53 protein-coding genes and 1 tRNA gene are annotated in these 50,352 nt (G+C 44.8%); 47 read left to right on the top strand and 7 right to left on the bottom strand.

What is annotated here, in order from left to right; translation table 11 throughout:
• Nucleotides 1-112: 112 nt before the first annotated feature.
• On the bottom strand, nt 113-769 hold the full coding sequence (locus ACX0G7_RS23435; RefSeq protein ID WP_458925962.1) for a hypothetical protein: 657 nt from the start codon (nt 767-769) through the stop codon (nt 113-115).
• A gap of 123 nt (nt 770-892) precedes the next feature.
• On the opposite strand from ACX0G7_RS23435, the gene ACX0G7_RS23430 reads away from it, so the two are divergent.
• The 5 genes from ACX0G7_RS23430 (at nt 893) to fusA (ending at nt 9,528) form a co-directional block, all read left to right on the top strand.
• Nucleotides 893-1,957, top strand: coding sequence for a branched-chain amino acid aminotransferase (locus ACX0G7_RS23430; protein ID WP_458925961.1), 1,065 nt, complete (start codon nt 893-895; stop codon nt 1,955-1,957).
• Between the two features lie 109 nt (nt 1,958-2,066).
• Nucleotides 2,067-2,447 (top strand): 30S ribosomal protein S12, encoded by a 381-nt coding sequence (rpsL, locus tag ACX0G7_RS23425; protein WP_192617989.1) that lies wholly within the window; start codon nt 2,067-2,069, stop codon nt 2,445-2,447.
• Nucleotides 2,448-2,471: 24 nt separating this feature from the next.
• The gene (gene rpsG, locus ACX0G7_RS23420; protein ID WP_458925960.1) at nt 2,472-2,939 is read left to right on the top strand and encodes a 30S ribosomal protein S7; all 468 of its coding nucleotides are present in this window, start codon (nt 2,472-2,474) and stop codon (nt 2,937-2,939) included.
• Nucleotides 2,940-3,414: 475 nt separating this feature from the next.
• Entirely contained in the window at nt 3,415-7,083 is a 3,669-nt protein-coding gene (locus tag ACX0G7_RS23415; protein ID WP_458925959.1) for a T9SS type A sorting domain-containing protein, read from the top strand.
• A gap of 300 nt (nt 7,084-7,383) precedes the next feature.
• Nucleotides 7,384-9,528, top strand: coding sequence for an elongation factor G (gene fusA / locus ACX0G7_RS23410; protein ID WP_458925958.1), 2,145 nt, complete (start codon nt 7,384-7,386; stop codon nt 9,526-9,528).
• 138 nt (nt 9,529-9,666) lie between these two features.
• Here the strand turns inward: fusA and ACX0G7_RS23405 are convergent, their stop codons facing one another.
• On the bottom strand, nt 9,667-10,065 hold the full coding sequence (locus ACX0G7_RS23405; RefSeq protein ID WP_458925957.1) for a c-type cytochrome: 399 nt from the start codon (nt 10,063-10,065) through the stop codon (nt 9,667-9,669).
• 396 nt (nt 10,066-10,461) lie between these two features.
• On the opposite strand from ACX0G7_RS23405, the gene ACX0G7_RS23400 reads away from it, so the two are divergent.
• The 29 genes from ACX0G7_RS23400 to ACX0G7_RS23260 all read left to right on the top strand — a co-directional run bounded on the left by ACX0G7_RS23400 (nt 10,462) and on the right by ACX0G7_RS23260 (nt 33,180).
• Nucleotides 10,462-10,770, top strand: coding sequence for a hypothetical protein (locus ACX0G7_RS23400; protein ID WP_458925956.1), 309 nt, complete (start codon nt 10,462-10,464; stop codon nt 10,768-10,770).
• A 150-nt stretch (nt 10,771-10,920) separates the two neighbouring features.
• On the top strand, nt 10,921-13,122 hold the full coding sequence (locus ACX0G7_RS23395) for a S9 family peptidase (protein WP_458925955.1): 2,202 nt from the start codon (nt 10,921-10,923) through the stop codon (nt 13,120-13,122).
• Between the two features lie 95 nt (nt 13,123-13,217).
• On the top strand, nt 13,218-13,523 hold the full coding sequence (gene rpsJ, locus ACX0G7_RS23390; RefSeq protein WP_458925954.1) for a 30S ribosomal protein S10: 306 nt from the start codon (nt 13,218-13,220) through the stop codon (nt 13,521-13,523).
• 314 nt (nt 13,524-13,837) lie between these two features.
• Nucleotides 13,838-14,455 carry a 50S ribosomal protein L3 gene (gene rplC / locus ACX0G7_RS23385; RefSeq protein ID WP_458925953.1) on the top strand — a complete coding sequence of 206 codons (618 nt, stop codon included), beginning with the start codon at nt 13,838-13,840 and terminating at the stop codon, nt 14,453-14,455.
• A 9-nt stretch (nt 14,456-14,464) separates the two neighbouring features.
• Entirely contained in the window at nt 14,465-15,103 is a 639-nt protein-coding gene (gene rplD / locus ACX0G7_RS23380; RefSeq protein ID WP_458925952.1) for a 50S ribosomal protein L4, read from the top strand.
• A 62-nt stretch (nt 15,104-15,165) separates the two neighbouring features.
• Nucleotides 15,166-15,465, top strand: coding sequence for a 50S ribosomal protein L23 (gene rplW, locus ACX0G7_RS23375; protein WP_458925951.1), 300 nt, complete (start codon nt 15,166-15,168; stop codon nt 15,463-15,465).
• A gap of 82 nt (nt 15,466-15,547) precedes the next feature.
• On the top strand, nt 15,548-16,387 hold the full coding sequence (gene rplB, locus ACX0G7_RS23370; RefSeq protein ID WP_458925950.1) for a 50S ribosomal protein L2: 840 nt from the start codon (nt 15,548-15,550) through the stop codon (nt 16,385-16,387).
• Nucleotides 16,388-16,420: 33 nt separating this feature from the next.
• Nucleotides 16,421-16,693: a 30S ribosomal protein S19 gene (rpsS, locus tag ACX0G7_RS23365; RefSeq protein WP_458925949.1), complete on the top strand. Its 273-nt coding sequence runs from the start codon at nt 16,421-16,423 to the stop codon at nt 16,691-16,693.
• A 73-nt stretch (nt 16,694-16,766) separates the two neighbouring features.
• Nucleotides 16,767-17,120, top strand: coding sequence for a 50S ribosomal protein L22 (gene rplV / locus ACX0G7_RS23360; RefSeq protein WP_458925948.1), 354 nt, complete (start codon nt 16,767-16,769; stop codon nt 17,118-17,120).
• 20 nt (nt 17,121-17,140) lie between these two features.
• Entirely contained in the window at nt 17,141-17,983 is an 843-nt protein-coding gene (rpsC, locus tag ACX0G7_RS23355; RefSeq protein ID WP_458925947.1) for a 30S ribosomal protein S3, read from the top strand.
• 44 nt (nt 17,984-18,027) lie between these two features.
• Nucleotides 18,028-18,462, top strand: coding sequence for a 50S ribosomal protein L16 (rplP, locus tag ACX0G7_RS23350; protein ID WP_458925946.1), 435 nt, complete (start codon nt 18,028-18,030; stop codon nt 18,460-18,462).
• 28 nt (nt 18,463-18,490) lie between these two features.
• A complete protein-coding gene (gene rpmC, locus ACX0G7_RS23345) occupies nt 18,491-18,709 on the top strand; it encodes a 50S ribosomal protein L29 (RefSeq protein WP_458925945.1) in 219 nt (72 codons plus the stop codon).
• 84 nt (nt 18,710-18,793) lie between these two features.
• The gene (gene rpsQ / locus ACX0G7_RS23340; protein WP_458925944.1) at nt 18,794-19,072 is read left to right on the top strand and encodes a 30S ribosomal protein S17; all 279 of its coding nucleotides are present in this window, start codon (nt 18,794-18,796) and stop codon (nt 19,070-19,072) included.
• Nucleotides 19,073-19,103: 31 nt separating this feature from the next.
• Entirely contained in the window at nt 19,104-19,472 is a 369-nt protein-coding gene (gene rplN / locus ACX0G7_RS23335; RefSeq protein WP_167290996.1) for a 50S ribosomal protein L14, read from the top strand.
• A 79-nt stretch (nt 19,473-19,551) separates the two neighbouring features.
• Complete coding sequence (rplX, locus tag ACX0G7_RS23330; protein ID WP_458925943.1) at nt 19,552-19,914, top strand: 50S ribosomal protein L24; 363 nt, start codon at nt 19,552-19,554, stop codon at nt 19,912-19,914.
• Between the two features lie 8 nt (nt 19,915-19,922).
• Nucleotides 19,923-20,504, top strand: coding sequence for a 50S ribosomal protein L5 (gene rplE / locus ACX0G7_RS23325; RefSeq protein WP_458925942.1), 582 nt, complete (start codon nt 19,923-19,925; stop codon nt 20,502-20,504).
• A 96-nt stretch (nt 20,505-20,600) separates the two neighbouring features.
• Nucleotides 20,601-20,870, top strand: coding sequence for a 30S ribosomal protein S14 (rpsN, locus tag ACX0G7_RS23320; RefSeq protein WP_458925941.1), 270 nt, complete (start codon nt 20,601-20,603; stop codon nt 20,868-20,870).
• Between the two features lie 227 nt (nt 20,871-21,097).
• Nucleotides 21,098-21,496 carry a 30S ribosomal protein S8 gene (gene rpsH, locus ACX0G7_RS23315; RefSeq protein ID WP_458925940.1) on the top strand — a complete coding sequence of 133 codons (399 nt, stop codon included), beginning with the start codon at nt 21,098-21,100 and terminating at the stop codon, nt 21,494-21,496.
• A 95-nt stretch (nt 21,497-21,591) separates the two neighbouring features.
• Nucleotides 21,592-22,146: a 50S ribosomal protein L6 gene (gene rplF, locus ACX0G7_RS23310; RefSeq protein ID WP_458925939.1), complete on the top strand. Its 555-nt coding sequence runs from the start codon at nt 21,592-21,594 to the stop codon at nt 22,144-22,146.
• A gap of 105 nt (nt 22,147-22,251) precedes the next feature.
• Nucleotides 22,252-22,608, top strand: coding sequence for a 50S ribosomal protein L18 (gene rplR / locus ACX0G7_RS23305; protein WP_458925938.1), 357 nt, complete (start codon nt 22,252-22,254; stop codon nt 22,606-22,608).
• Between the two features lie 47 nt (nt 22,609-22,655).
• Nucleotides 22,656-23,174 carry a 30S ribosomal protein S5 gene (gene rpsE / locus ACX0G7_RS23300; RefSeq protein ID WP_458925937.1) on the top strand — a complete coding sequence of 173 codons (519 nt, stop codon included), beginning with the start codon at nt 22,656-22,658 and terminating at the stop codon, nt 23,172-23,174.
• A 43-nt stretch (nt 23,175-23,217) separates the two neighbouring features.
• Nucleotides 23,218-23,397 carry a 50S ribosomal protein L30 gene (gene rpmD, locus ACX0G7_RS23295; protein WP_458925936.1) on the top strand — a complete coding sequence of 60 codons (180 nt, stop codon included), beginning with the start codon at nt 23,218-23,220 and terminating at the stop codon, nt 23,395-23,397.
• A 109-nt stretch (nt 23,398-23,506) separates the two neighbouring features.
• A complete protein-coding gene (gene rplO, locus ACX0G7_RS23290; protein WP_458925935.1) occupies nt 23,507-23,965 on the top strand; it encodes a 50S ribosomal protein L15 in 459 nt (152 codons plus the stop codon).
• 129 nt (nt 23,966-24,094) lie between these two features.
• Nucleotides 24,095-25,432 carry a preprotein translocase subunit SecY gene (gene secY, locus ACX0G7_RS23285; RefSeq protein ID WP_458925934.1) on the top strand — a complete coding sequence of 446 codons (1,338 nt, stop codon included), beginning with the start codon at nt 24,095-24,097 and terminating at the stop codon, nt 25,430-25,432.
• 124 nt (nt 25,433-25,556) lie between these two features.
• The gene (map, locus tag ACX0G7_RS23280; protein ID WP_458925933.1) at nt 25,557-26,378 is read left to right on the top strand and encodes a type I methionyl aminopeptidase; all 822 of its coding nucleotides are present in this window, start codon (nt 25,557-25,559) and stop codon (nt 26,376-26,378) included.
• A gap of 232 nt (nt 26,379-26,610) precedes the next feature.
• On the top strand, nt 26,611-27,447 hold the full coding sequence (locus tag ACX0G7_RS23275) for a hypothetical protein (RefSeq protein WP_458925932.1): 837 nt from the start codon (nt 26,611-26,613) through the stop codon (nt 27,445-27,447).
• A 344-nt stretch (nt 27,448-27,791) separates the two neighbouring features.
• The gene (locus ACX0G7_RS23270; RefSeq protein ID WP_458925931.1) at nt 27,792-29,012 is read left to right on the top strand and encodes a BaiN/RdsA family NAD(P)/FAD-dependent oxidoreductase; all 1,221 of its coding nucleotides are present in this window, start codon (nt 27,792-27,794) and stop codon (nt 29,010-29,012) included.
• Between the two features lie 87 nt (nt 29,013-29,099).
• Nucleotides 29,100-31,052, top strand: coding sequence for a 30S ribosomal protein S1 (gene rpsA, locus ACX0G7_RS23265; RefSeq protein WP_458925930.1), 1,953 nt, complete (start codon nt 29,100-29,102; stop codon nt 31,050-31,052).
• 262 nt (nt 31,053-31,314) lie between these two features.
• Nucleotides 31,315-33,180 (top strand): T9SS type A sorting domain-containing protein, encoded by a 1,866-nt coding sequence (locus ACX0G7_RS23260; RefSeq protein WP_458925929.1) that lies wholly within the window; start codon nt 31,315-31,317, stop codon nt 33,178-33,180.
• 93 nt (nt 33,181-33,273) lie between these two features.
• Here ACX0G7_RS23260 and hxpB read toward each other — a convergent pair whose 3' ends face one another.
• Nucleotides 33,274-33,936, bottom strand: a complete 663-nt coding sequence (hxpB, locus tag ACX0G7_RS23255) for a hexitol phosphatase HxpB (protein WP_458925928.1) — start codon at nt 33,934-33,936, stop codon at nt 33,274-33,276.
• Between the two features lie 78 nt (nt 33,937-34,014).
• A complete protein-coding gene (locus ACX0G7_RS23250) occupies nt 34,015-34,725 on the bottom strand; it encodes an SIMPL domain-containing protein (RefSeq protein WP_458925927.1) in 711 nt (236 codons plus the stop codon).
• Nucleotides 34,726-34,911: 186 nt separating this feature from the next.
• Here ACX0G7_RS23250 and ACX0G7_RS23245 point away from each other — a divergent pair, with 186 nt between their 5' ends.
• Complete coding sequence (locus tag ACX0G7_RS23245; RefSeq protein ID WP_458925926.1) at nt 34,912-35,574, top strand: lysophospholipid acyltransferase family protein; 663 nt, start codon at nt 34,912-34,914, stop codon at nt 35,572-35,574.
• A gap of 170 nt (nt 35,575-35,744) precedes the next feature.
• On the opposite strand, the gene ACX0G7_RS23240 is transcribed toward ACX0G7_RS23245, so the two are convergent.
• Both ACX0G7_RS23240 and ACX0G7_RS23235 read right to left on the bottom strand, forming a co-directional pair.
• Nucleotides 35,745-36,266 carry an acyl-CoA thioesterase gene (locus ACX0G7_RS23240; protein WP_458925925.1) on the bottom strand — a complete coding sequence of 174 codons (522 nt, stop codon included), beginning with the start codon at nt 36,264-36,266 and terminating at the stop codon, nt 35,745-35,747.
• Nucleotides 36,266-37,414 carry a mandelate racemase/muconate lactonizing enzyme family protein gene (locus ACX0G7_RS23235; protein WP_458925924.1) on the bottom strand — a complete coding sequence of 383 codons (1,149 nt, stop codon included), beginning with the start codon at nt 37,412-37,414 and terminating at the stop codon, nt 36,266-36,268. The genes ACX0G7_RS23240 and ACX0G7_RS23235 overlap by 1 nt, the downstream gene beginning before the upstream one ends.
• A 36-nt stretch (nt 37,415-37,450) precedes the next feature.
• On the opposite strand from ACX0G7_RS23235, the gene ACX0G7_RS23230 reads away from it, so the two are divergent.
• Nucleotides 37,451-38,668 carry a proline dehydrogenase family protein gene (locus tag ACX0G7_RS23230; protein ID WP_458925923.1) on the top strand — a complete coding sequence of 406 codons (1,218 nt, stop codon included), beginning with the start codon at nt 37,451-37,453 and terminating at the stop codon, nt 38,666-38,668.
• A gap of 262 nt (nt 38,669-38,930) precedes the next feature.
• Nucleotides 38,931-39,005: transfer RNA gene (locus ACX0G7_RS23225), tRNA-Val, on the top strand.
• Nucleotides 39,006-39,273: 268 nt separating this feature from the next.
• On the opposite strand, the gene ACX0G7_RS23220 is transcribed toward ACX0G7_RS23225, so the two are convergent.
• Entirely contained in the window at nt 39,274-39,852 is a 579-nt protein-coding gene (locus ACX0G7_RS23220; protein WP_458925922.1) for a cupin domain-containing protein, read from the bottom strand.
• Between the two features lie 249 nt (nt 39,853-40,101).
• Between ACX0G7_RS23220 and ACX0G7_RS23215 the strand changes: the two genes are divergently transcribed.
• From ACX0G7_RS23215 to ACX0G7_RS23170, 10 genes are all read left to right on the top strand, one after another.
• Nucleotides 40,102-40,881, top strand: a complete 780-nt coding sequence (locus ACX0G7_RS23215; RefSeq protein WP_458925921.1) for a hypothetical protein — start codon at nt 40,102-40,104, stop codon at nt 40,879-40,881.
• A 180-nt stretch (nt 40,882-41,061) separates the two neighbouring features.
• Nucleotides 41,062-41,955, top strand: a complete 894-nt coding sequence (locus ACX0G7_RS23210; protein ID WP_458925920.1) for a hypothetical protein — start codon at nt 41,062-41,064, stop codon at nt 41,953-41,955.
• Nucleotides 41,956-42,534: 579 nt separating this feature from the next.
• Complete coding sequence (locus ACX0G7_RS23205; RefSeq protein WP_458925919.1) at nt 42,535-43,350, top strand: thymidylate synthase; 816 nt, start codon at nt 42,535-42,537, stop codon at nt 43,348-43,350.
• A gap of 28 nt (nt 43,351-43,378) precedes the next feature.
• Entirely contained in the window at nt 43,379-43,876 is a 498-nt protein-coding gene (locus tag ACX0G7_RS23200) for a dihydrofolate reductase (protein ID WP_458925918.1), read from the top strand.
• An 18-nt stretch (nt 43,877-43,894) separates the two neighbouring features.
• Nucleotides 43,895-44,692: an O-methyltransferase gene (locus tag ACX0G7_RS23195; RefSeq protein ID WP_458925917.1), complete on the top strand. Its 798-nt coding sequence runs from the start codon at nt 43,895-43,897 to the stop codon at nt 44,690-44,692.
• Between the two features lie 65 nt (nt 44,693-44,757).
• Nucleotides 44,758-45,888 carry an NAD(P) transhydrogenase subunit alpha gene (locus ACX0G7_RS23190; RefSeq protein ID WP_458925916.1) on the top strand — a complete coding sequence of 377 codons (1,131 nt, stop codon included), beginning with the start codon at nt 44,758-44,760 and terminating at the stop codon, nt 45,886-45,888.
• 178 nt (nt 45,889-46,066) lie between these two features.
• Nucleotides 46,067-46,375, top strand: coding sequence for an NAD(P) transhydrogenase subunit alpha part 2 (locus tag ACX0G7_RS23185; RefSeq protein ID WP_458925915.1), 309 nt, complete (start codon nt 46,067-46,069; stop codon nt 46,373-46,375).
• Between the two features lie 12 nt (nt 46,376-46,387).
• Nucleotides 46,388-47,905: an NAD(P)(+) transhydrogenase (Re/Si-specific) subunit beta gene (locus ACX0G7_RS23180; protein ID WP_458925914.1), complete on the top strand. Its 1,518-nt coding sequence runs from the start codon at nt 46,388-46,390 to the stop codon at nt 47,903-47,905.
• Between the two features lie 68 nt (nt 47,906-47,973).
• Entirely contained in the window at nt 47,974-49,356 is a 1,383-nt protein-coding gene (locus tag ACX0G7_RS23175) for a methyltransferase RsmF C-terminal domain-like protein (RefSeq protein WP_458925913.1), read from the top strand.
• Nucleotides 49,357-49,397: 41 nt separating this feature from the next.
• Nucleotides 49,398-50,352: LysM peptidoglycan-binding domain-containing protein (locus ACX0G7_RS23170; protein WP_458925912.1), on the top strand; the 955-nt coding region annotated here is incomplete at its 3' end.

Here is a 50,352-nt window from a genome sequence, read left to right as displayed (position 1 = left end):
TGTTGATCCCCGCCCCGGCAAGTGATATGATGTTCACCTGGTTGCCGATAGCTGCCTGGATCTCTTCGACCTTATGTTGATTATTTGTTGCAAAAATTATCGACTGCATAGGTTATACGGAGAACATTTTTTTAAGACAGTCCCAAAGTTGCTTTTTCAGACCTTTTGCTGTTTCAGTGTCCGGCAACAGAGAATCTATAGCCGGTATATTGAGAAAATAACAAGCCTCGAACAATTGTGGCCGGAGGGGGGGGAAATTTAAGGGAAGGCCTATTTCAGCGGGCTCCACCCCAAAAAGTAAAACAAAGGCGGGATTAAGTTGTTTTTTCAGCTTTGCCATAGACACGCCACCTGAGGCATCATTCAAAATGGCTACATCACCAAGGTTTAGTTTGCAGGCAGAAAGTATTTTGATCAGAAACTGCAGATGTTCTTCAGGAATGTAAGGATCATCCTTATACCTGGCGATGATCGAAACCTTCTTCTGATTTTTCCCCAGGTACCGGTAAACTTCATCCGGGGAAGGCTGGGTAGTCGCCGTCGCTGAAGGCAGGTCGGGCGTATTGGCTGGCGACACCCGTGTTCTGGTGACCGAGCCTTCGGTAGTGTTGTTTGAGCCTCCGATTGTGGCCGTTGAACCGTCGATTGCGGTGGTGACTTCCGTTTTGGTTGGCGATACGCCGGTCTTTGCCGCTGAGACGGTGGTTATGGAACCGGCGAATAGGTCGGCAATCACAAAATCGGGTAATATAACATCCTTAAAAGACATATCTGGATTGATTATTCCGGCGCTTCTTTGTATTTAACTAACAATTGTTAGTTGAAAACAGGCTGGATTTTTTGCAGGGCCGAAGTTTGTTTGTTTCTTTGTAACCACAAAAATAATTACTTTATGATCGCTGCTCAAAGGTTTCCGGTAACCAGGATTGAACGGAGTAAACTGAATGATACGTCGCTGGAGAACATTCCTTTTGGCAAATATTTCACCGATTACATGCTCGAAGCTGATTACGAAGGTGGTCAGTGGACAAATGTTGAAATTAAGCCATATCAGCCTCTTGTATTACATCCTTCCCTTGCTGCTTTGCATTACGGTCAGTCTATATTCGAGGGAATAAAAGCGTACAGGCTCCAGAATGGAGACATATCTATATTCAGACCGATGGATAACTTCAGGAGGTTCAACATCTCGGCTGAAAGGATGCAGATGCCAACTGTACCTGCAGAAATCTTTATAGAAGGGATGCGTCAGCTGATCGCGCTTGACAGTAACTGGATCCCGGACAAGAAGGATCACGCACTTTATATAAGGCCATTTATGTTTTCATCGGATGAAGTGATCGGGGTGAAGCCATCCGAAACCTATAAATTCCTGATACTGCTTAGCCCAACCGGGCCATATTATGCAGATCCAATGCGGATTTATGTGGAGGAGAATTATACCAGGGCGGCTCCGGGCGGGGTAGGGTTCGCGAAAGTGGCCGGTAATTATGGTGGAAGTATGCTCGCTACCGCCGAGGCAAAGAAAAAAGGTTATGACCAGGTGCTCTGGACCGATGCGTTTGAACACAAATATGTGCAGGAGATCGGGACAATGAACGTGTTTTTTATCATTGGGAACAAGGCTTGTACCCCGGACCTGGAAAACAGCACCATCCTGGCGGGCGTAACCCGCGACAGTGCCATAAAGGTGTTGACAGCTATGGGTTACGAGGTAGAGGAGCGCCCGATAAACATCGATGAGATCTGCGAAGCATATACAGCCGGTACTTTGAAGGAGGTTTTTGGCACCGGTACCGCCGCAACCATTTCCATGATCCGTGAACTTCGCTATAAAGATTTCGTAATGCATTTCCAGGAAGAAAACTGGGTTGCTGGCCCGGGGCTTAAAAAACAGCTGGACGCTATCCGCGAAGGAAGAACCGAAGACCCATATGGTTGGTTATTAAAAGTTTGAGAAATGTGGAGAAGAGGTGGGAATTAATTTATTTGGATTTTTTTAAGCTTGTTTTCAATTTTTAGATAAAAGTCATTACCTTTGCCCTCCCAAATTTAAAAGGTTCAGAATGCCTACTATTCAACAATTGGTAAGAAAAGGAAGAGAGATAATTAAAGCGAAAAGTAAGTCCAGGGCACTGGATTCCTGTCCGTTCCGGAGAGGGGTGTGCACCAGGGTTTATACTACAACGCCTAAAAAGCCAAACTCGGCGCTCCGTAAGGTGGCGAAGGTACGTTTGACTAATAAGGTTGAGGTGATCGCCTATATCCCCGGTGAAGGTCACAACTTGCAGGAACACTCTATCGTATTGGTGAGAGGTGGTCGTGTGAAAGATTTACCAGGTGTGCGTTATCACATTGTTCGTGGTAGTCTGGATACTGCCGGTGTAAAAGACCGTAAACAAAGTCGCTCCAAGTATGGTACTAAGCGCGAAAAAGCTAAAAAATAATAAAGCAATTACAATCATTTATAGATGAGGAAGACTAAAGCCAAAAAAATCGCCCCTGCACCTGATGCAAGATACAGCGATGCCCTTGTGAGCCGTTTTGTCAATAATCTGATGTGGCAGGGTAAAAAGAACACTGCCTTCAACATATTTTACGATGCAATGGATCGCGTTTCCAAACAAACCGGTGAAAACGGTTATGAAATCTGGAAAAAGGCGCTAACCAATGTTACACCTGCAGTAGAAGTAAGAAGCCGCCGTATTGGTGGTGCAACTTTCCAGATCCCTTCAGAGGTTCGTGCAGATCGCAAGATTTCCCTCAGTATCAAATGGTTGATACGTTACAGCCGCGACAGGAATGGCCGTAGCATGGCAGAAAAATTATCCCAGGAGATAGTTGCCGCCAGCAAAGGTGAAGGTGGAGCTTTCAAAAAGAAAGAAGACACACACCGTATGGCTGAAGCCAACAAGGCTTTCGCTCACTTCCGTGTCTAATAAGACAGGTTGTTTTACAAATATCAGGTCACACCTTATTATATACAGCCATCCCGCACGTGCGGGATGGCTTTTTCAATTTTAACAGCCATCCCGGGAATTTCAGTAGACAGCCCGGACCCAATTTCTCACAAGTGATGGTCGAATTTTCCGCAAAAGTCCATTTGCGGTACACTTATTCCGCAGTTTGCCCCGCGTATTATTACCCAAGCACCGTAAATTCTGCAGAACATATTTTGTGTGTAAAGGGGCCACTTTCCCATCTAGATTCAACCGTCCATCGCCTTTAATCGTCTGATAATCAAGATGAGTGTGCTCGTTATAGCAGACAGTCTGTAGCTAAATCTACTCGAAAACACTTATCGGCATAATTGGCCCAATCGTCGAAAACAGGGGGAATCCACTTGCACCCACCGTAATTTTACTTTTCCTTTACACTGTATTTGTTCTATCCGTAATCCTTAGAATGCACGTTATGAAACTTGATCTCTACCCTAAAAAAGGCTTTAGCCTTTTCCTCTTCCTTCACCTGCTGTTTGTGGTTTGTGCCACGGCGCAGGATTGTTCAACCCTTACCGCTACATATAGCACAACCGAGTCAAGATGTATCGCTACCGGTACGATTGCAGTTGTTGCCAGCGGAGGTTCCGGCAATTATAATTATAAAGTCAGCGGACCTGTTACCACTTCATTCACCTCATCATCTATAATATCGGGTTTGCCGGCGGGTAGTTACCTGGTAACTGTGAGGGATGTAACCAGTGGCTGTGTGTTTGAAACGAGCAATATCGTTGTTGCGGGTTCCTACAGCGATCCGAGATTCAATATCGCCCAGACAGATGTCACCTGTATCAATGGTAACGACGGTACAATTACAGTAACAAATCTTGAAAATGGCCGTAATCCATTTTCATTTTCTATTGTAGCCCCGTCTGCCAGCAACATTGGAACAACAAACAGTACAGGAACATTCACCAACCTGGTTCCGGGTGATTATTCAATTCAGTTAAGGGATTCATGTGGCGGTATGCAAACAAGGAGAGTAAGCGTACTTAATTACAACTGGTTTTTTGATGGCACCAGCATAACCACAGTTAACTGTGATGAGGCTGATGTTGTTATCAACCTTAAGGATAATAAAGGAAACACTAACCTTTCCGGAACAGCGTTCAACGGTTTTCAATATGGCATTATCCGTGGCGCGGGTGATACATCATGGTCATCTACAAGAACCTTCCGTGTTTATAAGGGCACACTTCGTTCACTGGTCATCGTGGCTAAAGATCTTTGTGGTGTTTATCGTTATACTGGCTGGACAGAAACTGTTCGTCCGGTGGTAGGTAATACAGTAGCTATTTCAGGCCAGAACTGTAGCAGTTTTAATGCCGCGATCGCTACACCCGGAAACCTGACTGACCCCCTGTATTGTTTGTATAGAACCAGTCCCAGCGCGCTTATCTCCTGTAATACAACCGGTAGCTTTACGGGCGTGCCTTATGGTTCGTACCGCATTACGGTTAGGGATGATTGTTATGACACTACGATTACAAGAACATTCACAGTAGCACAGCCGGTCCCTTCTGTTAATGCTAATGTTACGGTATCAAATTATGCGTGTAACTCATTTACTGCTACAGTTGGTGGCCAGGTAAACCTGAATTCTCCGAATTTCTGCCTGTACGACAGCACCAACACTTTGGTAGGTTGTAATTCTAACGGTGTATTTGCGAATATTCCTTATGGACGTTATTCTATAGTTACTACGGACGGGTGTACTGGTACAGTGTTCACACGCAACTTTGCAGCGGTACCATTGGTTCCCGTTGTAGGGGCAGTTTCCGCTACAGGTCTGGGATGTAGCACATTTAATATTACGATGGGTTCGGGATCGAACCTGAATTCACCTTCGTATTGTTTGTACGACAACTCAGGAAACCTGGTAGCCTGTAATACCACCGGAAACTTTGCCGGAATTGCCTACGGTAATTATTGTGTTCGCTATACCAGCGCATGTTATGATACGGTGATTTCACGTTGTATTGGTGCTTCAAGACCAGTGCCAACGACGGTAACTAGTCCCGCGATATCAAACCAGCTTTGTACAACTTTTTCAGCCGGATTCAATGGAACAAATCTTAATAACCCTTCCTTTTGTTTATATAATAGCAGTAATGTCCTGGTGGCTTGCCAGCCTTCAGGTTTGTTTCACAACCTGTCTTATGGCAGCTATACATTAAGGGTCGTAAATAACGCCGGTTGTTATGACACTACTATTGAAAGAAACTTCACCGTGAACCGGCCGATACCTGTGGGTGGAACGACATCGATCAGCAACAGGACTTGTACAGGTTTCCAGGTTAATACATCTGCCGGAACTTACCTGACTTCACCACAGTATTGTGTTTATGACAATCTGAATAACCAGGTTGCATGTAACACCAGCGGTACTTTCACTCTTCCTTACGGAAGCTATCAGATGCGTATCGTCAATAGCTGTTATGATACAACTATAATAAGACCTTTCACTGCATCACTGATCCCGACTGATCTTTCTGTAAGCTCAACTGCAAGTTGCAATATCGGGTTCACTACACTACAAGTAAATTTTTCTGCAGGTGTAGCACCGTACAATGTGCAGGTGTATAACCAATGGGGTGCATTGATGAGTACTGTAGCTTCTTCAACAGCTGCTATCACAATCAACGGCCTGGCTGCTTTACCTTCAGGTCAGCATTACAAAGTTGTTGGTACAGATAATTGCGGTGGAAAAGATTCAATGAACATTATCCCTACGGCAAGCTGGTTAAACAAAAGCATTCTTACTAACTCAAAATGTCCCAGTGGTGTCTGGCAGAATGGTAGCGGAGATATCGTGGTCACAGCCTCTTCGAGCTTTGGAAGTGTAACACCTGTAATTATCAGGAAAAACGGGGCAGTAACAAGCCTTACTCACTCAACCAGTACTCCTGGTAACTATACCTTCAGCAACATGGAACCTGCAACATATGTAGTTGAGTATACCATTCCAACCTGTTCAAACAAACTGTATGACACCTTCCAGTTGCAACCCTATTCTTTCCCAACTTTAATGCAGTCTGCAGCTTACCAGTGTGATAATAACAGCTTTAGTGTGGGTGCTGCAGTAACTGGTGGAGTAGCTCCATTCACTTACGAGGTGATAGGATCTATGCCTTCATCGCCAAGTATCCTCGCAGCTCCGCAACTGAGCCCGGTATTCGGGGTAAATAATGGCACCGTTTATTCATTGATACGTCTTCGTTCAGTTGACGCCTGCGGAAATGCAACCCTGAATGATGTGAGCATCCGTCCATTGGCCAACGTAATTGTTACTGCAACTTCAAACTGTATGTATAATAATGTAACGCTGAACGTGGATTCAATTGCAAACGCTAATTATCAGTGGTACAAGTTCAACGGCGCGGGAGATTCTACCCTGGTTGGAACAGGCATCAGCTATAACATTCCTGAACTGCTTCCTTCTGATACTGGCCGATATGTGTCAAAAATGCTTGTCAACAGCGGTTGTCTTACAAAACTCACTTATTTCCGCATGGATGGTGGATGTGGTGGAATGATACTGGCTTCAAAAGTTAGCCTTACCGGTAAAACAGTGACAGGTGGTCACCAGTTAACATGGGTTGCCAGCAATGAAGATGATACAAAAGAGTACCAGGTTGAAAGAAGCACAGCAAAAGATGGTGACTTCAAACAGATTGGTAAAGTAAGTGCAAAAAAACAAGGCCAGAACATGTACATCTATACCGATAACCAGCCTGCACAAGGTGTGTCTTACTATCGTGTTAAGATCATCACTAAAAATAACAGGTCAATACTTACCAATACGGTTTCATTCAAATCTGCATCATCAGCAAAGGTGTCTGTGTTCCCTAATCCTGTGAGGGATCTGATGAACGTCAGCATCAAAAACAAGGAGTACGAAACCCTGAAGCTTTCCCTTTACAGCGCCTCAGGACAGATCATCTACGAATCAACTCATCAGAATGTACTGAACACAACACTGCAATACAGGAGGCCGGCCTCAGTAAAACCGGGTGTTTATGTACTTAAAATAAATAACCTCAAGACGGGAGAGATCAGTTCTTACAAGGTTATGTTTGAATAGTTACATGTTTCTTTGATTACGGCACGGGGGCCTCGCGGTAAGCGGGGCTTTCGTGTGCCCGGGAGGACCTGTAAATGAACGGCCCGACAGAGGACATTGATAGGCAATTACAGTGAGGTTGAAATTGGGGGCAACCAGGCGAATAAACTGTTGATTCTCAACTTAGCCATAGGAAAGTTAAATGATAGGAGGATATATTGAACCTTCTCATTACAATTCCAGTCATTTTACGTAACTTTGCGCTCCAAAATTCAGGGATATTTTGTCCCTGGTTCAAAATTAAAAGTAAATAACCAAGTCATGGGAGACTTAAGATTTCAACGAAACTTTGGTATTGCGGCTCACATCGATGCCGGTAAAACTACCACAACTGAACGTATCCTTTACTACACAGGCGTTAATCACAAGATTGGTGAGGTACATGATGGTGCCGCAACCATGGACTGGATGGCGCAGGAGCAGGAAAGAGGTATTACAATCACTTCAGCAGCAACCACCTGCTTCTGGAACTTCCCTATGGTTCAGGGAAAGAAAGTGCCGGAAACACATCAATATAAATTTAATATTATCGATACCCCAGGACACGTGGACTTTACCGTTGAGGTTGAGCGTTCACTCCGTGTTCTTGACGGATTACTTGCATTATTTTGCGCAGTTTCCGGTGTAGAACCACAGTCTGAAACCGTTTGGCGCCAGGCTAACAAGTACAAGGTTCCCAGGATCGGTTTCGTTAACAAAATGGACCGTGCGGGTGCAGACTTCCTGAACGTGGTAAAACAGGTAAGGGAAATGTTGGGTGCAAAAGCAGTTCCATTGCAACTTCCGATCGGGGCCGAGGACGGTTTCAAGGGAGTTGTGGATCTGATCACCATGAAAGGTATGATCTGGGACGACGCAAGCCAGGGTATGACCTTCAACGAAGTTCCCATTCCCGAAGAAATGAAGGCTGATGTGGAAGAGTGGAGACAACACCTGATTGAGGCCGTTGCCGATTACGACGATAAACTCCTGGAAAAATTCTTTGACGATCCTAATACGATCACAGAAGCCGAAATTCACGAAGCTATCCGTAAAGCAACGATCGATATTTCCATCATCCCGATGATGTGTGGTTCATCTTTCAAAAATAAAGGTGTGCAGACCGCACTGGATGCCATTGTCCGTTATCTCCCCGGACCATTGGATATCGAAGCTGTAACAGGTACGAATCCTGATACCGGCGAAGAGATCACCCGTACCGCAGATCCGAAAGGACCTTTTGCGGCGCTTGCATTCAAGATCATGACCGATCCTTTCGTGGGTCGTCTTGCGTTCTTCCGGGCTTATTCCGGACGACTGGATTCAGGCAGCTATGTGCTTAACACACGTACCGGCAAAAATGAGAGGATCAGCCGTATCATGCAGATGCATGCAAACAAACAACACCCCATCGATTTTATCGAAGCTGGTGATATTGGTGCAGCTGTAGGATTTAAGGATATAAAAACAGGGGATACCCTTTGTAATGAAGATCAGCCGATCGTTCTTGAATCAATGACCTTCCCTGAACCGGTTATTGCGATTGCTATTGAGCCTAAAACTCAGGCAGACGTAGATAAGATGGGTATGGCGATCGCCAAGCTGGTTGAAGAAGATCCGACACTGCGTGTGAACACAGACGAAGAAACTGGTCAGACCATCCTCCAGGGTATGGGTGAACTTCACCTTGAGATCATTGTTGACCGTATGAAACGCGAGTTCAAGGTAGAGATCAACCAGGGTGCACCTCAGGTGGCTTATAAAGAATCTCTGGGTAAAACCATTGAACACCGTGAAACGCTTAAAAAGCAAACCGGTGGTCGTGGTAAGTTCGCCGACATCATTTTTGAGATCGGACCTGCTGATGAAGAGTTCCTGGCTGAAGGAAAAGGCAAATACCAGTTTGTCAATGATATATTCGGTGGATCTATTCCACGTGAGTTTGTTCCTGCCATTCAGAAAGGTTTTGAACAGGCCATGAAAAATGGTGTGTTGGCAAACTACCCGCTCGACAATATGAAGGTTCGTGTGTTTGATGGTAGCTTCCACGCTGTGGATAGTGATGCGATGAGCTTCGAACTTTGTGCAAAACAAGGTTTCCGTGAAGCAGCCCGCAAAGCGAAACCAACATTGCTTGAGCCGATCATGAAAGTGGAGGTATTAACACCGGATCAGTATATGGGTGATGTTACAGGTGACCTTAACCGTCGTCGTGGTATGCTTGAAGGTATGGACAGCAAACATGGAGTACAGGTGATAAAAGCCAAGGTTCCATTGAGCGAAATGTTCGGATACGTAACACAGCTCCGTTCATTGTCATCCGGCCGTGCAACTTCAACAATGGAGTTCAGTCATTACTCACCTGCACCTAACAATATCGCTGAAGAAGTGGTTGCTAAGGTAAAAGGTAAAGCAAAGGTTGACTAAGCATTATTCAGAATAAATTCAAAAAGGGTCGTCTCAATTGCATGAGACGACCCTTTTCCGTTTCTGGCGCCGCCGGATTTATACAATCTTCGACTCGCTTAAACTAATAGCGCAGCAGTGCAGGAAGAAATCGCAATATTAATTTTCAAGAACTTCTTTGGGGGCTTCTTTTGGCTCTTTTTCTCCCCGGTGGCAGGTAAAGCAGCTTATCGTTGCTACGCTGTCCTTACTGGCCTTAAAGTATTTCTTATTGATACGCATTGACATACGCATCATATCGCGGGCAATTTCTTTATGCTCATTTTCATCGCTTGCGAAATCCATCTTCTTCGGATCCGTTTTGCTGGGCGCATGACAAAAATTGCATTTTACTCCCAATGCCGTTTTAAACTCTTTCATCACAATCTCCAATTCATCATTAGTGATATTTTTCTTAAGTACTTTGAGATTCTTGTACTTTGGCTCTTCAGTAAAACTAACAGAACAGAATGCGATAGCAAGAACGACTAACGACAGAACGAGCATTTTTCGGCGCATATAGTTTGGTTTATCTTTTAAATGTACTGAAATACTTCGTTTCGCAAAAACATTCTCCTGCGTGAAGGTCGTGGGAAATTCTCATCACGATTGCTGAAGGCAGGTCGCGTTTTCGGAATGCGCATCACCATTCAGGAATACGCATCACCGCCTCCACAAACTCATCGCAATTCCGGAATACTCATCGCCAGCTCCGAATGCTCATCGCCATCTCCGAATAGTCATCGCCATCTCCCAAGGCTCATAGCGGTCTCCGAATGCTCATCGTCATCCCGGTATCGTCATCAACGAAACGTTTCCTGATTTAGACATTCTGCAACAAACTGTTAATACCATTACATGTCTTAAACTTCAAAATCTGTTTGGCTTCCAATAGGTATAATAAAACTATTGGCAATGAAAAAGAATATCACCCGCCTCTTCCTGGCTACTTCAATGTTGCTTGGAATATCCTGGGCAAGTGAAGCCCAGATTGTAGTAAGAGTAAGACCGACGGTACCGCATGCAAGAGTTTATCCGATGGCTCCTTCACCACGACACATATGGATCGAAGGTGAATGGGTTGGCAGGGGACGCAATTATGTGTGGCAGGATGGATACTGGGCTTTGCCTCGCCGTGGACATCGTTATTCAAGGGGATACTGGAGGGATACCCGTAACGGTTATGTGTGGGTGCCCGGCAACTGGCAGCGCGGGCGGTACTGATCCGTAATATCGTCCCTTTGAAGATATACCCTTCTATTATAAAGGTTACACTTCAGTCATCGTTAAACCCGGCCCGTCCGGGTTTCAACGTTTTATTAAAGTCATTGAAGTAAATTTACACCCAGAGAAAAATTCGAGAAAAACGCTTTTATGTTTAGTAGTCACATCCCCCGGGCCGTAATGTTCCTTGTTATTATGAGCTGCTCTTCGTTGCTGCTTTCCGGACAGGCGAAGTTAACATGGTCGCAATCCGGCGATGGTTATTACCGTATTGAAGCCGGGGAGATTGTACATTACCAGTTGCCATCAGAGACAAAGACGGTCCTGGTAAGCAAAGAGAAACTGAAAACGGACGGAGGAAGCAAAAGCGTGGTTCCATATTCTTTTTCGTTTTCGGCTGATATGGACAAGGTGCTCATCTTTACAAATACCAGGAAAGTGTGGAGACTCAATACCCGGGGTGATTACTGGGTGCTGGATATGAAAACCGGGAAGCTCAGAAAATTGGGTGCGGGCCGACCCGCCGCTTCCCTGATGTTTGCGAAGTTTTCACCCGACGCCAGGATGGTTGCTTATGTAAGTGAATACAACCTGTATGCTGAAGAAGTGGCAACGGGAAAAGTAATTCCCCTGACAACTGATGGCCATCGTAAGCTTATCAACGGCACATTCGACTGGGTGTATGAAGAAGAATTTTATTGCAGGGACGGATTCCGATGGAGTCCTGACAGCCGGCGCATCGCTTACTGGCAGATAGATGCGAGAGGCACCAAAGATTACCTCATGGTAAATAACACCGACTCGCTGTATCCATTCGCAGTGCCGGTGGAATACCCGATTTCCGGTGAACCGCCATCGCCGTTCAGGATCGGGGTAGTGGACGTTGCCACTGGCGGAAACAAATTCATGAATCTGCAGACGGATCCCAAACTGGGTTCCTACCTGCCAAGGATGGAGTGGGCAGCCAACAGCCGCGAATTGATTATGCAGCACCTTAACCGCAGGCAAAACGATTCAAAGCTGCTGCTCTGTGATGTTACAACCGGTGAACCTTCGGTAATCTACGAGGAAAAAGATGCCGCCTGGATAGATATACAGCCTTCCTGGGATAGTGATTATATCTGGGGTGGATGGGATTGGATCAACCAGGGGAGGGAATTTTTGTGGGCGAGCGAGAAGGACGGCTGGCGGCATATTTACCGGCTGAGCCGCGACGGAAAAAAGGAAACACTTATCACGGGCGGAAACTACGACGTGATAGATATAGCCGGGATAAACGAAAAAGCCGGCTTTTTGTACTTTACGGCTTCGCCAGACAATGCTACCCAAAGCTATCTGTACCGGACCCGGCTTGACGGAAAAGGTAAACTTCAGCGGGTCACCCCGATGAACCAGCCGGGAACTCACAGCTATACCATCGCTCCGGGTGCTGCCTTTGCCCTTCATAACTTCTCCAATCATTATACCGCCCCCGTCCGCGAAATTATCAACATACCAGATCACCAGGGTATCAGGTCCCAGAACAAAGTCGACCTCGCGCTGAGGAAAACAGATAGCGCCGCGGCTAAAACGACATTTTTCAGGATCAGGACAGCCGAGGGGGTCGAAATGGACGGATGGATGGTGAAGCCACGGAATTTCGATCAATCAAAAAAATACCCTGTGGTATTTTTTGTCTACACCGAACCCGCCGGCCAGAATGTCCGGGATGAGTATGGGGTTGGCAATAACTGGCTCTATAAGGGAGACATGGCGGCGGACGGTTATATCTATATCAGCATTGACAACCGGGGTACACCGGTACCGAAAGGCAGTGCATGGCGTAAGTCGGTGTACCGGAAAATCGGCCGCCTGAACATCAGCGACCAGGCAAGTGCCGCCAGGGAAGTCCTGAAATGGCCATTTGTAGATTCGTCCAGGATAGCTGTCTGGGGGTGGAGCGGGGGAGGCACCGCCACCCTTAACCTGATGTTCCAGTATCCCGGTATTTATAAAACCGGTATTGCTGTGGCCGCAGTCGCTGACCAGCGTACCTATGACAATATTTACCAGGAACGATACATGGGTCTCCCCCAGGAAAATCCGGAAGATTTCAGGGATGGTTCACCTGTCACCCATGCCTCGAAGCTAAAGGGCAACCTGCTGTATATTCATGGCACCGGTGATGATAATGTGCATTATAATAACGCAGAAAAGCTTATTAACGAACTGATTAAACATAACCGCCAGTTCCAGCTGATGGCTTACCCTAACAGGACCCACAGCATTGCTGAGGGGCAGGGCACAGGTATACATCTTTCCACATTGTATACCGAATACCTGCGTAAACATTGTCCGCCGGGCCCAAGATAATAAAGGAGATTTTTGTAAAAAGTTGCAGATTTCTTTTGCCGATAACAAAACAGCCATTACCTTTGCACTCCCAATTAAAAATTGGATTTAGGCATATGTCTCAGAGAATCAGAATAAAATTACAGTCTTACGATCACAACCTGGTAGATAAATCTGCCGAGAAGATCGTCAAAACAGTGCGTACAACAGGCGCGGTAGTTACAGGACCTATTCCTTTACCTACACGTAAAAAGATTTTTACGGTTCTGCGTTCTCCGCACGTAAACAAGAAGAGTCGTGAGCAGTTCCAGTTATGCACGCACAAGCGTTTGCTGGACATTTATACTTCGTCTTCACGTACAGTAGATGCGCTTAGTAAGCTGGATCTGCCTAGTGGTGTTGATGTTGAGATCAAAGCTTGATGATTGATGAGCCCTGTCAGGGTTATTAAATACTGACGGGGTTTTTCTATAAAAGAAGTTCTTTCAATCCTATCTGTAAACAGAGCAATCTTAAAACAGCGCTGGGAGAGGGTAACTGGAAACAGGAGCCTGGTAAACAACATTAACATATGAACTAGCCCTTCGAGGTTAGTTTACCGTCGGTACTTCCTCTCCCACAAGTGGGAAAACCGGAAAAGGTCGGCGGCAAACGGGGATTGAAGTTGCCAATGATTGCAAGGCAGTCATTTTGCGAATGTCTCTTCAACCTTTCGAAGGCACAAATTGTACTAACAATGAAAGGAATTATTGGCAAAAAAATTGGGATGACCAGCATCTTCGGCCCCGATGGTAAGCAGACTCCCTGCACCATTATTGAAGCGGGTCCTAATGTAGTGACCCAGGTAAAAACTACAGAATCCGACGGATACAACGCTATCCAGTTAGCATTCGGCGATAAGAACGAGAAACACACAATCTCTGCCGAAAAAAATCACTTCGCTAAAGCCAATACAGCAGCAAAAAAGTTTGTAAAAGAATTTCGCGATTATTCTCTTGAGAAAGCGCTCGGTGAAACCATCACTGTAGACATTTTCGCAGAAGGAGATAAAGTAGAAATCGTTGGAACCACTAAAGGAAAAGGTTTCCAGGGTGTTGTTAAGCGCCATGGATTTTCCGGTGTAGGTGGTCAGTCCCACGGTCAGCATGACCGTTCAAGGGCTCCCGGTTCTATCGGTAACTCTTCTGATGCTTCCCGTGTATTCAAGGGTATGCGTATGGCCGGCCGCATGGGCGGTGACCGTGTAAAGGTTAAAGGACTGAAAGTCGTTAAGATCTTTACTGAAAAGAATTACTTACTGGTTACCGGCTCGGTTCCTGGTCATAATGGATCAATTGTCTTAATTCAGAAATAATAGGATACGATGCAAGTAGATGTATTAAATATAAAAGGTGAAAAATCGGGACGCTCTGTTGAGTTGCCTGATGAAATATTCGGTCTTGAGCCGAACGATCACGTAATCTATCTGGCAGTTAAACAGCATCTCGCTGCTCAACGCCAGGGAACGCATAAAGTGAAGACACGTCTTGAAGTTAAAGGTTCCAGCAAAAAACTTCACCGCCAGAAAGGTACCGGTGGTGCCCGTAAAGGTAATCTCCGCAGTCCTTTGAACAAGGGTGGTGGTACTATCTTCGGACCAAAACCCCGCGATTATGATTTCAAACTTAACCGTAAGGTTAAGGATCTTGCAAAGATGGGTGCACTGTCTTACAAAGCCAAGGCAAACGCCATCATGATCGTTGAGGATATCAATTTGGAAGTTCCAAAGACCAAAGAAATTCTCGGAATTCTGAAAGGACTTAACATCGCTTCAAAGAAGTTGTTGTTTGTCTACCCCGAAGATAACGATAACCTGTTCCTGAGTGTACGTAACATTCCTAAGGTGAATGGTACTTTACTCGCAGATATCAATACTTACGATCTTATCAATGCGGATGTGTTGGTTTTGACTGAAAGTACAGCAAAAATTTTCGCTGAAGACGAAGCTGAAGTTGTAGCATAAATAGTCCCGTCCCTCATATGTGGGATGTGGCAACAATTATAAATTTTCAAATAGAGTGTTATATGAGACTCGCAGAAGTTCTGGTTAAACCAATCGTTACTGAAAAAAGCAATAAGCTTTCTGACAGCAGCCGCACATACGCTTTCCGTGTTGCACGGAAATCAAACAAACTCGAGATCAAAAAAGCGATCGAAGAGTTTTACGGTGTGAATGTTATCGAAGTAAATACGGTGGTAGTTCCCGGAAAAGCAAAATCAAGGTTCACCAAAGCCGGAGTGATCTCTGGCCGTAAGCCAGCTTACAAAAAGGCATATGTAAAAGTTGCCGAAGGTGAAACCATAGATCTGTACGCAAATATTTAATAAGCGGACATCTGATAAGAATGGCGAGTCAATCGCCGCAAAGAATTGACTAAAGATTTTAAAACCGAATAAGCATTTAAACATGGCACTTAGAAAATACAAACCCATTACCGCCGGAACACGTTGGAGAATTGGTAATGCATTTGCCGAGATAACAACTGACACGCCGGAAAAAAGCCTGCTTGAAAGTACAAAGTCAACGGCTGGTAGAAACGTTCAGGGAAGAAGATCAATGCGCTACAGAGGCGGTGGTCACAAGAAAATGTATCGCCTGGTTGATTTCAAAAGAGATAAGAAAGACGTACCTGCTGTTGTAGCTTCTATTGAATATGATCCAAACCGTACGGCGTTTATTGCTTTGTTGCATTATGCTGATGGTGAGAAACGTTACATCATTGCACCACAGGGTTTGCAGGTTGGGGGTTCAGTTATTTCAGGTAATGAGGTTGCACCGGAAATCGGCAACGCATTACAGATGAAAAATATGCCTTTAGGTACAAACATTCACAATATAGAAATGCAGCCTGGTCAGGGTGGTAAACTGGTACGCAGTGCCGGAGCTTCTGCCCAGCTGACAAATAAGGAAGAAAGATACGCGGTACTTAAAATGCCTTCCGGTGAATTAAGAAAGGTTTTAATTAATTGCTACGCTACCGTTGGTATCGTTAGTAATAGCGATCATAGCCTGGAAACAATGGGTAAAGCTGGTCGTAATCGCTGGAGAGGTATTAAACCAAGAACACGTGGTGTTGCGATGAACCCCGTCGATCACCCGATGGGTGGTGGTGAAGGTAAATCTTCAGGTGGTCATCCACGTTCAAGAACAGGCAAATATGCTAAGGGCTTGAAAACACGTCAGAGAGGAAAAGGAAGCGATAAGCTGATTATCCAGACCAAGAAAGGTAAAAAATTAGCGAAGTAATTAAAATTATCAAATTCAAACTTTCAAATTACCATGGCTCGTTCAATTAAAAAAGGCCCTTACGTAGCTGCCGGACTTGAAGAAAAAGTGTTGGCAATTAACGAAGGTAAAAACAAGAGAAGTGTGATTAAAACATGGAGCCGCCGGTCGACCATAACTCCGGACTTCGTGGGACATACTTTTGCTGTGCACAACGGTAACAAATTCATTCCCGTTTACGTGACTGAATTTATGGTTGGTCATAAACTCGGTGAGTTTGCACCTACCCGGAACTTCAAAGGTCACTCAAGCAAAAAAGTAGCATAAATTAACCGCATGCCGGCGTTGGTGGACCTTGTCTGCCGAAGCCCCAGGCGAAGGCGGAGCAAAATAATAAAAAATGGAAGCAGTAGCTAAACTTAAAAATTACCCCACATCACCACGCAGGATGCGTTTACTGGCTGATGAAATCCGCGGTGTGGAAGTGGAAAAGGCATTGGCTTTTTTGGAATACCATCCACAACACTCTGCCACACCTTTACACAAATTATTGTTGAGCGCAATTAATAACTGGAAGCAGAAGAACGAGAATGAAAGTGCAGAAGATGCTAACCTGATTGTGAAAACAGTATTTGTTGATGGTGCGAGAACGTTGAAAAGAATGTTACCAGCTCCCCAGGGCCGGGCGTACAGGATGCGTAAGCGCAGTAACCATGTTACCCTGATTGTAGATACTAAGACAACAACTAAATAATTCATATCAAATTATAATAAATGGGTCAGAAAACAAATCCTATTGGTGCCAGGTTAGGGATCATTCGCGGTTGGGAATCTAACTGGTATGGTAACAAAAGAGATTTCTCTACCAAGTTGATCGAAGATAACAGGATCAGAACCTACCTGATGGCGCGTATCAATAAGGGTGGTATCTCCAAGATCGTTATTGAGCGTACGCTTAATAAACTGATCGTAACCATTCATACTTCCAAGCCAGGTATCATCATTGGTAAAGGTGGTGGTGAGGTTGACCGTATTAAAGAAGAGTTGAAGAAATTAACCGGTAAGGATGATGTCCAGATTAATATCCTGGAGATCCGTCGTCCCGAACTGGATGCGATGATCGTAGGTGATACTATCGCGCGCCAGATCGAAAACCGTATCAATTATAAAAGAGCCATTAAGATGGCAATAGCTTCTGCACTACGCATGGGTGCTGAAGGTATCAAGATCAAGGTTGGTGGTCGTTTGGGCGGTGCTGAAATAGCACGTTCAGAGGAAATCAAACAGGGACGTACTCCATTACATACCCTTCGTATGGATATCGATTATGCAAACGTTTTTGCGCTTACTGTTTATGGTAAGATCGGTATTAAGGTATGGATCTGTAAAGGTGAAGTTCTTGGACAACGTGATCTGAATCCGAATTTTGTTGGTGGTAAAAGTGATGTGAGCGACAGGAGAGATCGTCCGAATGATGATATGAGAGATCCACGCGGTGGCGGTGGTGACAGAAGAGGTGGTGGTGATCGCAGAGGTGGCGCACCAGGCGGCGACCGCAACAGAGGCGGTGGCGGTGGTGACAGAAGAGGCCCGGCCGGCGGTGGTGGAAGACGATAGTAGATTATAATCATCCAATTTTCAAATTTTCAAATTTTAGATAGATGTTACAGCCAAAAAGAACCAAACATAGGAAAGCGCAAAAAGGGCGCATCCGGGAAGTGGCAAAGCGCGGATATTCCATATCATTCGGCTCATTCGCTCTGAAAGCCATGGAACCTATTTGGTTGACAAATCGCCAGATCGAAGCAGCACGCCAGGCAATGACCCGTGCTATGAAAAGAGAAGGTAATGTTTGGATTCGCATATTCCCTGACAAACCAATTACCCGCAAACCACAGGAAGTGAGAATGGGTAAAGGTAAAGGTAACCCTGAATTCTGGGCTGCCGTAGTTGAACCAGGACGTATCTTATTTGAGTGCGACGGTGTTACTGAAACAGTTGCGAAAGAAGCTTTCCATCTTGCTGCTCAGAAACTGCCGATCAAAACAAAGTTCATTACCCGCCGCGATTACCAGGCGGATGTGATCAGCAAATAACATTGTCAAACTTTTCAATTAGCATAAGATGTCAAAGAGAATCGAATTCGTAAATAGCCTGAAAGATGTGAGTGCAAAGGATCTGAAGGCAAGAATCCAGGAAGATGAATTACGTCTTAAGAAACTGGAGTTCGCTCATGCAATTTCTCCCCTGGAGAATCCAATGAGCATCCGTGATCTGCGTAAAGATCTTGCCCGTTTGAAAACCTTCCTGCAATCAAGGAAAGAAGAGGTCGAATCAAAATAAATGAATCTGAAAATTTGAAGACTGCTGATGATTACAAGCTTTCATTTTCAAATTTTCAAATTTTCAAATTTATAAATTATAACAATGGCTGAAAATACAACAAGCGCTGAAGAAAGAAATTTGCGTAAAATAAGAACCGGTGTGGTTACCAGCAACAAGATGGCTAAGACTATCACGGTAGCTGTTGAAAGAAGGGTAAAACACCCTATCTATGGTAAGTTCGTTAAAAAGACTACCAAGTTCCATGCTCATGATGAAAAAGATGAGTGCACGATCGGTGATGTTGTAAAGATCATGGAAAGCCGTCCATTAAGCAAGACCAAACGTTGGAGACTTGTTGAAGTGGTGGAAAAAGCGAAATAATCATTAACCACAATTCTCAAATCGTAAAAAGATGATTCAGCAAGAAAGCAGATTAAATGTAGCTGATAATAGTGGCGCCAAGGAAGTGTTATGTATCCGTGTATTAGGGAATAGCGGCCAGGATTATGCTAAAATCGGAGATAAGATCGTAGTAACTGTTAAGGATGCGATCCCTGCCGGTGGTATTAAAAAAGGAACAGTAACCAAAGCGGTTATCGTGCGTACAAAAAACAAACTGCGTCGTAAGGACGGATCTTATATCCGTTTCGATGATAATGCAGTTGTATTGTTGAACGCTTCTGATGAGCCACGCGGTACCCGTATTTTCGGACCTGTTGCCAGGGAACTGCGCGACAAGGGATATATGAAAATCATTTCTCTCGCTCCGGAAGTTCTATAATCGGGAAACAATGATCAGCAACGATCATTGATATCACAACAGACCAACAATTTCTCATTAAGAGACAAATTATATAACAATGAGTACAAGATTCAAAGCCAAGTTTAATATCAAGAAGGGTGACATGGTTGTTGTTATTTCAGGTGCATCACGCCCCAGGAAAGATGACAGTGGCAAAATTGTCTACAAGCCCCGCAAAGTACTGGAAGTATTTCCGGAAACTGAGAAGGTTCTTGTAGAGGGTGTGCATGTGGTTACCAAACACACAAAACCTTCTGCCCGTGATACTAAAGGTGGTATCGTTAAAAAGGAATTGCCTGTGCATATCTCCAATGTTATGTTGTGGGATGCAAAAAGCAATGCTCCTTCAAAAGTAAAGCGTACCCGTGAAAATGGTAAACTGGTACGAGTAGCAAAAAAATCCGGCGAGGTTATTAAATAATCACAATCATGAGCACAACAAATTATACTCCGAGATTAGCAGATAAGTACAAGAAAGATGTTATACCTGCAATGATGAAGCGCTTCAATTATACAAGCGTTATGCAGGTTCCTAAACTTGAAAAGATCTGCCTGAACCGCGGTGTTAACGGCGCGGTGACTGACAAAAAACTGGTTGATATCGCAGTTGATGAACTGACAACTATCACTGGTCAGAAAGCAGTATCTACCCTGTCTAAAAAGGATATCTCAAACTTCAAGCTGAGAAAGGCAATGCCGATCGGTGCAAGAGTTACCCTCCGTGGTGTTAAGATGTATGAGTTCCTTGACAGGCTCATTGCAACCGCACTGCCACGTGTTCGTGACTTCAAGGGTGTCAATGAAAAGTCTTTCGATGGTCGTGGAAACTATACCCTCGGTGTTACTGAGCAGATCATTTTCCCTGAGATCGATATCGATAAGGTTAACAGGATCACTGGTATGGACATTACGTTTGTTACCACTGCCCAGACCAACGAAGAAGCATACGAACTTCTGAAAGAAATGGGTATGCCGTTTAAAAACGCTAAGAAAGGCGAAGAGCAACTTTAATCAAAAATCCTCCTGCTTCCCGAAAAAGTTAGTTAAGTAACAGTTTGAGGGTTTCGGAGGACAAAGAAAAGCAAGTACTAAAACCAATAATATAATATGGCAAAGGAATCAGTTAAAGCCAGACAGAGAAAGAGAGTACGCCTGGTAGCCCAGTTTGCAGAAAAGCGTGCAGCACTTAAAGCAGCAGGAGACTACAAAGCTCTTGATGAACTGCCTAAGAATGCTTCTCCGGTACGTCTGAAAAACCGTTGTCAGCTTACTGGAAGACCAAGAGGTTATATCCGCTATTTCGGTATGTCCCGGGTTACTTTCCGTGATATGGCTTTGAATGGCAAGATCCCAGGTATCCGCAAGGCAAGCTGGTAATTTAACACAAGATGACGGAAGCATGGAAGTTAAACCTTCTACGCCCGTCTGAGCTCAACCGGGTATGCTCCTAAAGGGCTTCGAAGGACGATTCCCAACTACGCTAAAAGCTTCGTTGGGCGAAGGATTTTTTAAGTGGAGGTTTTCGTAAAGGTTGCCGAAAGGAGCTGAAGACTTCCAAACTGAAACGACTTTTTTTACAAATAACAAATTTCAACTGAGATTATATGGTTACTGATCCTATAGCAGACTTCCTGACCCGCGTACGTAATGCACAACTTGCAGGTCATAGAATTGTAGAGATCCCTGCTTCAAACCTGAAAAAGAGGATCACTGAAATTTTGTACGACCAGGGTTATATCCTGAAGTACAAATTCGAAGACGACAGCAAACAAGGTGTTATCAAAATAGCACTGAAATATGATCCAACCAGTAAAGAACCAGCTATCCGTTCACTGGAAAGAGTAAGCCGTCCGGGTCTTCGCCAGTATTCAAGCCCTGGTGAATTCAAACGTGTGAAGAATGGTCTTGGCGTTGCTATTATCAGTACATCAAAAGGTGTAATGACAGACAAGCAGGCTAAAACCCAGAATGTGGGTGGTGAAGTTTTGTGCTATATCTATTAATATAAACAGCGGTTGTCTGACAATTAAGCTCTCTATACGGAGCTGAACACGTTCAACCGGTAAACCAGATTTTCAAACTAATAATTTTTAAAATTATGTCCCGTATAGGTAAACAACCGGTTCAGTTGCCATCAGGCGTTACACTAACAGTAGGAGCAAACAACGTCCTCACTGTTAAAGGACCAAAAGGAGAATTAAAACAAACTGTTGATCGTGATATCAAGGTTGAAGTGAAAGATGGCCAGGTAGAAATTACGCGTCCAACTGATCAGATCCGTCACCGTGCAATGCATGGTTTGTATCGTTCACTGGTTGCAAACATGGTTAAGGGTGTTACAGAAGGTTACAAGAAAAATCTTGAACTGGTGGGTGTAGGTTATAAGGCTGCCAGCACCGGCAACCTGCTTGATCTGGCTTTGGGATATTCTCACAATATCATTTTTGAGGTTCCTAAAGAACTCCAGGTTAAAACTGAGCAGGCAAAAGGGGAAAACCCGAAGATCTACCTCGAAGGGATCGATAAACAACTGGTTGGCCAGGTTGCTGCAAAAATTCGTGGACTCCGTAAGCCTGAGCCTTACAAAGGTAAAGGTGTTAAATATATCGGTGAGGTTATCCGTCGTAAAGCTGGTAAAGCTGCTGGGAAATAATCCCGTACGTACGGGATCGCTTTCAGACTACTCGGAAACTCATTCAATTAACTTTCAGTAAAAAGGATCTCCCGGCAGAATCGTGAGATTATAAAATAAAGAACAATGGCTACTACAAAACTTCTTAAAAGGCAAAAGATCCGCTACCGTATCCGTAAAAAGATCACCGGTACTTCCCAGAATCCACGCCTCGCAATATTCAGAAGCAACATGGAGATCTACGCACAGCTGATCGATGATGTTGAAGGCAAAACACTTGTTTCTGCTTCAAGCAGGGAAAAGGACATTGCTGCCCAGAAGGTAACAAAAGTGGAGAAATCTAAACTGGTCGGTGCCGCTATCGCACGCAAAGCTGTTGAACTCGGTATTACTACCTGCACTTTTGATCGTGGCGGTAACCTGTTCCATGGTCGTGTAAAATCGGTTGCAGACGGAGCCCGTGAAGGTGGTCTTAAATTCTAAGCTCATCAGGCAAAAACTATTCTATTTCAAATCTGAAATTATAATAAATGGCAAAAGTTAATTTAAACAAGGTTAAAGCGGGCGATCTGGAGTTGAAAGAAAAAGTGGTGGCTATCAACCGTGTGGTTAAAACTACTAAAGGCGGTCGTGCTTTCAGTTTCTCTGCTTTAGTTGTTGTTGGTAACGAAGGCGGTGTTGTTGGTCATGGTCTTGGAAAGGCCAAAGAGGTTCAGGAAGCTATTACCAAAGGAATCGAAGACGCAAAAAAGAATCTTATCAAAGTTCCCATCATGCACGGAACTATACCTCATGATCAACTGGCAAAAGAAGGCGCAGCGAAAGTTCTCCTCCGGCCAGCGGCACATGGTACAGGTGTAATAGCCGGAGGTAGCATGCGTGCTGTTCTTGAGAGCGCAGGTGTTACCGACGTTCTCGCGAAGTCTCTTGGTTCAGCTAATCCTCACAACGTGGTAAAGGCTACTTACAAAGCATTAGCTATGTTGCGTGAGCCGATCAACGTGGCCAAGCAGAGAAATGTGAACCTGAAAAAAGTTTTTAACGGATAGTTCTCTCAAAGGAACTTTTCCTTTCCCAGATAAACTGATTGAAATGAAAAAGATAAAGATCACCCAGGTAAAAAGCGGTATTGACAGACCAGAACGTCAGAAACTGACTCTCCAGGCACTGGGATTGAACAAAATGAATGCTACAAAGGAAGTTGAAGCAACTCCCCAGGTACTAGGTATGCTCCGCAAGGTTGAACACCTGGTTAAGGTGGAAGAGGCTTAATTATTCCCGGAAAGATATAGAGATTACCAGTTGAAAGACTGGTATTTTCTGTTTGATAACAAATCTAAAAACGCGAGGGGAGATTCCCCGTTGAGTAAAAATCAAAAACATGAAACTACACGAAATCAGGCCGGCAAAAGGCGCAACACACAAAGAGAAAAGAATAGGACGCGGAGAAGCTTCCGGTAAAGGTGGTACCTCAACAAAAGGTAATAAGGGTGGACAGCAACGTGCCGGTTACTCAAGCAAAATGGGTTTTGAAGGTGGCCAGATGCCAATCCAGCGTCGTTTGCCAAAACGTGGTTTTAAGAACCCACACCGTGTGGAATATAAAGTCTTCAATCTTGGCCAGGTAGCTCAGCTTGCCGAAAAATACGGAATTGAAGAGTTCAGCATGGAAAATTTATATGTAAATGGCCTTGTTGGCAGAACAGATAAAGTTAAGATCCTTGGAAATGGCGAACTGAAGGCAAAAATCACGTTCAAAGTGAACGCTATCAGCGAAAAAGCCAAAACTGCGATCGAAGCTGCAGGTGGATCCGTTGAAATTATTGGCGGAGCAAAATAACCTGAAGTTACGGTCGTTTACCGTATGCAATTTTAGTGATTACAGCTCTTATTGAGGCGAGTCTTAACGCAACGCCGGGTTTTGCCCGCGTTGCATTATTTAGTTAAGTAATTTACATAACTTAGTTCAGTGAAAAAATTCATACAGACACTTAAGAATATCTGGAGCATTGATGAGTTGAGATCTAAGATACTTGTCACACTGACCCTGATTGCGATCTACCGGGTAGGTACCCATATCGTACTTCCTGGTATAGACCCGGCGAAGATCGACGCTGCAGCGGCAAATAAAGGCGGAATATTGGGTTTGATTGATGCCTTCGCGGGTGGAGCATTTTCGCAGGCTTCCATCCTTGCACTTGGTATCATGCCGTATATTTCGGCTTCTATCTTCATGCAGCTTATGACGATCCTTTATCCACCGTTTCAGAAACTTCAGAAAGAAGGAGACAGTGGTCGTAAAAAGATCAGTCAGTATACAAGATATTTGACTGTTGCCGTGGCAGCATTACAGGCCAGCGCCTATGTTGCGTATCTCAACAGCCCCGGTTACGCAAAAGCTATTATCCCTGCTTATTCTGATTATTTCTGGTTATCGACTACAGTTATCCTTACAGCAGGTACCCTGTTTGTAATGTGGCTCGGTGAGAAGATCACAGATAAAGGTTTAGGCAACGGTGCTTCCATCATCATCATGGTAGGTATCCTTGCGCGTTTACCCCAGTCTATCTGGCAGGAATGGCAGGCACAGATCCCTACCGGTGGCCTGGGATTACTGCTGTTCGTAATAGAGATTGCAGTATTGATAGGAATTATTATGGGTCTGATCGTATTGATCCAGGGGGTAAGAAAGATTCCCGTTCAATACGCCAAGCAGATCGTAGGAAGTAAACAATTTGTCGGCGCCCGCCAGTTCCTTCCCATGAAGGTGAACAGCTCAGGTGTAATGCCGATCATTTTCGCCCAGGCGATCATGTTTCTGCCAACACTTCTTTCCAATTTCGAAACAACCCAGGGACTTGCAAAGATCTTCAGTGACCACAGCAATTTCTGGTATATGCTGATCTATGCCGTCATGGTGATTGGTTTTACTTTCCTCTACACTGCGCTTATCTTCAATCCAAAGCAGATCGCTGATGATCTGAAAAGAAATAACGGATTTATTCCAGGGGTTAAACCAGGTCAGCCAACGGCTGATTACATTGGAGCCGTAATGGATAAGATCACATTGCCCGGTGCAATCCTGCTGGCAATCGTAGGCATCTTACCTGGTTTTGCACAGCGCCTGGGAGTACAGCCTGGTTTTTCTTCATTTTTCGGAGGAACATCATTGCTGATTATGGTGGGCGTTGTATTGGATACCTTGCAGCAAATTGAAACCCAGTTGTTGATGCGCCAGTACGATGGCTTAATGAAAACAGGAAGGATCCAGGGAAGACAGACCAGCTCTTCGCCGGTATCGATGTAATATTTTTTATAGGTCCACCTAAGGATCTGAATATAATTAAGTCAGAATTCACCATCCCGGCACAACTCAGCAAACGACTGAATCCGGATGGTGAATTTTGACTTTTGAGTTTAACAGCACTACTATGATTATATACAAAAGCACAGAGGAAGTCGAGATAATGCGGCATAGCGCCCTGCTCGTGGGGCAGGCCATTGCTGAAGTAGCAAAAGCAATCAAACCAGGTGTCACTACGCACGAACTGGACCTGGTGGCAGAGAAGTTTATCCTTGCAAACGGGGGAGTACCATCTTTCAAAAATTATAAGGGTTACCCATTCGCAACCTGTATCTCAGTTAATGATGCTGTAGTACATGGTTTTCCTAATAAAACGCCGCTCAAAGATGGTGATATTGTGTCCGTGGATGTGGGTGTTTTCAAGAACGGGTATCATGGGGACAGTGCCTATACTTTTGCAATTGGCGATACACCTGAGGAAGTTTTACAACTGATGAGGGTTACGAAAGAATCCTTGTATCGCGGAATTGATAAAGCGACATCAGGCAACCGGGTTGGAGATATTTCCTTCGCTATCCAGGACTATTGTGAGAAACAACATAAGTATGGTGTGGTGCGGGAACTGGTGGGCCATGGCCTTGGAAAACATTTGCACGAAGATCCACAGGTTCCGAACTATGGGAAAAGAGGAAGCGGTGCAAAGATGAAGGAAGGGATGGTTATCGCTATCGAACCAATGGTTAATCTCGGAGTTCGGGAGGTTTGGTATGATGATGATGGCTGGACTGTAAGAACCAAGGATGGAAAACCCGCAGCGCATTATGAACATAATATATGTATCCGGAAAGGCAAGGCAGATATCCTTTCATCCTTTGCAGAAGTTGAAGAAGCGGAAATACTGAATGAGTACCTGAACTCGAGGTACCTGGTAGCCAGCCCGGTAATATAAAGTTTCACATTACGCGTAAGTAGCCGCTTAATGAACCTCTGATCCGGGGCTTCGGCCGACGAAGCCACTCAAGAATACTATGAGGGCTTCGCCCGACGAAGCCCCTCAAGAAATCCTTACATACGAAATATCATCCGGCGTAGTCGGGTTTAAATACAATGTAATTGCCGAAAAAGCCCTTCCGCGTGAAGGGCTTTCGCTTTTACATTTACTTAAACAATCATTCATGAGCATGTCCCCACTAGATCACCAGCCAGACGATAACAGTGAACAATCGAGGTCCTCATTCATACTCGAAAACGAGATCCTTTTAATGAAATTAAATGCAGAGTTCGGAGCCCAGATCTTCTTGCCCGAACAACGCGTAGACCCGGCCATAGAGAATCATTTTTTACGATCCGTTTATGACTTTGAAAAAAACGCGTCCACAGGCTGCGGGCGTGAAATCATCTGCACGCTGCTCGGGGAGCCAGTATTCCCGGACGAGGCATCGCTAAACGATGAAGAGGTCTCTAAAAATCTCGGTATTGCCACTGATTTGCTGTATCAACATAAGATTGTCCTGGATACACTTGAAAAATACCCCGACCGGACGCTATACAATTTTATTGTTACCGAGTTTTTGCAGATGGAGATTGATCACTCCGGGATGAATGACTGCTATATGCATTTCTGTTATGAAGATTTTTATCCTAATCACCAGTACGATTTGCGGCAGGCCACGCGATGTTTCGTGAATTTTATTTTTGATGATCTGCTCCTCATGCCGCAATACGGTTTGTATTCAAGAGTCAGAACCAGTTCCGGTATGATGGTCGGGTATAAAGAAGCAGCAAGCGTTATCAGGGCTTCGCGGGATGAATTCTCATCACTTCTGTTAAAACGGCTCACCATATCCGATATCCTGATCATGGAGGAATTGGCAATCGTGTCATTTGAGGTGGAATATTCAGGATTACTGCCGGATGGAGGTAGCATTGACGTGAAAGGAGACGGACAGTTTGAATTTGTGCATTGGGACGAAATCTGGTGGATCAGCTTCCTGAGGTTTCCTGGTATAATCATCTAACTAAGAGTCAGATCAGGACTTTCGTTCATCTAAGTAACACTCAGATCAGGACCTTCTTTCTTTTGGTTAACGCTCGGATCAGGACCTTCTTTCTTTTGGTTAACACTTAGATCAGGACCTTCTAACGCTCAGCTCAGGAGTTTCTTTCTTTTGGTTAACACTTAGATCAGGACCTTCTAACGCTCAGATCCAGGAGCTTGTTTCATTTGGTTAACAGTCAGCTCAGGAGCTTCTCCTTATCGGGAATTCTTCATCTCCCTCAAAAAAATAGTTCCGGCTCGCTGAAAAAAATAGCTCCGGTTAAGCTTTTGCCTATAGTTTTGGGCACCAGAATATTCGCCGGAATGAAGAAAAGACTGATCGTAATAGGTGGCGGCGCTGCAGGCTTTTTCTGTGCAGTAAACGCCAAAAGACTGAATCCTGAACTTGAAGTAATCATCGTGGAAAAAACATCCAAAGTGCTTGCCAAGGTAAGAATCTCTGGCGGCGGAAGATGCAACGTAACGCACGAATGCTTTGATATACCGGTCATGGCTAAGCGCTATCCACGCGGTGGTAATCTCGTGAAGAGGTCGTTCCACCAGTTCTTTACAACCGATACTATTGAATGGTTTCGTTCACGGGGAGTGATGATCCGGGCCGAAGCCGATGGTCGTATGTTCCCCGTTACAAACAGCTCTGAAACAATCATCGACTGCCTGCTTAGGGAAATGAATAAGCTCGGTGTCACATTGTTTTACAACAAAGATGTAAAGGCCATCAAAAAAGATGGCAACAAGTGGCGACTGAGTTTTTCCGATGATTTTATGGATTGCGATTTTGTTTGTGTTGCATGCGGGGGTTATCCAAAACCCGCTTCATTTGCATGGCTCACCCAACTCGGACATACGATTGAAGATCCTGTGCCGTCCCTTTTTACGTTTAATATGCCCGGCAATCCGGTTACCGCATTGATGGGAGTAAGCGTTGAATCGGCCCAGGTAAAAATTGCCGGTTCAAGGCTTGAGCAAACCGGCCCGCTCCTGATCACTCACTGGGGGATGAGCGGTCCGGCGATCCTGAAATTAAGCGCCTGGGGCGCCCGGATGCTCGCAGACAGTGCTTACAGTTTCCGTATACTCGTCAACTGGCTGGCCGGGTGGAACGAACCGGGATTAAGAGAACAGCTTCGTTCGCTCCGGGAAACCGCTGCCAGTCAAAAAATCGCAGGCCGGAACCATTTTGGCCTGCCCCAGCGTCTTTGGGAATACCTGCTTGCCGAATCCGGGTGTAAACCGGAGTGGAGATGGGCGGATCTGCCATCGGCCAATCAAAACAGGCTGGTTATTAACCTGTTGGCAAAAGAGTACCAGGTTTCCGGCAAAACAACTTTCAAAGAAGAGTTCGTTACCGCCGGGGGAATAAATCTGTCGGAGATCAATGCAAACACTATGGAAAGCAAGCTTTGGCCGGGTTTATTCTTTGCCGGTGAGATAATGAATGTGGACGGGATCACAGGAGGCTACAATTTCCAGCATGCATGGACCAGTGGCTACATTGCGGCCAGCGCCATTGCATCTGTGTAAGCTGTTTTTTTGCGCGGATAGTCGGTTTTTTGTCACTAAAAAGGTATCTTTGCACCCCCGAAACAAAAAAACAATCGGGTTTTAATTATGTCTGAAAACAATATTGTTAACCCAAACGCTGAATCACAGGAGCCAACTGCGGATCAACCTGCAGAAGCTACAGCGACACAAAATGCACCTGTAGAAGCCGCTGCGCCTTCCAATGGGAAAAGCAACGGTCACGTTGAAGTTGCTCAAACAGCGCATGACGATTTTGACTGGAGTATCGACAAAAGAAATGTTGCTGCTTACACCAAAGAAGAAAAAGAAAAGTACGATGTCGTTTACGAAGGTACTTTCAAAGCTGTGAGTGATGGAGAACTTGTAAAAGGACTTGTAGTTGCTTTGACCAAGACAGATGTTGTAATCAATATCGGTTTCAAAAGTGATGGTCTTGTTTCTTTCAATGAATTCCGTGATCTGCCAAATCTCAAAATCGGAGATGAAGTGGAAGTTATGGTTGTTGAAAAAGAAGACAGGGAAGGTCACCTTAATCTTAGCCGCAAGCAGGCACGTGTAACCCGCGCCTGGGAGAGGATCGTTGAAGTTCACAAAACCGGTGAGGTTATTACGGGTACTGTTACTTCAAAAACCAAGGGTGGTCTTATCGTGGATGTATTCGGAATGGAAACGTTCCTGCCAGGTTCACAGATTGACGTTAAGCCGGTAACTGATTACGATCAGTTTGTTGGTAAGACTATGGAATTTAAAGTAGTTAAGATCAACGAAGCGATCAAAAATGCTGTAGTATCTCACAAGGCACTTATTGAAAGCGATATCGAAGCACAACGTGCAGAGATCATGAGCAAACTCGAAAGAGGCCAGGTACTTGAAGGAACAATCAAGAATATCACTGATTTCGGAGCGTTCATGGATCTTGGTGGATTAGACGGTCTGTTGTATATCACTGATATCAGCTGGGGTCGTATCAGTCATCCATCTGAAGTACTCAAACTTGATCAGAAACTCAAGGTTGTGGTACTTGATTTCGATGATGAGAAAAAGCGTATCAGCCTTGGTCTGAAACAACTTACTCCGCATCCGTGGGATGTTCTTGGTGAAAACATCAATGAAGGTTCCGTAGTGAAGGGCAAGGTTGTGAACATAGAAGATTATGGCGCGTTCCTTGAAATTATGCCTGGTGTTGAAGGTCTGGTTCACGTAAGTGAGATCACATGGGCTAATACACCGATCAATGCTAAAGAATTCTTTAAGCTTGGTGATGAGCATGAAGCAAAGATCGTTACCCTGGATAAGGACAATCGCAAAATGAGTTTGTCTATCAAACAAATGAGCGAAGATCCATGGAGCACGATCGAAAACAAGTTCCCTGAAAGCAGCCGCCACAAAGGTCTTGTTAAAAACATCACTCCTTACGGTGTGTTCGTTGAGTTGTCTCCGGGCATTGGTGGAATGATTCACATCAGCGATTTAAGCTGGCTGAAACGTTTCAACCATCCATCAGAATACACAAAGGTTGGTGAACATATCGAAGTGGTGATTCTTGGCATAGACAAGGAGAACCGTAAACTTCAGTTAGGACACAAACAACTTGAAGAAGATCCCTGGAATACACTACAGGATACGTTCGCTGTAGGTACAGTTCATGAAGGAACTATTATCCGTAAGGATGATAAGGGTGCTATTGTTCAGTTGCAATACGGTCTTGAAGGATTTGCGCCAAACCGTCATCTGCAGACTGAAGAAGGCAAAACTCTCGGAGCTGATGAAAGCAACCAGTTCATGGTGATCGAATTTGATCGCAATGAAAAACGTATTGTTGTGTCACACACACGTATATGGGAGCAATCAAAAGTGGAAGAGAAAGAAGCTGCCCGTAAGGAAGCAAGGACTGAGGCTGACAAAACCAAGAAAGCGGTTAAGACAATCCAGAGCAAGGTTGAAAAGACCACACTGGGTGACCTTGGGGCGCTTGCAGAAATCAAAGCCAAGTTGAAAGAAGAAGAACAACAGGGCGGAGAAAGTGCAGAAAAAGAATAAGTGATCGTGAAAAATACATCAGGGGCCGTCCAGACTTCGGTTAGGACGGCCCTTTTTTTTTATGCTGTTTTAACCTGGAGTGTTCGCTATTTTGACTTAGTAACTTATAAATGTAAACCATTAAAAAAGTGCCAGATTTGGAAACTTCGTCCCGCTATGGGAATTATTCCAATGGTGAGAGTATTGTAATCGGCTGAGGGTCAACGGGATATAACTATGGTATTTTTCTTGGAAGATAGCATGGCGAGATTAATCCCTACCTATGAAAAGATTATTAATGCTGTTACCGGTTTTGCTTTCAGCATATATTATTCGCGCCCAGGTTAACGGTTATGCGAATGTTACATCAATTGCGGGGCCTGTATTATCGATAAGCAGTCCCATTGAAACCCACGACGTGTTCAATATCGGTGACCGGGTAATGGTCATGCAAATGCAGGACAATGTTATCGGTTCGAATACGGGCAACAATAGCAACTTTGGGGACCTGGCGAACATATCAAACACAGGCCGTTATGAATTTGCAACAATTGCACTGGTTGCCCGGGTAGGAGGAATAGTAAATCTTATCACACTTACCGGTTCATTGAATAGCAGTTTTACCACTGGTGCCAACAGCAGTGTCCAGATTATTACCTTCCCAACACTTGGATCAAATTTTTCTACAAACGCAGACATTGTTGCTGTTCCATGGAATGGTGTAGTTGGGGGCGTAGTGGCGTTTAATGTCAACGGCACACTTACACTCAGGCATAATATACTTGCAGATAACGCTGGTTTTCGTGGTGGAGCAACGGATGTAAGTTCTGCTAACTATGGAACCTGTAATTCAACAACCTATTATAATGCAGTTGATCCATGGTTTGGAAACAAGGGAGAAGGCATATATAAAAATACAAATCCTGCATTTGCTGCAGGTAAAGGCAAGATGATCAATGGTGGTGGGGGAGCCAATACCATAAACAGTGGTGGTGGCGGCGGCGCAAATTTCACCGCAGGCGGAACAGGTGCTATCGGGTGGAGCTGCTCTTCAGCCACCGGAGGAGTCGGCGGAGCTTCTTTAAGCGTTTCACTCAGCCTGGGAAAAGTTTTTCTTGGTGGCGGGGGTGGATCGGGTGAAGGAAATGATAATTCAAACAACAAAGGTGGCAACGGTGGGGGGTTCATTTATATTGCTGCCGACCAGGTACGGACAACCGGTTCGGGGGCGACATTGAGGATCAGCGCTAACGGTGAAGATGGCAATCCTGTCGGTAATGACGGAGCCGGCGGTGGTGGTGCCGGTGGAACCATAGCCTTCCAGGTAAATAACTGGAACATCGGAAACAATAAACATTTAGCCATTACCACCAACGGTGGCGACGGGGGCAATGTTAATAATGGCGGCGCACACGGTGGCGGCGCAGGCGGTGGCCAGGGCGCTATACTTTTTTCCGGTCAACTACCAACATCAAACACAACTGTCAACAGCCTGAACGGAACTGGTGGTGAAAACTGGATTGGTGGTACAAGGGCACCGGGTGGAGCAGGAACTAACAACTCGGGAATTATTACCTCGGCCTTCATTGTTTTACCGTTAAACCTTATTTCTTTCACTGCGGGTAATCTTGCTGAAGGAACACAACTGAAATGGACAACCGAAAATGGGGAGACCCTGAGTCATTTTGATGTCCAGGTTTCTACTGATGGAAGAGATTTCCGGAACATTGGCACGATAGCTTCCAAAAATAACGCTTCTTCGGCGCAGGCTTACGGGTTCTTCAATCCGGGGTTAACAACAAAAACCATGTATTATCGCCTGAAATTGGTAGATAACGATGGCAGTTTCACATATAGTAAAATTATAACCGTTAAGCAAGCCGGTATTCCTGCGCTAATGGTAAATATCTATCCCAACCCCGCCAGATCGAACCCGGTTGTAAATATCAGGTCATCCGAAAAAGGGCAGGCAAATGTATCTGTACTAAACATGCAGGGATCAGTCTTAAGTTCGGAAATCCATAAGCTCAATACAGGAGATAACGCTGTTGTTCTTGAGTCTGTCAACAAACTACCCGCGGCAGTTTATAATGTACATGTGCTGGTGAACGGCCAATCAATCTTTACGAGACTAATCATTCAAAAATAGCAATCGTTTTACATAGCAGCCTGAACAATTACTATAACGACTTTTAACCGTCAAACCCCTCCCTGCCAGCCCCCGTTTCCGACGGGGGCTTTCTTACCGGTTCAGAATTGCAAGTTTTTTCTCATCAAACTGGTCAAGGCTTCCAAGTATCAGGTCAGCTGCATTCCATCGCAACTGACTGGCGAAATGTTTATCGGGAATCGCAACACATTTCATGCGTGCGGCCTTGGCGGCAATCAGGCCATTGAATGAATCTTCAAAACACAGGCACTGCATCGGCAACACATTTAATTTTGCTGCGCAGTTCAGGTAAACCTGTGGATGTGGTTTGCCCTTGGGTAAATGTTCAGCAGAAGTCTTTGCGTGGACATAGTCAGCAATGTCGAGTTTTTCGATTACAACATCAATCAGTGCAAGGGGCGAAGACGAAGCGAGACCAATATGGTACTGCCGGCTTTTGAAAAAATCAAGAATATAATTGACACCGGGCATAGGGAGTGCGTTATCCCTTATTTTTTCAATTGCGGTAGTCACGATGGTTTGTTCTGCTGCTTCAGTGTATTTCAGGTCTATATTGAATGCAGTGAACCACCACTCGATCCATTCCCGGGTTCTTAACCCGGTTGAAGTATGATATTGTTCTTCGGATAACCTGATATCATATTTTGCGAGGGTCTCAGAGCCTGCTTCAGCCCAGAATGGTTCTGAGTCTATCAGCAGGCCATCCATATCAAAGATGACAGTGGTAAGTTGCATTGCTCAAAGTTAAGCCTTGGTCATCTCTTCACCAATCCAATGGCTGGTCCGCCGATAAACATTACCTGATCCCGAACACTACCTGATCTCGAACACTACACTCATCTCCGATTTCAGGTTAAGCTTTTTGAATTCCGGTTTAGCCCTTTCCGCCACCTCATCAGTTTTATAGGACATAGTATTTGAATAAGCCCTCACATTGTCAAAGACCTGCGGATATGAAATTTCAGTGATGGTAATAGCGCTGCCCACGTTTTCTGAGATCGCTTCTGCAAGATAAACAGCCTTCGCTTTTGCTGCCTTTAGGGCGTCTATTCTTAATTGTTTTTGTAGACCAACCAGGTTACTATGGGTAATTTTTGATACAACAAAATATTCTGTCGCATCATCGTCCAGAAGATCTGTAAGTTCATCAATCTTTTGAGCATCGTGGAAAATGATCTCATACGTGATCGAAGCATACAACTCCTCTTTTTGATTTCTTTTCCTCCACCATTCTACCCCGGTGTTTCCGTTGACGGAAGATATCTGGATTGCGGTATCAGCAATTCCCACTTTTCGGACACTTGCGAGGAAACCATTTCGAATGGTACCAATATCCGTTTTCTCTTTACCTTTTTTTTCAAATTCTTTCAGGGTAACCAATACATGTATTTCATCCGGATCGATATTGAGTTCCGAAATCCCCGTTACCTGGATTGTTTTTGGATAGGTCTTAGGGGCGGGGGGCTGGGCATCAGAACCAAACGTAGTAAGCAATACACTTAATGCTAAAATAAATCTTTTCATAAACTCTCTTTTAGATCAGGATGCGTTAATTTTAGCAATTACATAAAAGTTCAGCATTTTCTAACGGTACTGGTTATAGTTAAACTGATTCGCATGCACCCTTTGTGGGATAGACTTAAGAAGGTCAATTTAGTCAAGAAGTTAATCTATGTGCTCGTAGGTTCTGTTTCTTATCCCGGGTTAAACATGATTAATAAACTGGAAATCACGGGTACTGAACATTTTGAGAAACTTCCCCCGGAAAATGTATTGTTTGTAAGCAATCACCAGACCTATTTTGCGGATGTTATTTGTTTCCTTCACATCTTCGGTGCAGTGAAGTGGGGAAAAAGAAATAAACTTGGCATCCCGTATTATCTCCTTAATCCATTTACCAGGGTCTTTTTTGTTGCTGCTGAAGAAACCATGAAATCAAATTGGTTGACAAGGATATTTGCCCTTGCCGGAGCCCTGAAAGTAAAGCGTACCTGGAATCCGGAAGCTACAGTGAAACGTAAGGGGCTCGATCCCTCGGATACCCGGAAAGTAACCCGGTCATTAAAGGAAAACTGGATCATTACCTTCCCCCAGGGAACGACCAGGCCCTATGCACCGGGCAGAAAGGGTACAGCGATCATCATCAAAACAACCAAACCGGTTGTGATCCCGGTAGTGATAAACGGCTTCTCAACAGCCTTCGATAAAACAGGGTTGAAAATGCGTAAGAAGGGCGTGAAACTTACTGTGAACTTCAAAGCACCATTACAGCTGGACTTCGATATGCCCAGTGATGAAATGCTTGAGGTGATCATGGACTCTATTGAACAAAGTAAGAAGTTCATGCCTGCTACCGGCGGAGATACCGCCTGACTCATCGTACTGTTATTCCTTACTACACTCTACTGTTATCATTGAATAGTGTGATTTGTTATTCCGGACCAGAGTATTTTTATTCTTGGATAAACCGTACTGCCGGCCTTGAATAATAGGTACTGTCAGCCTTGAATAAACCATACTGTTAATCTTGAGAAAAGCTATTCTTACTCTTGTTTGAACAATGCTTTTAATTCTGTCGCATCATCAGGTTTCATCTTACCGCCAAGGATCAAACGCAACTGCCTTCTGCGAAGCGCGCCATCAAATAGTTTTATTTCCTCCTCCGATTCAGGCACCAGGGGATGAACGGGGATCGCCCGGCCATCTGTACCCAATGAAACAAAGGTATAATACGCCTCATTGCTTTTATACTTGGTCTGCTGTATTGCATCTTCCCCCGAAACCCTGATGTATACTTCCATAGAAGTGGTAAATGCCCTTGAAACCCTGGCTTCAATATGGACCACATTACCCAGCCTGATGGGATTTTCAAAGGAAATATTATCGACCGAAGCCGTTACAACTGGTGCACCTGCGTGCTTCATTGCTGCAAGTGCAGCAGCGATATCCATCCAGTACATCAATCTACCTCCCATCAGATTACCAAATGTATTTGTATCATTCGGAAGCACGAGTTCGGTCATTACAACATTGGAATCTTTCGGTGTTTTTGTAATTGAATTCATCAGATCGTTATTTTTTCAAGGGTTTTTAAAAATTCATCATCGGCATCTGCGCCTATGCCTGGTCCGGCCGGCAGTTCCACATAATAGCCGTCATAGTGTACGCCACCTGTTACCGGATCAAGTTTATGACCGAGCATGCAGGTATCCATATCGTTGAATACAATATTATCGCAGGCCATCGCGAGGTGGGCAAACGCGCTGAGGGCAACACGACTCTCCAGCATACCACCCATCATACAAGGGATGTTATGTTCTGCGCAGATCCGGTTTATTTCCAGCGCCTCGAGTATGCCGCCGGATTTGGCAAGCTTTATATTGATATAATCGCAGGCATTGTCGCGAATAAGCCTTTTTGCATCGTGATGATTGAAAACACTCTCATCGGCCATGATAGGGATGGGAGAAAGTTGTCTTAACCGTGGAAGATACTCATCATCATAGGCACGCATAGGTTGTTCACAAAATGCCACATTGGAAGTTCCGAGTGCCTGCAGAACTTTCACCGCAGATTCAAATGTCCAACCCTGGTTAGCGTCGATACGTAAAACGACTTCAGGAGGTATAGCGTTCCGTATTGCATGAATACGTTCAATATCTTCGTCAGGTTCTTTGCCTAGTTTGACCTTGATTATACGGAAACCCTGCTTCACAAATGCCGCAGCCTGCCGCGCCATCAGGTCAGGCGCGCCGATGCCGACAGTAATATCGGTCTCCAATCTTTTGTTTTTCTTACCTCCAAGATACTCATACAATGGTTTATTGGCCTGCCTGGAAGCAAGGTCATATAAGGCCATATCAAAAGCGCTTTTCACCGTACCATTAAAGGCTGTAGCCTGGTGTAATTCAAGCATTCTCTGATCTATCTCATCAGCCCGTTTATTTTTCCAGATGGCCGCAAAGTCTTTTGCCATTTCAAAACAGGTCGCCTGGGTTTCGCCGGCTATCATTGGAAAGGCGGAACACTCACCCACACCATAATAACCTGCATCTGTATGTAGTCTTATGAACAGGTTTTGTGCATAGTGCATCGTACCCGTTGCTATGGTGAACGGGTGCATAGGTATACTGAATTTATATATATCTGTATGCGTGATCTTCATGGCTGCGAAGGTATAGTTCAGAACGTAGAAATCAGCAAATCCTGACATTTCTGGCTTACTTTTGCCTTTCAACAGTTCATAAGTATGGAGGCTCACCCGAAAATTTCATTCGACAATACTGAATACGCGTTTGAATATAAATCCGACAAAGACCTTAAGAGAGCGTCCTTACTTTTTTCTTCAATGGGGGTACCCGCACTTGTAAAACTTGGAACCAGCTTAACACCTCTTGCCATAAAACTCGGGTTGCCTGTTAAAGGCATTATCAGGAATACCATCTTTAAACAATTTGTAGGGGGTGAAACCCTGGAAGACACCGCCAGGGTTGCGGATAATTTAGGCAAATATGGAGTTCAGGTAATCCTTGATTATGGCGTTGAAGGAAAGGATGGAGAAGCAAACTTTGACCATGCCACTGAGGAGTTTATCCGCGTTATTAAATATGCTTCAACACAACCAAATATTCCACTGATGAGTATAAAAGTTACCGGGTTTGCCCGGTTCTCTTTACTCGAAAAACTGGATAAAGCTGCCAGTGACAAAAGTGGTTATGAAGGCATTGTGCACACGGAGGTGCTTACTGCTGCCGAAAAGGCTGAATGGGAAAGAGTGGTTAACAGGATGAAGAAAATCATTGCCGCAGCGGAAGAAGGAAATGTAGGCGTTCTGGTAGATGCGGAAGAGACATGGATACAGGATCCGGTAGATGCGCTGACCATGCAGATGATGCAGCAATATAATAATGATAAGGTTGTTGTTTACAATACGATCCAGCTATACCGGCATGATCGCCTGGTATTTCTGAAGAACAGCCTGAAACAAGCTATCAGGGAGAACTTCCTACTTGGTGCGAAACTGGTGAGAGGTGCATATATGGAGAAGGAAAGAAAACGCGCGGATGAATTCGGTTATCCTTCACCTATTCAACCATCCAAACAATCAAGCGATGACGATTACAACGAAGCAGTCGAATATTGTATTGATCATATTGACCGGATCGGTTTGATCATAGCTTCGCACAACGAAGAAAGTAATATGCGGGCGACCGTGTTGCTTGAAAATAAAGGCATACCGTTCAATCATCCCCACGTTCATTTTTCGCAGCTGTATGGCATGAGCGACAATATCACTTTTAACCTCGCGCGGGCAGGTTGCCATGTAAGCAAATATCTTCCGTTCGGTCCCATCAAAGATGTGATTCCATATCTCATGCGACGCGCCCAGGAAAACAGTTCTGTCTCCGGACATACCGGGAGGGAACTGGGGTTGATCAAAAAAGAATTGAAGCGCAGAAAGAAGTAATCAGGAAGAAGAGGTAATCAGGAGGAAGAAGGATTTAGGAGAAAGAAGTAATTGGGTGAAAGAAGTAATCGGAAGAAAGAAGTAATTGGAAGAAAGAAGTAATTGGGAGAAAGAAATAATTGGAAGAAAGGAATAATTGGAAGAAAGAAATAATTGGAGAAAGACTTAATTAGTAGCAGGCGTCCCCATGAAGAAATAGTCAAATGAATTTCAGATGAAGGATGAAATCGATATTTATTATTTTATATTTGCCGACTCAAAAGGACCGCTAGCTCAGTTGGTTTAGAGCATTACTTTGACAGAGTAGGGGTCACTGGTTCGAATCCAGTGCGGTCCACCTACGCCCTTGGCGGTTGATTTTTTAGTGTGGTTGAATTTTACGGGCTTCGGCGGACGAAGTCCACCTACGGGCCTTTGGGGATTTGCGATGTGGTTGAAGATTACGGGCTTCGGCGGACGAAGTCCACCTACGGGCCTTTGGGGATTTGCGGTGTGGTTGGAGATTACTGGCTTCGGCGGACGAAGTCCACCTACGGGCCTTTGGGGATTTGAAGTGTAGTTGAAGTTTACCGGCTTCGGCGGACGCAGTCCACCTGGGAATTGGGTCAGAAAGTTGGTTCATCGATTCTTAGGCCCGGACCTACTACTTCCATTTCATGGTTTTCAAATAACTTATTTATCGCTGCCGGTGTGGGATCGTATGTTAAGGCTGCGACTTCCAGCAAAAAGGCTTCGAGTTTTCCCGCTGGTTGCATGGTCACGATTGCCTTCCCCGTTTCACTTAACAATGACCAGGCATGTGGAACCTTCCTTGGTATAAACAAATGATCACCCGCATTGAGAGTATATTTCTCATCACCCACTACAAACAGGTACTCGCCTTCTGAAATGTAAATGGTTTTATCCTGGGATTGGTGAAGATGAAGAGGCCAGCCACGTCCCTGCATTAATGAAGTTTGCTCAAAAATGGCGAGCTCTCCTCCGGTGTCATTACCAGAAATTTTTACATCAACATTAAGTGACAAACTACCCCGCAGCTCAATGTGGCCATGTATCCTGCCTTCCCCGGATTTTACCTGGAATCCCTTTTCATTACGCAAAAACAGTCCTCTGAAGTGTGAGAAAGATTGAAAGGGAAGAGATAGGGAAGCCAACAGCGATAACAGAAATTTATTCCTCTTCATTGGTCATGTTTTTGCTATTCACAAAGATAACATACTGTTACCTTGGGGAGGCGGCTGTATCTCCGCGCCTTCGTTGTTTAGATCAAATCGCCGGATATCTCAAAGTGTAATAAACATTGGAATGTCAGGTGGAGTATCTAAATTTGAAAGAATTGCTGCCGTCATTGAAAATGTGATGCGGAAATAAGAGTTAAAAAAGGCCCGGCTTTTTTTGATTCCTATCTCATAATTCATAAATACTAGTACGCTATGCGCTACAGATCTCAACTCTTTCGACTTATCGTTTTCTTCCTGGTACTCACGATAGGGAACAGTTTCCGCGACAACGATAACCTCAGGAATTCAAGAAGAAATACGCATCATGATCTTTTACCTGCCGATGGCCCGTTTAAAGGTGCCTGGGCCCTGAAAGAAAACGGCGGCGAACAGGTAGTGGTCTTTATCGACAATTATTTTACCCATACTGCTTATTCGACTTCCGCTAAAAAGTTTGTGTCTACCCAGGGCGGGAAGTACCGAGTCGATGGAAATAAAATAGTCGTCAATTTTGAATTCAGCACCGTCGATAAAAATCTTGTCGGGACGGAAGCGTCTTTCAATTATTCCATACAGGGAAATACACTCAACACTGATATCACTGGCACCCGGGCTTCCTGGGCGAAGGTCGATGATGGGACCGGGGCTTTGGCCGGCAACTGGCAGATAACCGGCCGCATGCAGGGTGATAAAATGAATGAAATGAAACCCGGGGCGAGGAAGACAATAAAAATTCTCACCGGCACCCGCTTCCAGTGGGCGGCGATAAACACCGAAACCAGGGAGTTTTCCGGCACGGGCGGTGGGACTTACACATTCAAAGACGGCAAATACACCGAAAATATAGTGTTTTTTTCCCGCGACAGTAGCCGGGTCGGAGCGAGTCTGAGTTTCGAAGGAAGCGTGGAAAACGGCAAATGGATCCATAAAGGCCTGAGCAGCAGAGGTGAAAAAATTCATGAGGTCTGGAGCAGGTCTGCTTTGCCAATGTAAGGCTTGCGAATGTAGGGCTGGCTGCTGAGGCTTACGTAAAAATTGCTTAAAATTGACTTCCGGGTAGTGTTTTAAACCGTTCTGGATCTTATTTTGCAGGTCGCCCGTAACTGATACCCATTGTTAAACCTGATTTTCCGGATTAGTAGCCCCAACATTGCGTTACTTAAACTGTTCGACATGGTATTATTACTTGCCTCATTTGATGAGTTTACTTTATTTCTTAAGATAGTGTTATGGATAGCAGTACCCCTTATCATCATAAGTTTTATAGTAACCACCATATTTCATTATCGTCAGAAGAAAAAAAATGCACTCCGGCGCCTGGAGAATCCTGACCTGCCGGTGGACCAGGTTGTCGATATTTCGCTGGTTTCCAGGTTACAAAAAGAGGTGTTGCATTATAAGAAAAGGATCAGGGAACTTCAGCATGCATTGACTTTTGCTAAAGAGGTTATTCCACCGGAATCTCTTAACCTGAGGGTAGCTGCTTTAAATGATGAAGTATCGACGCTGAACGGCAAGGAATTGATCGAACACCTGCCCCCGGTGCCAACGACATCAGAGTACCAGGTAAAAGAGGATCTGAGTGATAATAGTGTTTTGGGAGCAAGCCTGTTTTCTTCTGATACAGACTCGCCCGCCTCATCAGCCTACCTGCACGACCTTATCAATGAACAAAAAAGCCATGTTTTCTTTCTACAGCAGCAGCTCGAAGCCCGGATCAAGGCGTTCCATGAACTCGAATTTCAGTTCCGGGACAATGCGGCACTTCTCGAGAAAATGACCATATCATATGAGCATGTGAAACAGCAGCTTGACGACAGCGATGCGGCGGCGAGCATGTACCGGATTGAAAAAGATTCGATGCAGGAGCAAATTAACCGGCTGGAGAACAGCCTTAAAGAGTTGCAGGATCAGCATAACAAGAGCCTGCGGTTGTTGGACCAGGGTCCGGCAACTACAATAGATAAAAATCTGAGTACCGCCGAAGGAAACACCGATAAACCAGATAAGACATCAGGAACCTCAAGGGTTAACGAAACTGAGATGGCTGAAACTGGTCATTCCTAAGCCTGAATTCCTGACAGCTATTCGATACAACTATTCCTTAAGCCCGTTCCCGAAGCACATTCGTCAGGTCTGTTCCGTGAATTCCATTCCTGGATTCGTTCCTGAAGCCAGTTCCCGAAGCACATTCGTCGGGTCTGTTCCGTGAATTCCATTCCTCAATTCGTTCCTGAAGTCGGCTCCCGAAGTGCATTCCCCAAACCTGTTACCTGAATTCAGTTCCTGAAACCGGTCCTAAAATAGGTCCTGAATTGCATTTCCGAAATCAGTTCCTGAAGTCCATTCCCGAAATCAGTTTTGAAGTCCATTCCTGGAGGCCTTCACTGAAGCCCGCTCCAAAGTCCATTCATGAATACTTGAGGATCAATTCCCGAAGATCGATTCCCGAAGTTGGATTCTGACACTGGCTTCCTGATGGCAGATTCCTTACAGGGGACTTAGACCTCACCTCAACCGTGGATAATATTTGATATAATCCTGAAAACGGGGTTAGTGATAATTGTGTGCGACTTCAAAAAAACTTATGCCCCGCATGTGAATAGATGAAACTTTAAATTAAGCTTCTTATCATAAATTGCAGCCATGCAACAGTATCTGGACCTGGTAAAGCATATTATAGACAAAGGAGTCGGCAAAAGCGACCGTACCGGCACAGGAACAACAAGTGTATTCGGGCACCAGCTTCGCTTCGACCTCCAAAAAGGGTTTCCCCTCGTTACCACCAAGAAATTACACCTGAAAAGCATCATTCATGAGTTACTCTGGTTCCTCCAGGGCGGTACCAATATTGCTTACCTGAAGGAAAACGGTGTCAGGATCTGGGACGAATGGGCGGATGAAAATGGAGACCTGGGACCCGTGTATGGCAAGCAATGGCGCAGCTGGGAAGGTGCGAATGGCAAGGTCTATGACCAGATTTCGGACGTGATCAGGCAATTGAAAACTAACCCCGACAGCAGACGGATGATCGTAAGTGCCTGGAACGTTGCCGACCTCGAAAACATGGCACTGATGCCATGTCACACAATGTTCCAGTTCTATGTGTCACCTGCCACTTCGCCCGACTCGAAACCAAGGTTGTCATGCCAGCTGTATCAGCGTTCCGCAGATGTATTCCTTGGTGTGCCTTTTAATATTGCTTCTTATGCATTACTGACGCTGATGATAGCCCAGGTTTGCGATATGTTGCCGGGTGATTTTATACACACTTTTGGAGATGTTCACCTGTATAGTAATCACCTCGAACAGGCAAATCTTCAACTGAGCCGTGAACCATTCCCTTTACCAGTTATGAAAATAAACCCGGAAATAAGAAATATATTCGACTTCAGTTTTTCTGATTTTACCCTTGAAAATTATCAATCACACCCTGCTATAAAAGCTCCCGTAGCTGTATAGCTTCATTGTTTCAATTAATTCAGCCGGAATGATTATAAGTTTAGTTGTAGCCGCATCAGATAACAATGTTATCGGGAAAAATAATAAACTACTCTGGCACCTTCCAACCGACCTGAAATATTTTAAGAATGTTACCTGGGCGATGCCAGTCATCATGGGAAGGAAAACCTTTGAATCCCTCGGCAAACCATTACATGGCAGGTATAATATTGTCATCACCCGAAAAAAGAACTGGCAGCCTGAAGGTGTGGTAGTAGTAAACGATCTTCAGTCTGCATATAAGGCTGCCGAACAGGCCGATACCAAAGAAGTATTTGTATTGGGTGGGGGTGAGATATATGCTCAGGCAATTGGAAGGGCCAACAAAATTCATCTTACCCGGGTTCATGGGAAATTTGATGGAGACACACACTTTCCGGCATTGGATAACTCGTGGAAGCTGTCTTACAAAGTAGATTTTCCCAAAGATGAAAAACATGAATACCCCTTTTCTATCGAGGTTTGGGAATCTAACAGGAAAGTATAACCGAAACAGGATCTCCCGATGTATTCCCCCGTTCGGCTGGCTTTCAAATATCTTCGTTATTATATCCATTCATCCAACTCCAGGGGTCACGGGATACATTCCCCATTCGTATTTGACTTCATAAAAAATGTGTTGAACGACCGGTCCCGGTACTCCGTTTATGATCAGATCGAGTCGGAGAGAAAAATAATGTTAAGAGATCATTCTTTGCTGCATGTTACTGATTTCGGCGCTGGGTCTGGTCACACAAAAACAAAAAACAGGAGGGTAAGCGAGATTGCAAAACATGCGCTGAAACCACCGAAATATGCAAAGCTTTTGTTTCGGATGGCGGCTTATTTTAAACCGGAGACCATGATGGAGCTTGGTACTTCGCTGGGCACAACCACAGCATATCTTGCATTGGCCAGGCCATCTGCCACGGTTTTGACATTTGAGGGGTCAGACGAAATTGCTGCGTATGCAACTCAACTGTTTAAAAAACTCGGCATTAAAAATATCAGCCAGATAAACGGAAACTTCGACGACACCATCCCACCAACACTAACAAATACGGCTAAAGTTGACTTTATTTTTATTGACGGTAACCACCGGTTTGAGCCAACTATCAACTATTTTCAACAGCTTCTCCCGGCAATCCATGAGTATTCAATAGTGATAATGGATGATATTCACTGGAGCGGGGAAATGGAAAAAGCCTGGGATTATTGCCGCGTGCACGCTGCAGTTACCATGAGTATTGACCTATTCTTCGTTGGCATTCTTCTTTTCCGGAAAGAATTCCGGGTACCCCAGCACTTTAGTATCCGATTTTAAAACGGCTCGGCTAGACACTACAAAAAATTTTTGGTACCTTAATGCCCTCAACATCCATTTAAACTATGATAATTGGCGTACTCAGAGAACCAACATTCGAAACCAGGGTTTCAGTTCTTCCGGATATCGCCGCCGCACTAATCAAAAAGGGAGTGCAGGTTTATGTTGAAAAGGGTGCAGGCGAACGGGCTTTTGCCTCTGACCCTGATTACGCACTTGTTGGCGCAACGCTTCATACCCGCGAGGCTGTTGTAAAAGATGCTGATCTGATCTTATGTATGCATCCACCGGAAACACCTGCCATCGAACAATTCGCGTCAAAAACACTAATCGGCATTTATCAGCCGCTATATTCCCCGTCAACGGTTGCCAATTGGGCTTCTGCCGGTATCACGAGTTTCAGTCTTGACATGCTGCCCCGGACAACCAGGGCACAAAGCATGGACGTGCTAAGCTCCCAGGCAAATATTGCAGGGTATAAAGCGGTATTGCTTGCTGGGAATACTTATAGCCGCTATTTACCCATGCTGATGACTGCCGCAGGTAGTATAGCACCTGCCAGGGTACTAATCCTTGGAGCAGGTGTTGCAGGTTTGCAGGCAATTGCAACTGCAAAAAGACTCGGATCGGTTGTAGAGGTATTTGACACGAGGCCAGCAGTGAAAGAAGAAGTGATGAGTCTCGGGGCGAAATTCATAGAGGTGGAGGGAGCTGCCGACGCGAGTAAAGCCGGTGGTTATGCTGTTGAGCAGACCCCGGAATTTATGAAGAGACAGAAAGATAAGATCGCAGAAAGTATAGCTAAAGCTGATATTGTTATCACTACTGCCCAGATACCAGGTAAGAAGGCCCCTTTGCTTATCACTACAGAGATGATAGAGCGAATGAGAAAAGGTTCAGTTATTATTGATCTCGCCGCTGGCACAGGTGGCAACGCTGAGCTTACCGTCAACAACCAGGCGATTGTTCATCATGGTGTGACCATAATCGGTAATTCTGTGTTGCCATCAACGATGCCCTCGGATGCAAGCAAATTATATGGCAAGAATGTATTGAACTTCCTTCAGCTCATCATAACAAAAGAAGGAGGACTGAACCTGAATTTCGCTGATGACCTGGTGATAGGGTGTTGCATCACACATAATGGTACGGTGATGCATGAAAAGGTAAAAACGCTGCTGACTGAACCGGCTTAGTCCTAAGGGGAAGAAGCGTTCAACACCGTAAATGGGGATGACGATCATCTTTCAATCAGTAGGAGTTGGACTGTGAATAGCGACGGCCATCAATCAACCGTAATAACTTGAATACTATGCATAGTGATGTTGGCTATCAATTAACCGGAAGCATAAAAGAATGATGAAATGATTTTCTATGAATAATTTTCTTGACTGGGTTCTATTGAATGAACAGATGATCTACATCGTTGCCCTCATGATCTTTGTGGGTATAGAGGTGATAGGCCGTGTGCCATCCGTGTTGCACACACCACTTATGAGTGGTGCCAATGCCATACATGGTGTTGTTATCATTGGCGCAATCATCGTGATGGGTAAAGCCGAAGCAGATAATTATCCCGCACTGGTACTGGGATTTCTTGCGGTGATTCTGGGTACACTAAATGTGGTTGGCGGATTTGTTGTAACTGACAGGATGCTGGAAATGTTTAAAAAAAAGAAATAGGAATCTATTGATATGGAACTAAGTATACTCACTCTCATTTATATCATCGGATCCCTGACATTTATCATCGGTCTTAAGATGTTGTCTAACCCCGCATCCGCACGAAAGGGTAACCTTATCGCCGCCGGTGGAATGACGCTCGCAATACTGGGGACCATATTTCTTTATGAAGATGAAGGCATAGGCCTGGGTAATTATGCCTGGATCTTTGCCGGTCTTGCGATAGGAGGGGTTATCGGAACACTTGCGGCCAGGAAAGTCAAGATGACCGCAATGCCGGAGATGGTTAGTTTGTTCAATGGCATGGGCGGCGCCTGTGCTGCACTCATATCAATAGTTGAATTTAATCATCTGCTCTCTCAACCCGTTGTTAATACCAGCGTGGTCTTTTCAGCTACCCGCGAGCATGTTGAGTTTTCGATGGACAATGGAATTTCAACAAGCCAGTTGCTTATTATTCTTGCCGGGCTTGTAATTGGTGCTATCTCTTTTGCCGGTTCCATGATCGCGTGGGGCAAACTGAATGGAAAGATCAATGACTTTGCTTTCAAAGGTCAACACATAGCCAATCTTATCATTTTTGGTTTGATACTGTTAGGAGCAGCATGGCTGCTTATTCACATCAATGATGCTTTTGTGGTGGCACCTGTTTTCGGTAACGATCTCCGGGTCCAGGTCACATCCTGGCCATATATTTTATTCTATAGCATTGTTGCTTTATCCCTCATATACGGGATCCTTTTTGTACTGCCTATCGGTGGGGCGGATATGCCGGTGGTTATCTCTCTTCTTAACTCCTTTACCGGTGTTGCAGCCGCATGTGGCGGCTTCCTGTACAACAATAAGGTTATGCTTACCGGTGGAATACTGGTTGGCGCAGCGGGAACCCTGCTTACTATCCTGATGTGCAAAGCGATGAACCGTTCATTGCTGAATGTATTGATAGGGTCATTTGGCGGGGGAGCAAAAAGCTCAGAAGGCGCGAAAAAGGACCAGGGTAACTATAAAGAAATAAGCCTCACCGATGCTGCAGTAGTAATGAGTTATGCCGCTAAAGTGATCATCGTTCCGGGTTATGGCCTTGCTGTTGCCCAGGCACAGCATGCATGCCATGAGCTTGAAAAAATGCTGACAGAGAAAGGTGTCGACGTAAAGTATGCTATTCATCCTGTTGCAGGCCGGATGCCTGGTCATATGAACGTGCTACTTGCTGAAGCTGACGTTAGCTATGAAAAGCTGGTTGAGATGGAACAGGCCAATGAAGAATTTCCATCTACTGATGTGGTGTTGATTCTTGGCGCCAATGATGTCGTGAACCCGGCAGCCAAAACCGATACTAATTCCCCGATCTATGGGATGCCTATCCTGGATGTTGAACTCGCAAAGCTGGTAATCATCAACAAGAGAAGTATGAAGCCGGGTTATGCCGGGATTGAAAACGATCTGTTTTTCCAGCCAAAAAGCTCCATGCTGTTTGGTGATGCCAAGAAAGTTTTGCAGGATCTTATCGCTGAGGTTAAAAGCGTGTAGGTTATCTGACAATCGATACAAGGCTTATCTAATTTAATCAACTTCGCCGGAGAGGCGTAAATTTGCCAATGTCCTTACATAACTTGCCCGAGTCATTATTAAACAGCCTTGAAGGTGTTCCCGGATTCGACAGGAAAAAATTCGAGCAGGTTCATTCAAGCCGGGCAGCGGTCACTGCCATTCGCTATAATCCATCCAAGAGTGCGGGTTTAAATCCTGATCAGAAATACGAGCGGGTGCCATGGTCATCATACGGCTATTATCTTCCAGAACGTCCGTTTTTTACTTTTGATCCTTTGCTTCATGCAGGTGTATATTATGTTCAGGAAGCGTCATCAATGTTTCTTGAGCAGGCACTGAGACAAACGGTTACGTTGGATCAGCCACTCAGGGTCCTCGATCTTTGTGCTGCCCCCGGAGGTAAGTCAACTCTTTTGCAATCATTGATAAATGCAGATAGTTTACTGGTAAGTAATGACGTGATACGTTCAAGGGCAAACATTCTCGAGGAGAATCTTACAAAATGGGGTGCCGAAAATGTTATCGTCACTAATAATGACCCGAAGGATTTTGCGAGGCTCGAAAATTTTTTTGATGTGGTGGTTGTTGATGCGCCATGTTCGGGTTCGGGGTTATTTCGCCGTGATCCTGACGCTGTCAGGGAATGGAGTGAACAAAATGTGGAGCTTTGCTGCCAGCGACAGCAACGTATTCTTGCTGACATAATGCCCTGCCTGAAAACGGATGGAATATTGATTTATTCAACGTGCTCTTATTCGCCGGATGAGGATGAAGCCATCGCTGACTGGCTCACAGATGAATTTGCAATGGTGAACCTCCCCCTGCTGCTGGATAGTGATTGGGGTATCGTGCCTTCTTTATCTCCCAAAAACAAGGCCCAGGGGTATAGGTTTTATCCGGATAAATTGAAAGGTGAAGGTTTTTTCCTGAGCTGTTTCAGAAAGGTTGAGGGCACAACTCAACAAGTGAAGCCACCCAGGAAAACGATGTTGCAAAAGCTATCAAAAGAGGAGCACAGCATTGTGTTACCGTGGATCGATAACGACATACCCCTGTCCATCTGGAAATCAGGTGACCTGATTTTTGCAATGCCATCGGTACTTACTGATGCATTACTGATTATTGCCGGAAATCTTTATATCAGGAAGGCCGGGGTTGCGATCGGTAAGGTGGCTGGAAAGGATATCGTGCCGGATCATTCTCTTGCTTTGAGCAACGTTATAAGTAAGAAAATTGTTGGCATATCGTTAAAACTCCAGGAGGCGCTACAATATTTACGGAAGGAAGAAGTTAAAACAGATGGTTCGTTAAGGGGATGGGCACTTGTTTTGTACGAAGGAGTTAAACTTGGATGGATAAAAGTATTATCAAACCGTACAAACAACTATTATCCGAAAGAATGGCGCATTCTCAAAAGCGAAAACAATTAAAATATTTCACATCTTTGTACGATAGCAGAAACACAAGTTCTATGTTGAGAATCAGATTTATAGTTTTGTTAATAGTAGTGTGCCAGGCAGTAAGTTCTCAAACAGGATTGATCATCCAGGGATCTTCACCCAATCTTCACCTGGTGCATACCGTAGTAGCCAAAGAAAATTGGTACAGCATTGGCCGGATGTATAATCTCAGCCCAAAGGAATTAGCTCCCTATAACAAAACTTCAATCGATAAACCTCTGGCCATCGGGCAACTATTAAGAATACCATTAACTGCGGGCAACTTCTCACAGAATGATAAGAAATTACCGGATGAAACTTTTATCCCTCTCTACCATATCGTATCTGAAAAAGAAGGCATGTACCGTGTTAGTGTAAACTATAACAAGGTGCCTGCTGATAACCTTAAAAAATGGAACAACCTTAGCTCTGACCAGCTTAAAAATGGTACCAGGCTGGTTGTTGGTTATCTCAAGGTGAAGGGTGATCAATCTCCCTTTGCTTCGGGTGGATCTAACAAAATCACTGTAGGTGGTTCGTCACCAGTTGCGGTGCAGGAAACGGCCAAACCGGCTGCGGCGGATGCAGATGTCAAAAAAACCGAAGATCCAGGCTCCAGGGCAGTGACCCAAACTGCCGGCTCAAAAGCAACAACTCCTCCGGTGGTTCCACCAGCGTCAAAAGAAGAGCCTTCGCCTGTTCGCGAGGTGCCCAACTCAAAGCCGGAGGTGATCAATACGTCTTCCAACAATGGTGCACCGGCAAATCATAAGGGCGGTTTTTTTAAGAGCCAGTACAATGAAAGTGGAAAGACTACAACCGGAAATGCAGGCACTTTCAAAAGCACCAGCGGCTGGAGTGATGGCAAATATTACGCGCTCATGAACAATGTTCCGATAGGAACTATTGTAAAAGTAACTTTCTCTTCGACTAATAAATCGATCTATGCGAAGGTGCTTGGTCAGCTTCCGGAGATGAAAGAAAGCA

The organism is Flavitalea antarctica (assembly GCF_054461535.1).
This window is presented reverse-complemented; position numbering and strand designations above follow the sequence as displayed.

Bases quoted from the DNA above. Each gene is read 5' to 3' on its own strand.
- rpmC (WP_458925945.1), top strand. From the start codon at position 18,491: ATGTCAAAGAGAATCGAATTCGTAAATAGCCTGAAAGATGTGAGTGCA.
- ACX0G7_RS23415 (WP_458925959.1), top strand. From the start codon at position 3,415: ATGAAACTTGATCTCTACCCTAAAAAAGGCTTTAGCCTTTTCCTCTTC.
- ACX0G7_RS23400 (WP_458925956.1), top strand. From the start codon at position 10,462: ATGAAAAAGAATATCACCCGCCTCTTCCTGGCTACTTCAATGTTGCTT.
- rplN (WP_167290996.1), top strand. From the start codon at position 19,104: ATGATTCAGCAAGAAAGCAGATTAAATGTAGCTGATAATAGTGGCGCC.
- ACX0G7_RS23430 (WP_458925961.1), top strand. From the start codon at position 893: ATGATCGCTGCTCAAAGGTTTCCGGTAACCAGGATTGAACGGAGTAAA.
- rplD (WP_458925952.1), top strand. From the start codon at position 14,465: ATGCAAGTAGATGTATTAAATATAAAAGGTGAAAAATCGGGACGCTCT.
- ACX0G7_RS23240 (WP_458925925.1), bottom strand. From the start codon at position 36,266: ATGAATTCAATTACAAAAACACCGAAAGATTCCAATGTTGTAATGACC.
- rplF (WP_458925939.1), top strand. From the start codon at position 21,592: ATGTCCCGTATAGGTAAACAACCGGTTCAGTTGCCATCAGGCGTTACA.
- ACX0G7_RS23230 (WP_458925923.1), top strand. From the start codon at position 37,451: ATGGAGGCTCACCCGAAAATTTCATTCGACAATACTGAATACGCGTTT.
- ACX0G7_RS23270 (WP_458925931.1), top strand. From the start codon at position 27,792: ATGAAGAAAAGACTGATCGTAATAGGTGGCGGCGCTGCAGGCTTTTTC.
- ACX0G7_RS23215 (WP_458925921.1), top strand. From the start codon at position 40,102: ATGCGCTACAGATCTCAACTCTTTCGACTTATCGTTTTCTTCCTGGTA.
- rpsG (WP_458925960.1), top strand. From the start codon at position 2,472: ATGAGGAAGACTAAAGCCAAAAAAATCGCCCCTGCACCTGATGCAAGA.
- rpsN (WP_458925941.1), top strand. From the start codon at position 20,601: ATGGCAAAGGAATCAGTTAAAGCCAGACAGAGAAAGAGAGTACGCCTG.
- rpsC (WP_458925947.1), top strand. From the start codon at position 17,141: ATGGGTCAGAAAACAAATCCTATTGGTGCCAGGTTAGGGATCATTCGC.
- rplX (WP_458925943.1), top strand. From the start codon at position 19,552: ATGAGTACAAGATTCAAAGCCAAGTTTAATATCAAGAAGGGTGACATG.
- ACX0G7_RS23175 (WP_458925913.1), top strand. From the start codon at position 47,974: ATGTCCTTACATAACTTGCCCGAGTCATTATTAAACAGCCTTGAAGGT.
- ACX0G7_RS23200 (WP_458925918.1), top strand. From the start codon at position 43,379: ATGATTATAAGTTTAGTTGTAGCCGCATCAGATAACAATGTTATCGGG.
- rplP (WP_458925946.1), top strand. From the start codon at position 18,028: ATGTTACAGCCAAAAAGAACCAAACATAGGAAAGCGCAAAAAGGGCGC.
- rplE (WP_458925942.1), top strand. From the start codon at position 19,923: ATGAGCACAACAAATTATACTCCGAGATTAGCAGATAAGTACAAGAAA.
- fusA (WP_458925958.1), top strand. From the start codon at position 7,384: ATGGGAGACTTAAGATTTCAACGAAACTTTGGTATTGCGGCTCACATC.
- ACX0G7_RS23210 (WP_458925920.1), top strand. From the start codon at position 41,062: ATGGTATTATTACTTGCCTCATTTGATGAGTTTACTTTATTTCTTAAG.
- ACX0G7_RS23250 (WP_458925927.1), bottom strand. From the start codon at position 34,725: ATGAAAAGATTTATTTTAGCATTAAGTGTATTGCTTACTACGTTTGGT.
- ACX0G7_RS23190 (WP_458925916.1), top strand. From the start codon at position 44,758: ATGATAATTGGCGTACTCAGAGAACCAACATTCGAAACCAGGGTTTCA.
- ACX0G7_RS23405 (WP_458925957.1), bottom strand. From the start codon at position 10,065: ATGCGCCGAAAAATGCTCGTTCTGTCGTTAGTCGTTCTTGCTATCGCA.
- ACX0G7_RS23205 (WP_458925919.1), top strand. From the start codon at position 42,535: ATGCAACAGTATCTGGACCTGGTAAAGCATATTATAGACAAAGGAGTC.
- ACX0G7_RS23245 (WP_458925926.1), top strand. From the start codon at position 34,912: ATGATTAATAAACTGGAAATCACGGGTACTGAACATTTTGAGAAACTT.
- rpmD (WP_458925936.1), top strand. From the start codon at position 23,218: ATGAAAAAGATAAAGATCACCCAGGTAAAAAGCGGTATTGACAGACCA.
- ACX0G7_RS23235 (WP_458925924.1), bottom strand. From the start codon at position 37,414: ATGTCAGGATTTGCTGATTTCTACGTTCTGAACTATACCTTCGCAGCC.
- ACX0G7_RS23185 (WP_458925915.1), top strand. From the start codon at position 46,067: ATGAATAATTTTCTTGACTGGGTTCTATTGAATGAACAGATGATCTAC.
- ACX0G7_RS23395 (WP_458925955.1), top strand. From the start codon at position 10,921: ATGTTTAGTAGTCACATCCCCCGGGCCGTAATGTTCCTTGTTATTATG.
- rplC (WP_458925953.1), top strand. From the start codon at position 13,838: ATGAAAGGAATTATTGGCAAAAAAATTGGGATGACCAGCATCTTCGGC.
- ACX0G7_RS23435 (WP_458925962.1), bottom strand. From the start codon at position 769: ATGTCTTTTAAGGATGTTATATTACCCGATTTTGTGATTGCCGACCTA.
- rpsS (WP_458925949.1), top strand. From the start codon at position 16,421: ATGGCTCGTTCAATTAAAAAAGGCCCTTACGTAGCTGCCGGACTTGAA.
- ACX0G7_RS23180 (WP_458925914.1), top strand. From the start codon at position 46,388: ATGGAACTAAGTATACTCACTCTCATTTATATCATCGGATCCCTGACA.
- rpsJ (WP_458925954.1), top strand. From the start codon at position 13,218: ATGTCTCAGAGAATCAGAATAAAATTACAGTCTTACGATCACAACCTG.
- ACX0G7_RS23220 (WP_458925922.1), bottom strand. From the start codon at position 39,852: ATGAAGAGGAATAAATTTCTGTTATCGCTGTTGGCTTCCCTATCTCTT.
- rpsE (WP_458925937.1), top strand. From the start codon at position 22,656: ATGGCAAAAGTTAATTTAAACAAGGTTAAAGCGGGCGATCTGGAGTTG.
- rplW (WP_458925951.1), top strand. From the start codon at position 15,166: ATGAGACTCGCAGAAGTTCTGGTTAAACCAATCGTTACTGAAAAAAGC.
- ACX0G7_RS23275 (WP_458925932.1), top strand. From the start codon at position 26,611: ATGTCCCCACTAGATCACCAGCCAGACGATAACAGTGAACAATCGAGG.
- rplO (WP_458925935.1), top strand. From the start codon at position 23,507: ATGAAACTACACGAAATCAGGCCGGCAAAAGGCGCAACACACAAAGAG.
- rpsH (WP_458925940.1), top strand. From the start codon at position 21,098: ATGGTTACTGATCCTATAGCAGACTTCCTGACCCGCGTACGTAATGCA.
- rplB (WP_458925950.1), top strand. From the start codon at position 15,548: ATGGCACTTAGAAAATACAAACCCATTACCGCCGGAACACGTTGGAGA.
- ACX0G7_RS23195 (WP_458925917.1), top strand. From the start codon at position 43,895: ATGTATTCCCCCGTTCGGCTGGCTTTCAAATATCTTCGTTATTATATC.
- rpsQ (WP_458925944.1), top strand. From the start codon at position 18,794: ATGGCTGAAAATACAACAAGCGCTGAAGAAAGAAATTTGCGTAAAATA.
- rplR (WP_458925938.1), top strand. From the start codon at position 22,252: ATGGCTACTACAAAACTTCTTAAAAGGCAAAAGATCCGCTACCGTATC.
- rplV (WP_458925948.1), top strand. From the start codon at position 16,767: ATGGAAGCAGTAGCTAAACTTAAAAATTACCCCACATCACCACGCAGG.
- map (WP_458925933.1), top strand. From the start codon at position 25,557: ATGATTATATACAAAAGCACAGAGGAAGTCGAGATAATGCGGCATAGC.
- rpsA (WP_458925930.1), top strand. From the start codon at position 29,100: ATGTCTGAAAACAATATTGTTAACCCAAACGCTGAATCACAGGAGCCA.
- ACX0G7_RS23260 (WP_458925929.1), top strand. From the start codon at position 31,315: ATGAAAAGATTATTAATGCTGTTACCGGTTTTGCTTTCAGCATATATT.
- rpsL (WP_192617989.1), top strand. From the start codon at position 2,067: ATGCCTACTATTCAACAATTGGTAAGAAAAGGAAGAGAGATAATTAAA.
- hxpB (WP_458925928.1), bottom strand. From the start codon at position 33,936: ATGCAACTTACCACTGTCATCTTTGATATGGATGGCCTGCTGATAGAC.